Consider the following 57,671-nt stretch of genomic DNA (forward strand, 5'->3'; position numbering starts at 1 on the left):
ACTCCCGCGCTCTTGAGCTGCTTGAAGAAGGCCACGTTGCTGTCGCCGTTGAGCGTGTTGAACACGGCGTCGGGCTTGGCCTGGACGACCTTGTTGGTCAGTGTGGAGTATTCGGTGTGGCCGAGCGGGGTGTACTCCTCGCCGAGGATCTCCATGCCGTTCGCGGCGGCGTACGCCTTGATGATCTTGTTGGCCGTACGCGGGAAGACGTAGTCGCTGCCCACCAGGAACAGCTTCTTCTTGCCCTGCTCCTTCAGGTAGTCGAGGCCGGGGATGATCTGCTGGTTGGTGGTGGCGCCGGTGTAGAAGATGTACGGCGAGCTCTCCAGCCCTTCGTACTGCACCGGATACCACAGCAGCGCCTTGTACCGCTCGAAGACCGGCAGCATCGCCTTCCTGCTCGCCGACGTCCAGCCGCCGAACACGGTGGCCACCTTGTCCTGCCTGACCAGTTTCGTCGCCTTCTCGGCGAAGGTCGGCCAGTCGGAGGCGCCGTCCTCGACGACGGGGACGAGTTTCTTGCCGAGCACGCCGCCGGCCTTGTTGATCTCGTCGATGGCGAGCAGTTCGGCGTCGCGGACGGTGACCTCGCTGATCGCCATCGTGCCGCTCAGCGAGTGCAGGAGACCGACCTTGATCTCGTTGGACGAGGCGGCGGGTCCGGCGTCCGATCCGCACGCCGCTAAGGTTGTGACGAGGAGCGCGGGGACGAGCGCGCGGGCAATCGGGCGGGAGATGCGCACAGCCGTTCCTTCCTGCCGACCGGTACTGCGAGAAAGGTGACTCCGCGACATTTCGCCTTTAGATCTCGAAGGTTAATTGGCGATTGCCGAGTCTTCACAAGCGCACATAGCGCGTCATGTCAGTGCTCGCCAGGGCACGAAACCAACACGACATCGACCGGCAACAGGGCGGAAACGGCCGGTTCCTATGGTCCGGCCATGCGGCTTACCTCACACGAGCAGGAGCGGCTGCTCATCCATGTCGCCGCCGGGGTGGCGCGTGAGCGGCGGGCCAGAGGCCTGCGGCTCAACCATCCCGAGGCTACCGCCGTCATCGCCTCGTTCCTCATGGAAGGCGCCAGAGACGGGCGCAGCGTGGCCGACCTGATGGAGGCGGGCCGGTCGGTGCTCGGCCGCGCCGACGTCATGGAGGGCGTGCCGGAGATGCTGGAGAGCGTGCAGATCGAGGCCACGTTCCCCGACGGCACGAAGCTCGTCACCGTCCACAGGCCGATCCCGTGATCCCCGGCGAGTACGTCCACCCCGAAGGCGCGATCCCGCTCAACCCTGGGCGCGAGCGGGTGACGATCCGCGTGGTCAACACCGCCGACCGGCCCGTCCAGGTGGGCTCCCACTACCACTTCGCCGCCGCCAACCCCGGCCTCGACTTCGACCGGGCCGCGGCCAGGGGCATGCGGCTCGACGTGCCCGCCGGCACCGCCGTCAGGTTCGAGCCCGGCGTCGAGCGCGACGTGACGCTCGTGCCGCTGGCCGGGCACCGGGTCGTCCCCGGGCTGCGGCCCGAGTGGGCGGGGCCGCTCGATGACTGAGCTGTCCCGCGAGCGGTACGCCGCCCTCTACGGCCCCACCACCGGCGACCGCGTCCGGCTGGCCGACACCGACCTGTTCATCGAGGTCACCGACGACCTGTCCATGGGCGCGGCCGGCGCCGGCGACGAAGCCGTCTTCGGCGGCGGCAAGGTCATCCGCGAGTCCATGGGCCAGGCCAGGACCACCCGCGCCGACGGCGCCGCCGACCTCGTCATCACCGGCGCGGTCATCCTCGACCACTGGGGCGTGATCAAGGCCGACGTCGGCGTCCGCGACGGCCGCATCGCCGCCGTCGGCAAGGCCGGCAACCCCGACACGATGGACGGCGTCGACATCGTCATCGGCCCGTCCACCGAAGTGCTGGCCGGCAACGGCAAGATCCTCACCGCCGGGGCCGTCGACTCTCACGTCCACCTCATCTGCCCGCAACTCCTCGACGAGGCCATCGGGTCCGGTGTCACGACGATCGTCGGGGGCGGCACCGGACCCGTCGAGGGCACCAAGGCCACCACCGTCACCGGCACCTGGTACCTCGGCCGCATGCTCGAGTCCCTCGACGCCTACCCGCTCAACTTCGCCCTCCTCGGCAAGGGCAACACGGTCAGCACCGAGGGGCTGGTCGAGCAGCTCAGGGCCGGCGCCTCCGGCTTCAAGCTGCACGAGGACTGGGGCACCACCCCGGCCGCCATCGACGCCTGCCTGAGCGTGGCCGACGCCTCCGGCGTGCAGGTCACGATCCACACCGACACGCTGAACGAGGCCGGCTTCCTCGAATCGACGCTCAAGGCCATCGGTGACCGGACGATTCACGCGTACCACACCGAAGGGGCCGGCGGCGGGCACGCGCCCGACATCATCCGTGCCGCCTCCTACGCCAACGTGCTGCCCTCCTCCACCAACCCCACGAGGCCCCACACCGTCAACACCCTCGACGAGCACCTCGACATGCTGATGGTCTGCCACCATCTCAACCCGGCCATCCCCGAGGACCTCGCCTTCGCCGAGTCCCGCATCAGGCCCGGCACGATGGCGGCCGAGGACGTGCTGCACGACCTCGGGGCCATCTCCATGATCGGCTCCGACTCCCAGGCCATGGGACGCATCGGCGAGACGATCATCCGTACCTGGCAGACCGCCCACGTCATGAAGGCCCGCCGGGGGCAGCTCGGCGACGGCCCGGCCGACAACCTGCGGGCCCGCCGCTACATCGCCAAATACACCATCTGCCCCGCCGTCGCCCACGGCCTCGACGGCGAGCTGGGCTCCGTCGAGCGCGGCAAGCTCGCCGACCTCGTCCTGTGGGACCCGGCCTTCTTCGGGGTCAAGCCCGACCTCGTGCTCAAGGGCGGCGTCGTCGCCTGGGCGCAGATGGGCGACGCCAACGCCTCCATCCCCACGCCCCAGCCGGTGCTGCCGCGCCCCATGTTCGGCGCCTCCCCCGTCACCGCCGCCGCGACCTCCCTGCACTTCGTCGCCCCGCTCGCCCTGGAGTCCGGCCTCGCCGACCGGCTCGACGTCCGCCGCAGGCTCGCGCCCACGGCCGACGTACGCCGGCGCGGCAAGGCCGCCATGCCGCTCAACGACGCGCTCCCCCGGATCGACGTCGCCCCCGACACCTTCGAGGTCCGCATCGACGGAGAGCTGATCGAGCCCGCCCCCGCCACGTCCCTGCCCATGGCCCAGCGCTACTTCCTCTTCTGATGAACCCGTCCCTGCTGCTCCTCACCGACTCCAGGCTCCCCGCGGGCGGCCACGCCCACTCGGGCGGCGTCGAGCGCGCCGTCGCGGCGGGCTCGGTGCACGACGCGCCGTCGCTGGCCGCGTTCCTGCGCGGGCGCCTGCACACCGCAGGCGCGGTCGCCGCCGGGCTGACGGCCGCCGCCCGCACCCACGCCGCCGCCCCTGGCGCGCGGCGATGGGCGGAGCTGAACGCCGAGGTGGACGCCAGGACCTCGTCCCCCGCCCAGCGCGACGCCTCCCGCACCCAGGGCAGGCTGCTGCTGCGGGTCGCCCGCCGGGTGTGGCCGTCGTCCGTGCTGGAGGAGCTGGGACGGGCCGTACGCGATCCGCACCACCCCATCGCCCTCGGCGCGGCGGCCCACGTCGCCGGCGCCACCTCCGAGGAGGCCGCGCTGGCGGCCGCCTACCACGCGATCACCGGGCCCGCCACCGCCGCCGTACGCCTGCTCGGCCTCGACCCCGTCGCCGTGCACGCCCTGCTCGCCGGCCTCACCCCCGACCTGTCCGCGATCGCCGCCCGCGCCGGCACCACCGCCGGGTGGGACTCGTTGCCCGCGCACTCCGCACCCGCCCTCGACCTCCTCGCCGAGCAGCACGCTCAGGCCGAGGTCAGGCTCTTCGTCTCCTAGGAAAGGACCCCACCATGGGAGCCAACCACGACGACCACCACCACACGCCCGACGGCCGCGGCCGCGCGCTGCGCCTCGGCGTGGGCGGGCCGGTGGGCAGCGGCAAGACGGCCCTGGTCGCGGCCCTGTGCCGGACGCTCGGCCCGTCCCTGTCGTTGGGCGTGGTGACCAACGACATCTACACCACCGAGGACGCCGACTTCCTGCGCCGCGCCGGCGTCCTCGACGAGGAGCGCATCCTGGCCGTCGAGACCGGCTGCTGCCCGCACACGGCGATCCGCGACGACATCGCCGCCAACCTCGACGCCGTCGAGACCCTCGAATACCGCTTCGGGCCGCTCGACCTGGTGATCGTGGAGAGCGGCGGCGACAACCTCACCGCCACCTTCAGCCGCGGGCTGGCCGACCGGCAGATCTTCGTCCTCGACGTGTCGGGCGGTGACAAGGTCCCGCGCAAGGGCGGTCCCGGCGTCACGACGGCCGACCTCCTGGTCGTCAACAAGACGGACCTCGCGCCGATGGTGGGCGCCGACCTCGGCGTCATGGCGCGGGACGCGGCGGCCGTACGCGGGGAGCGGCCGGTGCTGTTCACCTCGATCCGCCAGGACCCGACGGCCGACACGGTCGCCGACTGGGTCAGGGACGAGGTCCGCGCCTGGTCCCACTCCCACGCCACCCCCGTCTCATGAACCCCCTCCCCGCCCCCACCTTGCCGGCCACCCGGCCAGCCACCTCATCGTCACCCCCATCGGCCGGACCCGAAGCCCCCTCGCGCCCCGCCCCGCCGGCCGAACCCGTCCCTGAGGCTCCCCGCACCACCGGCCCCACCGCCACATCACCCGCCTCCACCGAGACCACGCGCTCCGCGCAGACGGCCGCTGAGCGCCTGCCCACGCATGGGGCGGGGGCGAGGGAGGAGCAGGTGGGGACCGGGGTGGAGAGCGGCGCGCGGGACACGCGGACGGTGGCCGCCACCGGGGCGCGGGGGATGCGGGCGGTGGCGGTGGTGGAGACCGCCGCCGGGGGTGGGGGGCGTACGGTGATGCGGCGGTTGGCTTCCGCGCCGCCGCTCACGTTGCGGCAGACGGGGCCGCACACCGTGCATCTGGTGTCCACCGCGGCCGGGCCGCTCGGCGGTGATCGGCTGCGATTGGACCTGCGGGTCGCGCCCGGCACGACGCTGGAGTTGGGGTCGGTGGCCGCCACTCTCGTGCTGCCCGGTGATGGGCCGTCCACGATGGTGGTCACCGCGCACGTCGGTGCGGGAGCGACGCTCAGGTTCGTCCCCGAGCCGACCGTCCTGGCCGCACGCAGCGATCACCGCCTCCACGTACGCCTCACCCTGGAGGAGGACGCGACGGTGCTGTGGCGCGAGGAGATCGTCTTCGGCCGTCACGGAGAGCCGTCCGGCCGCTGCCATGCCCGCTTCGACGCCACCCGCGACGGCGTGCCGCTGCTCAGGCAGGAGTTCACGGTCGGCGACCCGACCGTCGACGGCTCCCCCGCCGTGTACGGCAACGCCCGCTGCGTCGGTACGACGTTCATGACCGCCCAGGCCCCGGCGGCGGCGGTGGCCGAGGGCATCGCCGTCCTCCCCCTGGCCGCCCCCGGCACCCTGGTGTCGGCATTGGCCGACGACGCCGTCCAGCTCCGCACCCGCCTGGAGTGGGGCGAACGCCAAGCCCTCCACCCGCCACCCCGTGACCGCACCCACCCCCGGACGGACGCCGGATGACCGGACCGCTGCCAGGTGACCGGACCGCTGCCAGGTGATCGGCTCGCGCTCCTGCCGCGCCACGGTGACGACTCCGTTGCGTACGGTGGTGAGGCGGCCTTCCCCGGCTTACGCTGATCGTGTGGCCGAAGACCTCAAGCCCGCGCCCACCCGTTCCCGCCTCGGTCGCGGCCCCGCGTTCGCGGTGCTGGCGGCCGGAGCCCTGCTGGCGTGCTGCGCGGTCCTGCCGTGGGCCGGCCTTCAGGCGACCAGCAGCCTGTTCGGCGCCGGTGTGGCCAGCGACGTGCGCGGCATCGACGACCCGCTCGGCGTCTACACCCTGCTGGCCGGCCTGACCGCGGTGGGCTGCGGCGTGGCGGGCCTGCTCGCCCGCCCCCGCCTGGCCGCGGTGGCGATCGTGCCGGGGAGCGTGGCGGTGTTCGTGCTGGTGACGTTCGTGATGGGCGACGGCGGCCTGCGCGACCGCGTCTCCATCCACCTCGGCGACCTGCTGTCGATCGAGCCGGTGATCAGGTCGGGCTGGTTCGCCGCGCTGGCCTGCGCAGTCGCGGTGGTGCTGCTGTCGGTGCTCGCGCTGGTGCGCCGCTGACCGCCCCGCGCGCGAGTATCAGTCGTAGAAGCCGAGCCGGCGCAGCTGCTTGGGGTCGCGCTGCCAGTCTTTGGCCACGCTGATGCGCAGGTCGAGATAGACGCGGGTGCCTAGCAGCGCCTCGATCTGCTTGCGGGCCTTGGTGCCGACCTCGCGCAGCCGCTCGCCCTTGTGCCCGATGACGATGGCCTTCTGTGAGGGCCGTTCGACGAACATGTGGGCGTAGATGTCGAGCAGGTCGTCGCGCCCCTCCCTGGGCAGCATCTCGTCGACGACCACGGCGATGGAGTGGGGCAGCTCGTCGCGTACGCCCTCCAGCGCCGCCTCCCTGATCAGCTCACCGACCAGCACCTGCTCGGGCTCGTCGGTGAGCTGGCCGCCCTCGTAGAGCGGCGGCGACTCGGGCAGGTGCTCGATCAGCACGTCGGCGACGACGTCGAGCTGGTCGCCCGACTCGGCCGAGACGGGCACGATCGCCGCGAACTCCGCGATCTGCGACACCGCGAGCAGCTGCTGGGCGATCTGCTCCTTGCTCGCCAGGTCGCACTTGGTGACCACCGCGATGACGGGCGTCTTCTTCACGGCCGACAGCTTGTCGGCGATGAACCGGTCGCCCTTGCCGATGGGCTCGTTGGCCGGCACGCAGAACCCGATCACGTCGACCTCGGTCAGCGTGGACAGCACGAGGCTGTCGAGCCGCTCGCCGAGCAGCGTGCGGGGGCGGTGGAGGCCGGGGGTGTCGACGATGATGAGCTGGGCGTCGGGCCGGTGCACGATGCCCCTGATGACGCGCCTGGTGGTCTGCGGCTTGGACGAGGTGATCGCCACTTTGGTGCCGACCAGGGCGTTCATCAGCGTGGACTTGCCGACGTTCGGCCTCCCCACGAAGCAGGCGAATCCGGCGCGATGGTTGTCTGGCGAAGTCACACAGTGCATTGTGGCCCATCAACCGGCGTGTTCACGCCACCAGGCGTAGGCGAGCGGCAGCACGCCGGGTGTCCAGGCGGTGGTGTCGAGGCCGCTCAGCTCCTCTTCGGCCACCCAGCGGCAGTCGTTGATCTCGACGCCGTCGGGCCGCGGCGCGGGGGATCCGGGCGCGAGCCGGCAGCCGTAGCCAGTGATGACGTAGCCGACCTCGTGCCCGTTGGGATAGACCGTACGGAACTCGGGCCCGCCGTAGACGCCGACCAGCCCGAGCACCTCGATCTCGACGCCCAGCTCCTCGCGCAGCTCCCGCAGCACGGCCGCCTCGGGCCGCTCGTCGGGATCGACGCCGCCGCCGGGCGCCGCCCACAGCCCCACGTCGCCGTGGCGGGCCAGCAGCATGCGGCCGGCGTCGTCGAACACGAACCCGGTGACCGACGGCAGCATGAGCAGATCCGTGCCGACCTTCTCCCGCAACCTCGCCAAGAACGGCGACATGGGCACGTCAGCCTCGCAGGGTGCCGTCGGGACCGGCCAGCAGCAGCTTGCCCGCACCCAGCTCGGCCGCCACCGCCTCGTCGGCGGGGCTCGGGTCGCCCTCGCTCACCAGCGCCACCGCTTCGAGCGAGCGCGCGCCGCTGGAGACGGCCATGGCCACCGCCACCTGCACGGCTGAGAGCGTGAGCGCGGACAGGGCCACGTTCGTCGCCGAGTAGGTGCGGCCCGTCTCGTCGCGCACGGCCGCGCCCTCGGCGGAGCCGTTGCGCGCCCTGGCGGCGCGGGCCAACGTGATGATCTTGCTGTCTTCGGGATCGAGTGTCACGCGCTCTAGGTTAGGCGTTGACCATGGAGATCGCCGCCTCGACGACCTTACGCGTACGCTCGGTGTCCACGTCGTTCATCCCGGTGTGCACCACCGACACCAGCGTGTCACCGACGCGGGCGAGCACGACGTCCAGCGCGTACGGGTAGCCGTTGAGCCGCCCGCTGAACCGCGCGCCCACGGCGTCGTCGGCCGCCTGCTGCACCGCCTGCTCGATGGGCAGCTCGTGCAGCAGCATGTCGGTGCCGCTGGACGTGTGCACTTCGCGGCAGTTGCGCATCGCCTGCGACAGGGCGTCGAGGTGCTCTTCCGCTTCCTGGTTGGCGTACCTGGCGAGGCCGACCCCGGCCTGCTCACCCAGCCCGTCGCCGAGGTAGCTGACCGCGGCCTGCGCGGTCAGCGCCTGCCCGGGCGCCTGCCCGCCGGCCGGTTCCAGCACGGCCCGGCAGTTCCTGTCCGCCTGCCCGAACGGCATCCGCCAGGCCTGCTCCGGCCTGATCGTGAAGCCGTCGGGCAGGCGTGGCTGCTCCTTGCTGACCACCTCGCGCAGTTGCGCCATGGCCTGTGCGTCGAGGAAGCTCTCGGCTCCACCGCCGCCGCAACCCGCCAGGAGGCAGGTCAGCAGCGCGCAGGCGCCGATCCCTGGTCTTCGTTTCATGGTCCCCCCTTGATCGGTGGCTTCCCCGCACGAGGAATGCGGCAATCCACCGGAGTGACCACCAATACGCAAAAAGGGTGCCCCCGCCCTGATCAGGACGAGAACACCCTTTACGCCGACCAGCGTCGCGACCAGGATCGTGACGCCGTCGTCCCCCCGGGATCGTCGTCAGGCCGCGAACCCCACCCGGCCTTCGGACGATTCCCCTGTAGACACCCACCGCACTGGATGTCGTGATTTGAGAGTGCCGGAGGCGGCTTGCAGTTGACTTGTAGAACGCTTGCCGTTTCGTCCGCATTCGCCGCTGTCTTGCCCGCTCACTCCCCGGCCCGCGCGCCCGCTCACCGCCGACCTTCGCGCCCGCTCACCGCCGGTCCTCGTGCACGCTCACCGCCGGCCCTCGCGCCCGCTCACTCCCGTCCGTTGGACCGCTCGCGCTCGGCGGTGGCGGGGACGACCTCGTCCGGCGGCGGCGCCACCCGCCGCACCACCACCGTGCTGATGCGGTTACGCCGCCCGGCCAGGCTCTCCGCCGTCAGCGACAGCCCGGCCACCTCCGCGTGCGAACCGGCGATCGGCACCCGGCCCAGCGCGTGGGCCAGCAGCCCGCCCACGGTCTCGACGTCGTCGACCTCGATCTCGGTGTCGAACAGCTCGCCCAGCTCGTCGACCGGCATGCGGGCGGTGACCCGCATGCCGCCGTCGTCCATGGGCTCGACGCGGGGGGCCTCCTGGTCGTACTCGTCGGTGATCTCCCCGACGATCTCCTCCAGGACGTCCTCGATCGTGACCAGCCCGGCGGTGCCGCCGTACTCGTCGATGACGATCGCGATGTGGATCTGGCGGGCCTGCATCTCCCGCATGAGCTGGTCGATGGGCTTGCTCTCCGGCACGTACGCGGCCGGCCGCAGGATCGACTCGATCGTCTCCTTGCCCCCGCCCTCGCCCGACTCGTGGATCTTGCGGGCGATGTCCTTGAGGTAGGCGATGCCGATGACGTCGTCCTCGTTCTCGCCCACCACGGGGATGCGGGAGAACCCGCTGCGCAGCGCCAGCGACAGCGCCTGGCTGATGGTCTTGGACCGCTCGATGTAGACCATGTCGGTGCGGGGCACCATGACCTCGCGGACGAGCGTGTCGCCCAGCTCGAACACCGAGTGGATCATCTCGCGCTCGTCCGGCTCGATCACCCGGCGCTCCTCGGCCAGGTCGACCAGGTCACGCAGCTCGGCCTCCGAGGTGAACGGGCCGTCGCGGAACCCCTTGCCGGGCGTCAGCGCGTTGCCCAGCAGGATGAGCAGCTTGGGCAGCGGGCCGAAGATGCGGGTCAGGCCGTACACGATCGGCGCGCTGGCCAGCGCGACCGGCTCGGCGTGCTGGCGGCCCAGCGTGCGCGGCATGACGCCGACCACGACGTAGCTGATCACGATCATCACGGCCGCGGCCCAGAAGTAGGCCCAGCCCTGGTCGTCGAGCAGGTCGATGAAGAGCAGCGTCGCGATCACCGTCGCGACCAGCTCGCAGCTCAGCCGCAGCAGTAGCAGCAGGTTCAGGTAGCGCGGCGGATCGGTCACGATCGTCTGCAACCGCGCGGCACCGCGCCGCGCCTCACGGACGTATTCGTCGGCACGCACCCGGGAGATGCGTGTCAGCGCCGTTTCCGCACTGGCGATCAGGCCACCGACGACGACGAGCGCGATGGCCGACAGCAACCAGGCGTTCACCGCGGGTTGCGCACCTCCTGCCACGACTCGAGGAGCCGGGACTGCAGTCCGAACATCTCCTTGTGCTCCTCCGGCTCGGCATGATCGTAGCCGAGCAGATGCAGGATGCCATGGGTGCACAGCAGCTCGAGCTCGTCGGCCGTGCTGTGCCCGGCCTCCTTCGCCTGTCTGGCCGCCACCTGCGGGCACAGCACGACGTCGCCCAGCAGCGCCGGGTCGACCGGCCCCTCGGACTCGCCGCGCGCGCCGCCTCCGGGCCGCAGCTCGTCCATCGGGAAGGCCAGCACGTCGGTCGGGCCCGGCTCGCCCATCCACTTCTCGTGCAGCTCCGCCATGGCGTCCTCGTCGACGACCACGATGGACAGCTCGGCGAGCGGGTTGATGCCCATCTCGCCGAGCACGTGGGCGGCCAGGGCGACGATGCTCTCCTCGTCGACCCCGACGCCCGACTCGTTGTTGATCTCGATGCTCACGGCCGCCGCTTCCCTCGCTGCTGGATCGCCTTCGGCTCCTGGGCCGCCTGCGTGGCGTCGTAGCGCCCGTAGGCGTCGACGATGTCGCTGACGAGCTTGTGCCGCACCACGTCGGAGCTGGTCAGCCGGGCGAAGTGGATGTCGGGGATGCCCTCGAGGATCTCCTGCACCACCCGCAGCCCGCTGACCGTGCCCGAGGGCAGGTCGACCTGCGTGACGTCACCGGTGACCACGATCTTCGAGTTGAACCCGAGCCTGGTCAGGAACATCTTCATCTGCTCGGCCGAGGAGTTTTGCGCCTCGTCGAGGATGATGAAGGCGTCGTTGAGCGTGTTGTGGGTGAGGAGGTGGCCCTCGGTGACGTAGAGGGAGTCCTCGGCCGCCACCTGGATGCACACGCACTCGGCGGTGCCGGCCGGCTCGATGCGCGCGATGTGCCGCGCGGGCCTCGTTCCGGGCAGGCGGATGTCGAGGACGTACGCCTCCTCCCGGCTCGCGTAGGCCACGCCGCCGAGCGACCGCACGAGGGCGATCACGTCGTCGCGGAGCCGCTCGGAGCCGGTGCTGAAGCGCGGGCCGTCCTCGGTGACCGTCCCGGCCGCGTCGAGCAGGCCCTGGAGCAGCGCGAGCCTGATCTCCGGCGTGTTGCGGAGATAGACCTCGGGCACGAACGTCGTGGCCGCCGTGCGGCCCGCCAGGCCCAGCTCGGCGAGCGGATGGGTGAGCGTCATGGTGCCGCCGGAGCGCCCTGCCGGGTGGTGGCCGCTCGTGCACGGCTCGACGTCCCGGCCGTCACCGAGGAGCTGGCCCAGCGCGTACGGATCCATCGGCACCGCACGCTCGGGGAAGCGGACCGGCGCGGTGAGCATCGGCAGCTCCCACCGGCGCTCGCCGAGCAGCTGCTTGGTCTCCAGCACCCGCCACGGCTCACCCGCGCCGTCGCGGACGGTCCACAGGTGGTCTTCGCTGGCGAGCACGGAGGCGCCGTCGTCGCTGGACAGCCGGTAGATCGTCTTCTCGCCCTGCGGATAGACCCCCAGCACGGGAGTCGGCTCGCCGTCGGAGCCGACGACGAGGTCGCCGACCTCCAGCTCGCCGATCGCCCGCCAGCCGTCGGGGGTCAGCACCTGGCTGTCCACCGGCTGGGCCCGGCCGCGCATGTAGGCCAGCGGCGCGACCTCGATCGTGCCCGCCGCCATCAGCTTGGGGATGGAGTCGGGGTCGACCATGTCGTGCAGCGCGTCGTAGAGCGGGCGCAGGTAGGGGTCGATCTTCTCGTAGAGCGTGCCGGGCAGGAAGCCCAGGCGCTCGCCCGCCTCGACCGCCGGCCGGGTCAGGATGATGCGGTTGACCCGCTTCTCCTGCAGCGCGCGCACCGCCTTGGCCATGGCGAGGTAGGTCTTGCCGGTGCCGGCGGGGCCGATGCCGAAGACGATGGTGTGGTCGTCGATGGCGTCGACATAGCGCTTCTGGTTGACGGTCTTGGGGCGGATGGTGCGGCCGCGCGAGGACAGGATGTCGAGCGAGAGCACCTCGGCGGGCCGGTCGGAGGTCATGCGGAGCATGGCGATGCTGCGCTCGACCGCGTCGGGGGTGAGCTCTCCGCCGCTGCGCAGGACTTCGACGAGCTCTTCGAAGAGGCGCACGACGGTGCCGCTCTCGTCGGGGCTGCCGGTGACGGTGATCTCGTTGCCGCGTACGTGGATGTCGGCCCGGAAGGCGCCCTCGATGACGCGTAGCAGCTCGTCGCGGGAGCCCAGGAGGCTGACCATCGGGTATTCGTCCGGTATCAGCACCTTCGCTTGAGTCCGCGAGGGAGGTGCTGTGCGTCGGGATTCGTGTAGTTCAGACATGGGCAGGCCAGCGGCCTGATGCCTCCCGGTCTCTTTCGGAGTTCTTCTCCGCCCATCGTATCCGGGGCCAGGCCGATTGCTCGCGTCAATATCACCGCGCCGATCACCGCGCCGATCACCGCGCCGATCACCGCGCCGATCACTGCGCCCGGCCTGCCCAGGCCGTCAGCCGGGCGGCCAGGTGAGATCGCGCCCGCCGAGCACGTGGGCGTGCACGTGGAAGACGGTCTGACCGGCGCCTGGACCGGTGTTGAAGACGACGCGGTAGCCGCTCTCGGAGACGCCGCCGAGCACGGCGACCTCGTGCGCGGTCTTGAGCACCTCGTCGGCGAGCCCGTCGTCGGCCGCGGCGAGCGCGGCGGCGTTGGCGTGGTGTTCCTTGGGGATCACCAGCACGTGGGTCGGCGCCTGCGGGTTGATGTCCTGGAACGCCAGGGTCCGGCCGGTTTCGTAAACGATCTCGGCGGGAATCTCCTTGGCGACGATTTTGCAGAAGAGGCAATCGCTCACTCGATCAGCCTACCGAGGGCGCCGCCGTCGGTGAGTCCGTTGCGAATCGGTAATCAGCTGTGTCGTGCGCAGGAAGATCCACAAGGTTAGGGTGAGTGTGCGACACTTCAGCAGAAAAGACGATTCAGGGTCGGGCGAGCGCCACCTGGCGAGGACACGACTGGGTAATGCACCCTAAGGAACCGGGGAAACCTCCAGAACCGGAAGAGCGTAAACCCTCTGGGAAGGCCGCGCGTCCCACTGATGTGACCACCGAAACCCTTCTGGCCGACAGGTCGATGGGGGCGGTGCCGGTCGGGTGGGATGCCGACATGGCCGTTACGGCGCTGTACAGTGCGCATTTTCGGTCATTGGTGCGTCTCGCTGTGTTGCTGGTGCGCGACATAGCAACAGCTGAGGAAGTCGTGCAGGATGCGTTCGTCGCCATCCATGGCGCCTGGCGCAGGCTGCGTGATCCCGACAAAGCACTTGCCTACCTGCGCCAGTCAGTCGTCAACCGGTCCAGGTCGGTGCTGCGCCACCGCGCGGTCGTCGAGAAGTATGCTCCCAAAGGTCTGCCCGACGCGCCGAGCGCCGAGAACGGCGCGATCGGCGAACTGGAACGTTCTGCCGTGATCGAGGCATTACGTGCCCTTCCGACCCGACAGAGAGAGGCTCTGGTTCTACGCTACTACGGTGATCTGTCCGAAGCTGAGATCGCCCACGCCATGGGCATCAGCAAGGGGGCGGTCAAGAGCCACACGGCACGTGGCATGGCCGCCTTGCGATCGGTCCTGGAGAAAATGTCATGACCCAGCCCCCCGACGAGTACGGCGAGCTGCTGCGCCGTGCGCTCCGCGCGGAGGCGGACGCGGTCGTGCCCTCGCCGGACGGACTGGAGATCATCCGTGCCCGCATCGAGCGGCGGGGCGTACGCAATCTGTTCTGGTGGCGCGCGGGAGCGGCCGCGGCCAGCGCGGTGCTGGTGGCGGGCGCGATCGTGTTCGCCGTCCCCGGCCTGCGCTCCCAGATCATCGATCAGGCGCCCGTGCGGATCGTGGACGACGAGACGAGCAAGGTGCCGTCCAACTCCTCGACCACCCGGTCCATCGATCCGCCCGCGACCAGCGTGCCGCCCCGTCAGTCGCCGCCCGCGGTGGTGATCCCGGCCACGCCGTCGCCCACCTCACCCAAGCCGACCCGTAAGGCCGAGTCGACCAGCAGGCCGTCTCCGTCGCCCACTCCCACCCCCACCACGACCCCGTGTCCTTCGGCGCTCGCCGAGGAAGCCGAGCCGCCGTCCGACTGCCCCACCCTCTCGCCGTCGCCGACGCCGACACCGTCGCCCACCATGATCGAGACGTCCGCGCCGCCGTCGTGCCCGCCGGAGCAGTGCCCGCCGGACGACGAGATGACCGAGACGCCGCCCGTCGAGGCGACCCCCCTGCAGGACACGCAGACCACGCCCTAGAGGCTCATCGCCGGGCAAGACAGCTCGCCCCGCGGCAAGACGCGCAGAGCACCCCCTAGCGGCTCACCAGCGGCCCGTGCGGCTGAAGAGCACGGCGGCCGCCGCCACCCCCGCCGTGGACGTGCGCAGCACCGTAGGCCCGAGCAGCACCGGCTCCGCCTTGGCCGCCCTGAACCGCTCCAGCTCCTCCTCCGAGACCCCGCCTTCCGGCCCCACCACCATGACGACGTCGCCGCCCGCCGGCAGCGCCACGCCCGACAGCGGCTCGGCGGCCTCCTCGTGCAGCACCAGCCCGAGCGCCGCCTCCGCCAGCAGCCGCTCGACGCGTGCCGTGGAGGCGAGGTCGGTCACCTCGGGCAGGTGGAAGCGGCGGGCCTGCTTGCCCGCCTCGCGCGCGGTGGAGCGCCAGCGGCCGAGGGCCTTGGCGACCTTGTCGCCCTTCCACTGGGTGATACTGCGGGCCGCCGCCCACGGCACGATCACGTCGACGCCGGCCTCGGTCATCATCTCGACCGCCAGCTCGCCCCTGTCGCCCTTGGGCAGCCCCTGGACGACCACCAGCCGGGGCCGCGGCGGCTCGACGTCGTAGCGGCGCAGCACCTCGAGCCGCAGCGCGTCCTTCAGCGCCTCGCGTACGACGCACTCGGCCACCCCGCCCGCCCCGTCGGTGAGGTCGACCCGCTCACCGGCGCGCAACCGGCGTACGGAGGCCGCGTGCCGCCCCTCGGGGCCGTCGAGCGTCAGCTCGGGCCCTTCGAGGTGCGCGCTCAGGAAGACCGGAGCCGTCACCGGCCGTTGAACGCGTCACGCAGGCGGGAGAAAAAACCCTGCTGGCCCGGTGCGAACTTGCCAGGCGGGCGCTCCTCACCTCGCTGCCTGGCCAGCTCGCGCAGCAGCTCTTCCTGAGCCGCGTCGAGACGGCTCGGCGTCTCGACGTTGACGTGGATGAGCAGGTCGCCCCTGCCGGACTCGTTGAGCCGCTGGACGCCTCTGCCGTACATGGTGATGACCTGGCCCGACTGCGTGCCGGGCCGGACGTCGATCTCCTCGGCGCCGTCGAGGGTCTCGACGGTCAGCACGGTGCCGAGCGCGGCGGCCGTCATCGGGATCTGGACGGTGCAGTGGAGGTCGTCGCCGCGCCGTTCGAAGATCTCGTGGGGCCGCTCGACGATCTCGAGGAACAGGTCGCCGGGCGGGCCGCCGCCCGGGCCGACCTCGCCCTCGCCGGCGAGCTGGATGTGGGTGCCGTCCTCGACGCCCGCGGGGATGCGGACCTTGATCGTACGGCGGGTGCGCACCCGGCCGTCGCCGGAGCACTCCTGGCAGGGGTTGCGGATGATGGTGCCGAAGCCGCCGCACTGCGGGCAGGGCCGCGAGGTCATGACCTGGCCCAGGAAGGACCGCGTCACCTGGGAGATCTCGCCGCGCCCGCTGCACATGTCGCAGGTGTCGGGGTGGGTGCCGGGCGCGGTGCCGGCGCCGTGGCAGATGTCGCACAGCACGGCCGTGTCGACGGCCAGCTCGCGGGTCGTGCCGAACGCCGTCTCGCGCAGGTCGAGCTCGACCCTGATGGTGGCGTTGCGGCCCCTGCGGGCACGTGAGCGGGGCCCCCTGGCACCGGTGGCGGTGCCGAAGAAGGCGTCCATGATGTCGCTGAACGGGAAGCCCGCTCCGAAGCCTCCCGCGCCGGCACCCGCTCCCGCGCCGCCGCCGAAGGGGTCGCCACCCAGGTCGTACATCTGGCGCTTGTTCGGGTCGGACAGCACCTCGTAGGCCTGCGTGATCTCTTTGAACCGCTCCTGCGTGTCAGGATCGGGGTTCACGTCAGGGTGCAGCTCTCGGGCGAGCCGGCGATACGCCTTCTTGATCTCGTCCTGACTCGCGTCACGGCGCACCCCGAGGGTGGCGTAGTAGTCGCTGTTTGCCACTTATCGACCTCTTATGATGCAGCCAGGATCTGGCTGACGTAGCGTGCCACCGCGCGTACGGCGCCCATCGTCACGGGATAGTCCATCCTGGTCGGCCCCAGAACGCCGAGCCGGGCCAGTTGGTTGTCGCCAGAACCGTATCCGGTCGCGACGATGGATGTGCCCCTCAGGTAGGGGTTTTCCGAGCCGATGCGCACGGTGAGCGCGGACGGGGTGTCTGAGGTTGTCTCGCCGAGCAGCCGCATGAGGACGACGTGCTCCTCAAGCGCCTCCAGCACGTCGCGCAGGCCGGTGGCGAAGTCGGCGCCGGCGAGGTTGGCCGCGCCGGCGAACACGATCTTCTCGTCGTGCCGCTCGACCAGCGTCTCGAGCAGCACGGAGAGGATCGTCGCCGCGGCGGGCCGGTCTTCGACCGGGAGTCTTTCCGGCAGGTCGGCCACCAGCTCGGGCACGCTGCTCAGGCCGCAGCCGTCGAGGCAGGCGTTGAGCACGGCGCGCAGGTTGGCGATGCGGTGGTCCTCCACCACTTCGGGCAGCTCCACCACGCGCTGCTCGACGCGGCCGGTGTTGGTGATCAGCACGAGCATGACCCGCCGGTCGGTCAGCGGGACGAGCTCGACGTGCCGGACCGTCGAACGGTTGAGCGTCGGGTATTGCACGACCGCCACCTGCCTGGTCAGCTGCGCGAGCAGCCGGACCGTGCGGGTGACGACGTCGTCGAGGTCGACCGCGCCGGCGAGGAACGTCTCGATCGCCCGCCGCTCGGCCCCCGACAACGGCTTGACCTGCGAGAGCCGGTCGACGAACAGGCGATAGCCCTTGTCCGTCGGCACGCGGCCCGCGCTGGTGTGGGGCTGGGTGATGTAGCCTTCCTCTTCCAGCGCGGCCATGTCGTTCCTGACCGTCGCCGGGGAGACCTTCAGATTGTGACGCTCGGCCAGCGCCTTGGAGCCCACCGGTTCGTTGGTGGACACGTAGTCTTCGACAATGGCCCGGAGCACCGCCAGCTTCCGATCGTCGAGCACGTGCTCACCTCCTGCCTCTGTCCCTTACAGGAACGTGGTGTCTAGCACTCTGTGTTCCCGAGTGCCAAGTGTACGGCTCTCGCCCACAAGGTGCGATAACACCGCGTCCCAACTGCTGTCTGGCTTCCTGTGAGCGACAGGCCCCACACTTGCCCTCATGACCGACGATTCCCGGCCCCCGGCGTACGGCCCGCCGCCAGGCTACGGTCCGCCCCAGTACGGACCGCCCCCACAGGGACAGCCGCCGCAGGGACCACCCCAGTACGGGCAACAGCCTCCGTTCGGACAGGGGCCACCGCAGTACGGTGACCCCGCTCAGTTCGGCCCGCCATCTCAGTACGGACAATACGGCCAACAGGCCCAATTTCCACCACGAATCGACTCCAAAGCCATAAAGCCCAGCCGCTGGTGGCTGGTGGCCGTCTGGGGCGTGTTCGTGGCCTGCCTGGCGGCCGGCGGCGTGCTGTTCGCCACCGGCCTGGGCGGCGCGACCGACCTGGTGCCCAAGCAGACGTTCGCGTCCGGCGAAAGCGTCACGGTGACGGTCGACCCGGCCGAGAAGCCGGGCGTCTACCTCGCCAGCGACACCGCCGTCACCTACGACTGCTCGATCAGCGGCGAGGCCAAGCTGGCCAAGACCCCCGACCGGCGTACGGTGTCGGCCGGCGACGCCGTGTGGGAGCAGTTCCTGGTGATCAACGCGCCGGCCAAGGGCGACTACCAGCTCACCTGCGTCAACCAGGAGGACGCCACCGTGCGCTACGGCGTCGGCCGCGACTCCTACTCCGTCGTGAACGGCGTCGCCGACGGCCTCATCGCCCTCGTGGCCCTGCCGGGCGCCGGGCTGCTCGCCGCCATCGCCGGCACGATCGTCGTCCTCGTCCGCCGCAGCGGCGCGCGGAAGCGCCTTGCAGTGAGCGGGTGATTTGCTACGGTCCCCGTGTGTACGAGGGCGATGTACTGGCGGGAAATTGGCGGCGGCCGGGCAAGGGCAAGATCCCCAAGGTGCCCGCGGAGCCGGACCTCGTCGTGGAGGACGCCGACAGCGGCTTCTGCGGCGCCGTGGTGGCCTGTGACAAGGAGGCCGTCACGCTGGAGGACCGGTTCGGCAAGCGCCGGCTCTTCCCGCTCGCGCCCGCGGCGTTCCTGCTGGAAGGCCGTCCCGTGACCCTCGTACGCCCCGCCGCCACCGCCCCCACCGGCCCTCGGCGCAGCGCGTCGGGCTCGATCGCCGTCGAAGGGCTGCGGGCCAGGGTCGCCAGGCAGAGCCGCATCTACGTCGAGGGCGTCCACGACGCCGCCCTCGTCGAGAAGATCTGGGGCCACGACCTGCGGGTCGAAGGCGTCGTCGTCGAATACCTCGAAGGCGTCGACCACCTGCCCGCCATCGTCGACGAGTTCGGCCCCGAGCCGGGGCGGCGCCTCGGCGTGCTCGTCGACCACCTGGTGCCCGGCTCCAAGGAGAGCCGGATCGCCGCCGAGATCACCTCGCCCGACGTGCTCGTGGTGGGGCATCCGTTCGTCGACATCTGGCAGGCGGTCAAGCCGTCCGTGCTGCGCATCCCGGCCTGGCCCGACGTGCCGCGCGGGGTGCCATGGAAGGAGGGCGTCATCGCCGCGCTGGGCTGGCGCATGGAGCCCGCGGAGGCGTGGCGGCGCATTCTCGGCGCCGTCTCGACGTACACGGACCTGGAACCGGCGCTGCTCGGCCGGGTCGAGGAACTGATCGACTTCGTTACGGAGGCCCCATGAGCCAGGACCCGACCCCGCCGCCCGCCGACGACGACGCCACCCGCAGGTTCGCCCCGGCGGACGACGACGCCACGCGCAGGGTCACCCCGTCCGACCTGCCGCCGCCCGCGCCCGGCTCGGGCCCCCAACCCGGCCCGCCCCCACCGTACGGACAACAACCCGGCCACCCCCAGCAACCCGGCTCCACGCCCGGCTACCCACCGCAACCCGGCTCCACTCCGGGTTACTCGCAGCAGCCCGGTTCCGTGCCGGGTTATGAGCAGCAGCCCGGGTCGTCCGGCTACGGGCAGCAGCCCGGCTCGGCGCCCGGCTACGGGCAGCAGCCCGGGTCGGCCCCCGGTTACGGGCAGCAGCTCCCCTACGGGCAGCAGCCCGGGTCGGCGCCGATCTACCACCCGCAGCCGCCCAGCGGCTACGGCCAGCAGGGCCCCTATGGCGGTCCCGGCGGCTACGGTCCGCCCGGCGGCTACGGCCGGCCCGGCTATCCGCCGCCCCCGCCCGGCTACGGCTACCCGCAGCACCCCGGCGAGCCCTACGTGCCCGGCCGCTTCGGCCCCCGCCCCGGCACCGACGACAACTCCATGGCGATGCTGGCCCACCTCCTCGGCCTGCTGGTCTCGTGGATCGGCCCGCTCATCATCTACGTGATGCGCAAGGACCAGTCGCCCTACGTCAGGGACCAGGCGGCGGAGGCGCTGAACTTCCAGATCACCATGTTCATCGGCTACATCGTGTCCGCGTTCCTGATGCTGCTGTTCATCGGCTTCCTGCTGCTGCCGGCGGTCTTCGTCGTGTCGCTGATCTTCCACATCCAGGCGGCGATGGCGACGTACCGGGGCGAGCGTTACCGCTACCCCATCTCCATCCGCCTGATCACCTAGACCAGCAGGTCCCTGATCAGGGCGTCGGCCAGCAGCCGGCCCTGGAGGGTCAGCACCATGCGGCCCGCCTTGAACGGCTCGGGCTCCAGCAGCCCCCGCGCCAGGGCGCTCGCCACCACGGGCCGCGCGGCGGGCGCGACCTCGGCCAGCGGATAGCCGGACGACAGCCGCAGCTCCAGCATGAGGCGTTCGGCATCGCGGTCGTCGTGCCCGAGCACCTCGCGGGCGTGCGCCGGCGAGTGGCCCGCGGCCAGGCGCTGGGCGTAGGCGGCGGGGTGCTTGACGTTCCACCATCGGGTGCCGCCGACGTGGCTGTGGGCTCCTGGGCCGGCCGCCCACCAGTCGCCGCCGGTCCAGTAGAGCAGGTTGTGGCGGCAGCGGGCGTCGTCGGTGACGGCCCAGTTGGACACCTCGTACCACGCGAACCCGGCCGCGGACAGCAGCTCGTCGGCGATGAGGTAGCGGTCGGCGGCCACGTCGTCGTCGGGCATCGGCAGCTCACCGCGCCTGATGCGCGCGGCCAGGCGGGTGCCCTCCTCGACGATCAGCGAGTACGCCGACACGTGGTCGGGCCCTGCCTCGATCGCCGCGCCCAGCGAGGCCCGCCAGTCGTCGTCGGACTCTCCCGGCGTGCTGTAGATCAGGTCGAGGTTGACGTGCTCGAACCCGGCCGCGCGCGCCTCCCTGACGGCCGCGGCGGCCCGGCCGGGCGTGTGGCGGCGGTCGAGGACCTGCAGCACGTGCTCGCGTACGCTCTGCATGCCGAAGCTGATGCGGTTGAAGCCGCCGTGGCGCAGCTTCTCCAGCGACGAGGGATCGACCGACTCGGGGTTGGCCTCGGTGGTGACCTCGGCGTCCGGCCGCAACCCGAACTCCGAGCCGATCGCGGCCAGGATGCGTGCCAGGTCTTGGGGAGGCAGCAGCGTGGGGGTGCCGCCGCCGAAGAACACCGTCTCCACCGGCAGGTCGGTCTCGCCCAGGACGCGGCGCGCCAGGCGGATCTCCTCGATCACCGTGTCGGCGTAGTCGCGCTGCGAGGCGCCGGGGCCCAGCTCGGAGGCGGTGTAGGTGTTGAAGTCGCAGTAGCCGCAGCGGGTCAGGCAGAACGGCACGTGCACGTAGAAGCCGAACGGGCGCTCGCCGAGGCCGCGCAGGGCGCTGTCGGGCAGCTCGCCCGAGGTGGGCGCGGGATCGCCGTCAGGCAGGATGGATGGCACGTTTCCAGTGTGCCCGTCCCCCGCAGTGCTCCGACCGGTGCGGGTCGTTGACGAGGGCTCAGGGCGGCTCTACGATCGCGTCAACTTATAGGAAAGTTTCCTATTTGTAGCTGTCCGGGAGCGGCCCCGTGAAGAAGAAGATCCTCATCGCCCTGTCCGTCTTACTCGGGCTCACGCTGGTCTCCGTACCGGCCGAGGCCCGCACCGGGTTCAACCGGGTCGCGTACTTCATCCAATGGGGCGTCTACGGACGTGACTACCACGTCAAGGACGTGCACCTCAGCGGCGCCGCCGCCAAGCTCACCCACCTCAACTACGCGTTCGGGTTCGTGAACGGCGACGGCACCTGCTACTCCTCCGACCCGTGGGCCGACTGGCAGCGGCCCGTGCCCGCCGAGCAGAGCGTGGACGGCGTCGCCGACGAGCCGGGACAGGCGCTCAACGGCAACCTCAACCAGCTCCGCAAGCTCAAGGCCAAGCACCCCAAGCTCAAGGTGATGATCTCGCTCGGCGGCTGGACCGGCTCCGCCGCGTTCTCCGACGCCGTCCTCACCCCCGAGTCGCGCTCCAAGCTCGCCTCCTCCTGCATCGACATGTGGCTGCGCGGCAACCTGCCCGGCCTCGAGCCCGGCGCCGCCGCGGGCGTCTTCGACGGCATCGACCTCGACTGGGAGTGGCCCGGCTCGGCCGGCGCCGAGGGCAACGTGATCAGGCCCGAGGACAAGCGCAACTTCACGCTGTTCGTGACCGAGCTGCGCCGCCAGCTCACCGCGTTCTCGCGGAAGGCGCAGCTCAGCGCGTTCCTCCCGGCCGCCGCCCCCAAGATCGACGCGGGCTTCGAGGTACGCGAGGTCTTCAGGCAGCTCGACTTCGCCACCCTCCAGGGGTACGACCTGCACGGCACCTGGGAGCAGCAGACCGCGCACCACGCCAACCTGTTCACCGACCGGCGCGACCCCAACCCGGTGAAGTACAGCGTCGACCAGACCGTCCGCGACTACCTCAAGCGCGGGGCCCCCGCACGCAAGCTCGTGGTCGGCGTGCCCGCGTACGGGCAGGGCTGGACCGGCGTCACCGACCGCTCCAAGGGCCTCTACCAGCCCGCCACCGGCCCTGCCCCCGGCAAGTGGGCGCCCGGCACCGAGGACTACAAGGACCTGGTGAACAAGCCGGGCAAGCGCCACCGCGACCTGCTCACCGGCGCCATGTGGCTGTACGACGGCAACGAGTTCTGGTCGTACGACGATCCGGCGGTGATGCTGCAGAAGGCGGCGTACATCCGGCTGAAGGGGCTCGGCGGGTTCATGCTGTGGTCCATCGACCAGGACGACTCCCGCGCCTCCCTCACCTCCGCCCTCTCCAGCGTCCTTCGCTGACCCGGGCTCTCATGGGTGCGGACGATCCAGGTCGAACGCCACGTCGGCCAGCCGGATCGTCCGCACCTGCGGGTCCTTGAGCAACTCCCGCAGCTCGCGGACCGAGCTGAGCTCGTCCACGTAGGCGTGGGCGAGGCCGGCCCCCGAAGCCTCCCGCAGCCGCTTCAGGCTCAGGTCGAAGGAGCGCAGGTTGGCGTCGTCGTGGTCACGCAGCAGCCCGACCCACGCCCGGAACTGCGGCAGCCCGCCCCGGCACACCTCATCCGTGACGTCGCCGCCCTTGCGAAGGTCCGCCGGGTCGGTCCAGTAGTCCAAGCCCCATGTGATCGGCAGCGACCCCGGCCTGCGTTCGTACACGACCCGTTCGGCGCAGGAGCCGTGGCGCCGTACGAACGCCTCGAACTCCGCCTCCGGGAGCGGCCGCTCGAACTCCACCACCGCCAGCGCGCTCAGATCGGCCGGCAACCGGGCGAGCACCTGCTTCACCTCCTCCTTCCTCCCCAGCGTGGTGCCGACGTTGAACAACGACTGGGAGAGCCGGGTGTTGGCGGTGTGACCGAGCGGCAGCCGTCCGACCCGTCCGAAGAAGTCCTGACTGATCGAGTACGTCTGACTCCCACCCGGCCACGCCCCGACGGGCCCCATGGGACGGGCGGTCACCTCGAACGCCATGGAGACGGGCGTCGTCTCGCAGCAGGACCCGTTGTCCACGAGGTAGGCGGGGTTGTACATCTTGAACGCGGTCCCGAGCACGTCCATCATGCGACGCTCACGATCACCCCGCGTCTGCACCAGCGAGGCCCCCTCGGTCACGACCACCGCGACCAGCGCCAGCACCGCCAGCACGCTGACCACCGTCCGCGCCAGCCCCCGCCGAACGGCACGCCTGGTACGCCTGGGATCAAAGTCCGGCATCGCGGGCAACTCCGGCAGGCTACGTGCATTACCCGCCGCATCCGGCGTATCGAGCCGGCCAGGCGCGTCCGGCACATCGAGCGAACCAGTCGCGTCCGGCGCATCGAGTGAGCCAGGAGCATCCGGCGCATCGAGCGGGTCAGACGTATTTGACTTATCGTGCGTGCCCGGCGTGCCCGGCGTGCCCGGCCTATCGGACGTGCTCATGCATCCTCCCCGTACAGGTCGGCGAAGGCGGCCCGCGCCCGCCACACCGCGGTCTTGATCGAGTTGTGTGACCTTCCGGTCATAGCGGCCACCTCAACCATCGAGAAGCCCTCGAAGTAGACCAAGGTGAGCAGCCGCCGCTGCTGCTCGGGTAGCCGCTCCAGCGCGTCGCGCACGTCCAGCGCGGCCACGTGCAGCGGCGGCACACCGAGCTCATCGGCGTCGGGCAGCGCGAGCTCCCGCCGGCTCCTCCGTACGTGATCGAGCAGCACGTTCCTGGCGATCGTGAGGAGCCACGCAGCCGCGTTCTCCCCTCGCCAGCCGAGCAGCGCCCTGGTCGCCTTGACGAAGGTCTCCTGCGCCAAGTCCTCGGCGAGATGCGGATCGCGGGTCCTGCGCAGAAGGAACCCGCACACGAGCGGCCAGTGCTCGCGATAGAGCTCCTCGATGATGTCGCCCCCCGAACGGTTTCAACGGTCATGTCACCAACAGACGCCCCACAACGCGCAATGGTCACACCAACCCCCAAAACCGACGCCCGCCTCGCATGAACGGCCCCGACCGCGCAGCCCGGCCGGCGGGTTGTGCGTCCACCCCTGGGTGGAGATCTGCGAAGCTCCACCCGCTGGTCGATCCGCCATGACGGACCCGTCCCTACCGTCACGTGACATGAACTCCGTCGAAACCGGCCTGCTGATCCTCCTTGTCCTCGCGTTCGTCATCTACCGCCAGTTCAAGACCCGCCCGGCCGACCGCTCCAGCATCTTCTACATCTCCGCCGTCGTGATCGTGATCGGCCTGGTCTCGGGCGGCCTCTTCGACCCCGACCACTTCGCCCTCAGCCTCGCCTTTCTCGCCGCAGAAGCGGTGGCCGGCGTCGGACTCGGCATCCTGCGGGCGATGACCGTGCACATCTGGGCCGACGCCCAAGGAGTCGCCTGGTCCAAGGGGACGGTCTGGACCCTGCTGGCCTGGCTGGCGTCGATAGCCGTGCGCGTCATCGAGCAGGTCGCCGGCACCTCCATGGGACTGACCGTCACGACCGGCGGCATCCTGATCTTCGTCGGCCTGACCCTGGCCACGCAGGCGCTCGTGGTGTCACGTCGCGCCCGTGCGCTTCCCGGGTCCGCCGCACGGTCCTATAACGTCGAAAGGTGATGCCCGTTACGTCCAGCCTCATCTCCCGCATGCTGCGGCTGGGCGTGATCGTGCTGGTCGGCGCGGGACAGGCGCACACCGCGCTCGTGGCCGGCCCGCCGAGCATCATCCTGACCTCCGCCCTGGTGCTCAGCCTTGCCCTGGCCCTGCTCCCCCTCAAGGTCGCCGGCCGCAGGTCGGCGGACACGCCGATCCCGCTGATCGCCCTCGGCGCCGCCACGATCATCGCCGTCGCCCTGCACGAGCTGACCCCCAACGGCACCCCCGCCCTGGTCCTGCTCGCCTGCGTGGTGGCCGCCGCCGGCCGCCGTCCCCTCCCGCAGTCGCTGGCGATCGCCCTGACGGCGATCGCCAGCCTGCTGGTGGCGGGGGCGATCACCGGTGACGTCACCCGGAACCTGACCCTCGCCTTCAGCACCAGCCTGGTCTTCCTCGTCGCGTACGCGGCCAGGCAGCGCAAGGCCATCAGGCAGGCCGAGGCCAGGGAAGCGGTGCTCGCGGAGCGGGCCAGGATCGCCAGGGAACTCCACGACATCCTCGCCCACTCCCTGTCGGCCCAGCTCGTCCACCTGGAGGGCGCCAAGCTGCTCCTGCGCGCCGAACGTACCGACGAGGCCCTCGACCGCGTCACCCGCGCCCGCGACCTCGCGAAGTCGGGCCTGGAAGAGGCCAGGCGTGCAGTGGCCGCCCTACGTGAGGACCCACCAGAGCTCCCCACCGCCCTACGCCGGCTGGCCGAGGATTTCGAGAGCACCATTCACCACCCCTGCACCCTCCACATCTCCGGCCCCGAACACCGCCTGACCCCGGAAGCCGAGCTGGCCCTGACCCGAACGACCCAGGAAGCCCTCACGAACATCCGCCGCCACGCCCCCGGCACCCCCGCGACCATCGACCTGACCTTCTCCACCACGTGGTGCGACCTCCGCATAACCAACCCCACCCCACCGACCCACCACCCACCGAACAGCTCCGCCCCGGAACACCGCTCGCCCAACGAAGGTGCGGCGCAGCAACGGCCGCCCAACGACGTTGTGGCAAAGCAGCGGCCACCCCACGACGTGGGGGCGAAGCAACGGCCACCCCACGACATTGCGGCGGAGCAACGGTCGTCGGGCGGCGGGCACGGCCTCATCGGCATGCGCGAACGCGCCGAACTCCTCGGCGGCACCCTCACGGCAGGCGCCGACGACCACGGCTTCACCGTCCACCTCAGGATCCCGGCATGACCCGAACAACCCCTACACCCAGCCCTCCTTCCACGGCATCCGCGGCACCGACCTCGACGCCGTCACCCGCACCCACCCTCGGCTCTGCTGCCCTGGCAATTCGCGCATCGCGCCCGACGGCGATCAGGCGAGGCAGACCGGGCTCAGGAGCCGCAGCGGCAACGACAGTCACGCCCAAGTCAGCTGCCCCAGCGGCTCCGGCAGCGGCGACATTCGCCTTGACGGTCCGCGCGGCCATCACACCCCGCTGGGCGACCTCAGCGGCCCTGGCACTCGGCTGGGCGGTGCTGGCGGTGGTCAACCGCAACTGGGCGGCGGTGACGGCAGCTGGGCCGATTTCGACGGTGTGGGCGACGGTCGGGGAAGGTGCTGCTTACCGCGCTTCGCTGGCTCAGGGGGTGGGCGGATGATTCGTGTGGTCGTGGCGGATGACCAGGCTGTGGTGCGGGAAGGGCTGGTGTTGCTGCTCGGTCTGCTGCCTGGGATCGACGTGGTCGGGTCGGCGGGTGATGGTGAGGCGGCGTTGCGGCTGGTCGAGACGGAACGGCCGGACGTGGTGCTCATGGACCTGCGCATGCCGCGCATGGACGGCGTTGAGGCCACTCGCCGGGTCCGGGCCGCCCATCCGGGGACGCAGGTCGTGGTGCTCACGACGTACTCGGACGACGAGTCGGTCTTCGCCGCGCTCAGGGCGGGTGCGCGGGGTTTCCTCACCAAGGACGCCGAGGCGGACGACATCGCCAAGGCCCTGGCGACCGTGATGCGCGGGGACGCCCAGCTCGACCCCACCGTGCAGCGCCGCCTCCTCGACAGCATGTCCCCACCCGGCCCACCCTCACCCGCTCTGCCCCCAGCCACAACGACTCCTTTCTCGACGTCTCCGCCCACGACGGGCCGGCCGGCTGTGCCCTCTTCGACCACGGCTCCCCCTGCCGAGCCCCTCCCATCGCCCCCTGGCGAGGCGCCGCCGCCCGGTGGGGCTGCTTCCGCTGCGCCGCCCTCCCCTACGGGGGCCTCGGAGTCGCGGCGGCAGCAGCATTCGGGTGAGCGGCGGGTGCGCCGGAGTGGTGAGTCCCTTCCCGATGGCCTGACACCGCGCGAGGGCGAGGTGTTGATGCTCATCGCCGACGGCCTATCCAACGCCGAGATCGCCGCGCGTCTCTTCATCACGGAAGCCACGGTGAAGACCCACATCAACAACCTGTTCGCCAAGGCGGGGCTCAGGGATCGCGCGCAAGCCGTCACGTACGCCTACCGCCACGGCCTGGTCACCCCCGGCTGAGCCCACCTCCTGGACGCCCGCCAACATGCCCGTTGAGCTGGGATTCCTCGTCGAATCCGGCGAGCTGTAAAAGCGTCTCCAATGCCGCCTGCCGGGTCTCCTCGACCGAATCACCGCGTTCACCGAAGCACTCGGCCGCCACGTCAAGCAACGTCGCCACCACCGCCGCGTCGGGATAGGGCACATCGACCAGGACGGTGCCGTCAGCCGCCTCCTCTCCTTCGCCCACGTGACGTCTCAGCAGCCGCCGTGTCTCCTCAGCCACGGCGACCCCAAGAACGGCTGCACGCTCGAATCGCTCAGAAGCAATCACGTCACCCTCCAGTCGCACAGGTGTTCGGAGAATGAAAGGTAGACGACGGCACCGACAAAATCCGCCCGCCAGCCCGAGACGGCTCGGCCCAAGACGGCTCGGCCCGACACGGCTCAGCCCTGCCCGGCCCGGCCTGTTGAACGCTGCGCCGCTTGACCAACCTCCAGGTGCGTCGGTGGGTGGCGGCGGAGATCCTTCGCCGGCTGTGGGTGGTGGCGGCGGACCCTTCGCCGGCCCAAAGCGGCAGATAGGACCGGCCGCGCGGGTGCGCTGATGGTCAGCTAGCCTCGAACCGTGTCAGACCCGATCATCTGCGTCGATTCCCTCTCAGTTGAGCTCGGCGGCAACCCGGTGCTCCGCGACCTGACGTTCACCGTGGCGCCAGGTGAGATCGTGGCCGTGGTGGGGCCCAACGGCTCCGGGAAGTCCACGCTGCTGCGCTGCCTGGCCGGGGTGCAGCCTGCCACCGCCGGTGAGGTACACGTGTTCGGCGCCGCGCCGGTGGACGACGGCCGGTTCTGGGGCCGGGTCGCGCTGCTGGGCGATGAGCCCGCCTGGTATCCGGGGCTCACCACCCGAGAGCACCTGGAGTTGATGGGCGCCGTGCACAGTGCCGCGCGGATGACCGTGGAGGCGGCGCTGGAGATGTTCGCGCTGGTGGAGCGGGCGGACGCGGCTCCGTTGAATCTGTCGACCGGCCAGCGCCAGCGCCTCGCCCTCGCCGCCGCCCTGCTCAGGCCGAGTGAGCTGCTACTCCTCGACGAGCCGGAACGCGGACTCGACGTCGAGTTCCGGGCCGCCCTGGGCGATCTGCTCGACGAGTACGCCTCCGAGGGCGGCACCGTCGTCCTGGCCACCCACGACCAGGACCTGGCCGGCCACGGCCGCCGCGTCCTCCCGTCAGGCGTCCCCGCATGACCGGCCTCTCCTCCGAGGATCGACCGGTGACCGAGTACGGCGTAAGGGCCGTTCGCACGTACCTGCGCTCCCGTGGCCCCGCCCCCGCCAGCGTCCTAGACCGGTACGTCACCGGGTTCTGCCTGCTCATGGCCGTCATGGTGCTCGGGCACCCGCTGGCCGGGGTGTTCGCGGGGCTGGCGGGCCCGGTCGATCCGGGCAGGGTGGGAGCGGGCGCGGCGCTGCTCTCGCTCGCCCTGGCCGGCTTTCTGGCGGGTGCGCGGACGGCGGGCCCCGTGGTGCTGAACGGGCCTGACGCCTCCTGGCTGCTGCTCTCCCCGCTCAACCGCCGGGACCTGCTGGCCCGTCCGGCCAGGACGCTGGGCGTGGTGGCGCTGGTGGCGGGCCTGCTGTTCGGGGTGGGCCTGCTGGCGGTGCTGGGCGCGCCGGATCAGCTCGTGTGGCGGGTGCTCGCCGCGCTCGTGCTCGGCGTGGCGACGACCGTGGGCGGGATGGCGCTGGCGGTACTCGGGCAGGCGGGTCAGGCAGCGCATGCGGGGCGGGCGGGCCAGGCCGGGCAGCCGTGGCAGCCGTGGCAGCTCTGGTTGACCGTGGCGATCGTCGCGCTGCTGGTGCTGGCGGCGGTGGCGGTGACGAACCAGTTGCGTACAGTGCTGACCGTGGCGGCGCATGCCCCGTTGCCGGCCCTGGCCGCCACGGCAGCCGGGGCGGTCGTGACGGCAGGGCTGCTGGCCCGGCACGCCTGGCGTTCGCTCGACCGCATCCCCACCCTTACGCTCACGACCGCCTCCACCCGAGCCGGGCACGTGGCGAGCGCCACCGCGTCGCTGGACACCAGCGCGCTCACCTGGATCGTCGAGGACAACCACTGGCGCGCCAGGAGACTCGGCTCCCGTCGCTGGCCGCGGCTGTCCGGGCCGCTCGCACCCGCCTGGCAGGACTGGCGGCGCCTGGCCCGCAGGCCGGGATGGCTGGCGACGATCGCGGGAACGTCGGTGCTGCCCGCAGTCTTCGCTCAGGCGGGCGCTCCTCCGGCTGCGCTCGCGATGGCGGTCCTGGTGGGCGGGCTGGCCGTGGCAGCGACGGCCACCTCGGGCGCCCGCCGCGACGCCGGCAACCCGGCCCTGGCCAGGCTCATCGGAACCGCGCACCGTCCCACGCTGGCGGCCCGCGCGGTGCTGCCCGCCCTGCTGAGCGGCACGTGGACGTCCCTGGCCCTTCTCCTGACCAGCTTGAGCGGCGCCGCGAACCTGCCCCTGAGTGACGTGGCGCCCCTGGGGCTGGTGGTCGCGCCCGCTCTGGCGGCGGCGGCGCTCCGCATGGCCAGGCGCGCGCCGGTCGACCATTCGATGCCGATCATCGAGACCCCGGGCGGCCCGATCCCCACCGGCATCCTGAAGTGGTCGGCCACGGGCCCCGACCTGGCGTTGATCGGCTCGCTGCCCGCCCTGATCGCCCTCACCACCCCGGGCGTCGCCACGGCCCCCTACCTGGCGGCTCAAGCCGTCTGGAGCGCGGTGGTGCTGGCGGGATACGTCTGGCGCGGCAGAGCACGATAAGGGGGCGGCTCAGGCCACGTACAGGTCGCTCGGCACGCCCCCGTACGGAATGGTGCGATCCCGCCGCATGCCGGCCCGCTCCGCGACCTTCCGCGACGGCTCGTTGGTGTCGCGGATGACCGCGACCACCGTCCCCACCGACTTCCCCACGTCAAGGGCGGCCCTGGCGAGTTCCAGCGCGTAGCCGTGCCCCCACGCGGAGGGCCGGAACCGGTAATAGAGGTTGAGCACGTGCCGCTCGTCCACGATGGCGTGCCGCAGCCCGCCGAAGCCCAGCACGTGGGAGTCGCCGAGCCGCCGCGCGGCCCAGTAGCCGAGGCCGCGTTCGTCCCAGTCGTCGAGCCACAGGCCGAGCATGGCCCGGCTGGACTCGATGTCGGTGACGGGTCCGCTGGGATGGTAGACGCTGGTGCGCGGGTCGGAGTGGATCTCGTGTACGGCGTCCAGATCGTCAACCGTCACCCGAGACAGGACCAGACGCGCCGTCTGCACCATTTCCATGCTTTTAGGGTATTTCGCCAGGGCACGAGGACGGCACAAGCCCCGGCGAACCCCTACTTCTTGGCCTTCTCGCCGCCGGAGTCGGTGGACAGCGCGGCGACGAAGGCCTCCTGGGGCACCTCGACCCGGCCGACCATCTTCATCCGCTTCTTGCCTTCCTTCTGCTTCTCCAGCAGCTTCCGCTTACGGGAGATGTCACCGCCGTAGCACTTAGCGAGGACGTCCTTACGGATGGCGCGGATGTTCTCGCGGGCGATGACCCTGGCCCCGATGGCGGCCTGGATCGGCACCTCGAACTGCTGCCGCGGGATCAGCTCACGCAGTTTCTTGGCCATGTCGACGCCATAGGCGTACGCCTTGTCCTTGTGGACGATGGCGCTGAAGGCGTCGACCGCCTCACCCTGCAGCAGGATGTCGACCTTGACGAGCTCGGCCTCCTGCTCGCCCGCGGGCTCGTAGTCGAGCGAGGCGTAGCCGCGGGTGCGCGACTTGAGCTGGTCGAAGAAGTCGAAGATGATCTCGCCGAGCGGCAGCGTGTAGCGGATCTCGACGCGGTCTTCCGACAGGTAGTCCATGCCGAGGAGCTGGCCGCGCCGCCCCTGGCAGATCTCCATGATCGCGCCGATGAACTCGGCGGGCGCGAGGATCGTGGACTTGGTGACCGGCTCGAAGACCTGCGCGATCTTGCCGCCGGAGGGAAACTCGGACGGGTTGGTGACCGTCAGCTCCTTGCCGTCCTCCATGACCACGCGGTAGACGACGTTGGGCGCGGTGGAGATGAGCGACAGCCCGAACTCGCGCTCCAGCCGCTCGCGCACGATCTCCATGTGCAGCAGCCCGAGGAACCCCACGCGGAAGCCGAACCCGAGCGCCGCCGACGTCTCCGGCTCGTAGACCAGCGCGGCGTCGTTGAGCTGCAGCTTGTCGAGCGCCTCACGCAGCTCGGGGTATTCGTCGCCGTCGATCGGATAAAGCCCGGAGAACACCATGGGCTTGGGGTGCTCGTAGCCGGCCAGCATCTCGCCCGCGGGCTTGGCGGCCGAGGTGACGGTGTCGCCGACCCGCGACTGGCGGACGTCCTTCACGCCGGTGATGAGGTAGCCCACCTCGCCGACGCCGAGCCCGAGCTCGGCGGGCTTGGGCTCGGGCGAGATGACGCCGATCTCAAGCGTCTCGTGGGTGGCGCTGGTCGACATCATGAGGATGCGCTCGCGCTTGCCGAGGTGGCCGTCCACGACGCGGACGTACGTCACCACGCCGCGGTAGGTGTCGTAGACGGAGTCGAAGATGAGCGCCCGCGCGGCCTGGTCGGCCCGGCCGACGGGTGCGGGCACCGTCTGGACCACGTGGTCGAGCAGCTCGCGTACGCCCTCACCGGTCTTGCCCGACACCTTGAGCACGTCGGAGGGGTCGCACCCGATGAGCCCCGCCAGCTCCTCGGCGAACTTCTCCGGCTGCGCCGCCGGCAGGTCGATCTTGTTGAGGACGGGGATGATGTGCAGGTCGGCGTTCATGGCCAGATAGAGGTTGGCCAAAGTCTGCGCCTCGATGCCCTGGGCGGCGTCGACCAGCAGGATGGCGCCCTCGCACGCCTGCAGCGAGCGCGACACCTCATAGGTGAAGTCGACGTGGCCGGGCGTGTCGATCATGTTGAGCACGTGACCGTCCCACGGCAGCCGCACGGCCTGCGACTTGATCGTGATGCCGCGTTCGCGCTCGATGTCCATCCTGTCGAGGTATTGCGCCCGCATGGTGCGGTCGTCGACCACGCCGGTGATCTGCAGCATCCGGTCGGCAAGCGTCGACTTGCCATGGTCGATATGCGCGATGATGCAGAAGTTGCGGATCAACGCGGGGTCGGTCTGGCCAGGCTGAGTGCGCACCGAAGTCCGTTTCGACAGGGTTGAGGTCAAGCAGTCTTCCATGGTGACATGCCCGGGTGATTGCCCGAACCGTCATCCGCCGCGGCCTGCGCCTGATCGCGCTTGCCTTGGCCGTCCTGGTCGCGCTGGCCGGCCTGCTCGCCGCAGCGCTCCGCCTCCAGTTTACCGGTGCGCCGGCGGCCTGGGCGAAGAGCACAGGCAACGACGCCCTCTGGCTCGGCCACGCGTGGGTGGACGGCCGCCGCACCGAGCGTGACCTGGAGCAGCTCGCCGTACGGCTGCGCGCCACAGGCATCAAGGACCTGTACGTCCACTCCGGCCCGTTCGAGGCGGACGGCCGCTTAGATCCAGATAAATACCCCAACGCCGGAAATTTCGTCCAATGGGTGCGAAAACACCTCCCCGGCCTCCGCGTCTCCGCCTGGCTCGGCCAGAAGGTGGACGGCACCCTCGACCTCGACGACCCCCGCTCCCGCACGAACGTCCTGACCAGCGTCGCCGCCATCATGAACCAGGGCTTCGACGGCATCCACTACAACTTCGAGCCCATCGGCGACGGCGACACCGAGTTCCTGGAGTTGCTGGAGCAGACGAGGCGACACACCCGCCTGCTGTCGACCTCGACCCCCCAACTGGAGCCCTACTGGGGCCTGCGTCTGGCCGCCAGAGCCGCGCTGGGCCACGACAAGTACTGGTCGCAGGGCTACTTCCAGGAGGTAGCCGCCCGGGTGGACCAGGTGGCGGTCATGACGTACGACTCCTTCACCCCGCTCCAGTCCCTGTACGGCGGCCACGTCGCCCGCCAGGCCAGGCTCGCCCTGGACCTGGTGCCGCAGGACAAGACCCTCTACATCGGCGCGCCCGCGTACCACGACCACGGCGTACCCTGGCTGGACGGAGCCGAGAGCGTGGCGATGGCCGCGGAGGGCGCCCGGCTGGCGCTGACCGGCCACGGCAGGCGCGAGCGCTTCGGTCTGGCCCTCTATGTCGACTTCGCCGCGACGGAAGAGGACTGGCACGAGTACATGACACGATGGCATTGATTTGAGCAGCCGCCTCAGTTATTGGTAGCCTGGGCTACTGCGTGTGGCGCGCCCTCTCTCGAGCCCGCGCGCCCCATCCATCACTCAGACTTTCACCGAGGCTTCTTCGTGGCGAACATCAAGTCCCAGATCAAGCGCAACAAGCAGAACGAGAAGGCTCGCCTGCGCAACAAGGCGGTCAAGTCGTCCCTGAAGACGGCCGTCCGCAAGTTCCGCGAGGCCGCCGAGCAGGGTGACGTCGAGCAGGCCGCGGCCCTTCAGCGGGTCGCCGCCCGCCAGCTCGACAAGGCCGTGAGCAAGGGCGTCATCCACAAGAACCAGGCCGCCAACCGCAAGTCCGCGATCGCCAAGCAGGCCGCGGCGCTGGCCGCCAAGTAAGCAGCGACGCCGCGGCAGCGGCTACGGCGCTTCTCGACGCCGCACTCCACATGTCCGGAGTGCGGCGTTCTTGTCGTCTCTGGGGCCGTTTTGTCACAGTTTCGATATCACACAGCCGTATCGGGTGAGTCACCGTTGCAGAGATCACCTTGCCCGTCACCTGCGCCATCCCCGAAGGTGCACTAAACACGATAAAGGGGGATGCATGCGGGGGCCGTTGGTCGTCAAAAGGGCGCTCAGCGAGCCGCTGCTTCTCCTGGCCGCGTTCGGGTCGATCCTGCTCGCCACCACCACGCTGGTGGCGCTCACCATGTACGCCTCCTCCATCGCCGACGCGGGCGTCCGCAGGACGATGGAGACGGCCTCCTACGAACAGACCGCCGCCACGGTCAGCGCCCCCGTCACGGCCAAGACGTTCCCCGAGTTCGACAAGGCCGTACGCGCGGAGCTCACCGCCGCCTACACCCGCCCGCCCGAGCTGAGCACCAGCTTCCGCTCCGACTCCTACACCATGCCGGGCCAGGAGGACAGGCAGCGGCCCGAGCTGCTGCGCTTCGGCGGCTACGACGGCCTTGACCGGCAGGCGCGGCTGGTCAGCGGTGCCTGGCCGCAGCCGGGCGACGACCCGGTGCAGGCGGTCATCTCGCTGTCGGCGGCCTCGGAGACCGGGTTCAAGGTCGGGCAGGAGTTCACCACGCGCGGCCGGCTCGACAGCCGTCCCGTGCGGGTGCGCGTGGTCGGCGTGTTCCAGCTCGACGACCCGTTCGGGGCGCGCTGGGCGGGCGAGCAGCTGCTCAGCCGGGGCGTCGAGCGCGGCGACTTCACCACGTACGGGCCGCTGATGGTGCCCCGCGAGACGTTCATCGCCCGCTTCGCCACCAACGTGAACGCCACCTGGACCGCCGTCCCCGACCTGCGCGCGCTCACCCCCGAGCAGCTGCGCCCGATGGCCGGCGCGGTCGCCGGCCTGGAGCAACGGCTGAAGGCGGCCGGCTGCGGCAGCTGCGTCGCCGCGAGCCACCTGCCCGAGATCCTCACCCAGCTCGACACCGCCTCGCTGGTGGCCCGCTCCACGATGCTGATCCCGGTGCTGCAGCTGCTGTTGCTGGCCGCGTACGCGCTGATGCTGACCGCGCGGCTGCTGGCCGACCACCGCCGCATGGAGGTGGCGCTGCTGCGCTCGCGCGGCGCGGGGACCGTGCGGCTGGCGGTGCTAGCGGGCGGTGAGGCGCTGCTGGTGGCGCTGCCGTGCGCGGTGATCGCGCCGTTCCTCGGCCCGCCGCTGCTGGCCGCGATCAACCGGCTGCCGTGGATCGAGGCCGCCGGGGTGCGGCTGTCGCCGTCGGCCGACCTGGGGACGTTCCTCGTGTCGTTCGGGGTGGCGCTGGCCGCGGCCGTGCTGCTGATGGCGCCGGCGCTGGCCGGGGCGCGGCGGACGTACGTGGAGGAGCAGGCGGCGCGCGGGCGCGGCGGCGGGCGCGGCCTCATCGAACGGGCGGGCGCCGACCTCGCGCTGCTGGTCGTGGCCGGGCTCGCGATCTGGCAGCTGCAGCGCTACGGCGCGCCCGTGACCACGACGGCCACCGGCGGCCTGGGCATCGACCCGCTGATCATCTCGGGGCCCGCGCTGGCCCTGCTCACCGGCGGCATGCTGGGGCTGCGGCTGGTGCCGCGGGTGTCCAAGCTGGCCGAGAAGATCACTTCCAGGCGGCCCGCGCTCGCCCCCGCCCTCGGCGCGTGGCAGGTGAGCAGGCGCCCGCTCAAGTACGCCGGGCCCGCGCTGCTGCTCACGATGGCCATCGCGATCGGCATCGTGTCGCTGGCGACCGCAGCGACCTGGCGTACGTCCCAGCTCGACCAGGCCCGCCACCAGGCCGGGGCCGACCTGCGGCTGTCAGGGCCGCCGGACGGTCCCGAGCTGGGCGCGCTCGGGCGCGGCACCGCCTTCACCACGCTGCCCGGCATCGGCGCCGCGTCGCCCGGCTTCCGCGGGCAGGCGGACGTCGGCGGCGAGAACGCGATGCTGGTCACGCTCGACGCGAGCAAGCTCGGCGAGCTGTTCCACCTGCGCCCCGACCTGTCCGACAAGCCGGTGAGCGAGCTGTCGCGGACGCTGACCGGCAACCGTATGGACCGGTTCGAGCTGCCGGGGAAGCCCGCCACGCTCACCGTGAACGCCGAGGCGAGCGACGAGGTGGCGGCGCGGCTGGTGCTCACCGACGCGCTCGGCGTCTGGCGGGACGTGCCGCTCGGCGTCCTCAAGGCGGGCACCAGCCAGGTCGAGGTGGACCTGCGGGCGCTGGCCGGGCGGAAGGGGCAGATCACCTACCCGGTGTCGCTGCTCGGCGTGATCGCCGGGGCGCCCTCGGGCAGCGCGACGCTCAAGGTGACCGGGCTGAGCGCCGACGGGCAGCAGGTGACCGCGCCGCCGCTGACCATGGAGGCCGAGCTCAGCAGCGCCGCGACGTTCGTCCAAGGAGCCCAGCCGGGGCCGATGCCGGTGGTGCTGACCGCCGACCTGGCCGCCGCGCTCAAGCTCTCCCCCGGGCAGTCGGGGCGGGTCAGCATCGACCGCCGGGTGCTGCAGGTGAAGGTCGCGGGCGTCGTCGAGAGCATGCCGACCACCACGGCCGGGCAGCAGGCCGTACTCGCCGACTGGGAGACGATGCAGGCGTACGAGCTGGCTTTGGCCCAGCCACCGAGGCCCGCCACCGAATGGTGGCTGGGCACCGACGACCCCGGCGCCGCCACGGCCGCGCTCAAGAGCCACCCCGAATGGGACGTCACCGTGCTCGACCAGCGCGCACTCGCCGCCACCCTCCAGGACGACCCGCTGGCCAGCGGGCTCCAGGGGGCGCTCATGCTGGGCTTCCTCGCGGCGCTGGTGTTCGCGGCGCTCGGCTTCCTGGTGAACGCGGCCGTCGCGGCGCGTGAGCGGATGGCCGAGTTCGCGATCCTGCGGGCGCTCGGAGTGAGCCCGCGGCAGGTGTTCGGGATGCTGGCCATGGAGCAGGCGTTCGTCGTCGGGCTGTCGCTGCTGGCCGGCACCGGGCTCGCGATCGTCGTGGGAGAGCTGGTCGTGCCGCACATCGTGCTCACCGGGCAGGCCGCGGCCGTGACGCCCGGCGTGCTGCTCGACATCCCCTGGGCGGCGACCGCCCTCATGCTGGTGCTGGTGACGGCAGTGCTGTTCGCGATCCTCGCCGGGCTGGCACGCACCGTACGCGGCCAGGGCCTCAGCCTTCGGGAGGAACAGTGAGGACGTGGCTGCTCGCCCGGGTGCACCTGGGCCCGCTGGCCGTGCTCTTCGCGCTGACGTTGAGCGCCTGCCTGCTGGTCGCCGGGCTGCCGCGAGCCACGGAATCGGCGTACGACCAGGCGCTGCAGCGCGCGCTGACCGGCGCGCCCGGCGTGCAGACCGACCTGACGGTCACCGTCGGGTCCTGGTCACCGGCGCTCGACCTGCGCGAACGCGCCCAGTTCGACACGCGCGACCGCCTCTGGCACGAGATCCTGCCCGCCGGACTGCGTCCCCTGGTGACCGGGCCCGGCCACGCGAGCGCCAAGACCACGCTCACCCCCATCGCCGGCACCGGCGGCTCGTCCTACCTCAACGTGGGCTGGCTGTCCGACGCCGACCGGCGCGTCGAATGGGTGCGCGGCCGCGCCCCCGGCGCGTCCTCGACCATGCGGTACGAGGGCGAGACGATCCCCGTGTTCGAGGCCGGGATCGTCGATGAGGCCGAGCGGGAGATGGGCCTCGGCATCGGCAAGACCACGGTGATCGGCGAGCACGACTACGCCGCCGTCAAGATCGTCGGCATCTTCCGTGCCAAGCAGCCCGACGACCGCTACTGGTCGCACCACAACGACCTCGTGCACGTGCTGAAGCAGCAGCCGCCGGGCAGCCTCGACTTCGAGAAGCACGCCACGGCCCTGCTGTCCGACGCCGGGCTGGCCGTCCTGAGCGGCGAGGGACGCAACCTGGCCTACCGGTGGACGCTGCCGCTCGACCCCCGCGGGGCGACCGCGCTGGCGGTGCCGGGGCTGCTCGACGACGTCGCCGAGTTCGGCCGGGTCGTGGACGTCCAGTCGAACGGGCCCGTCAGCCCGTACCGGCTGGAGACCGGGCTGCCCAACCTGCTCACCGGGTTCCAGGCGGAGCTGTCCACCGCGCAGACCGTGATGTCCCTCGTGCTCGGCGGGCTGCTCGCGGTCGCGCTCGGCGTGATCGTGCTGGCCCTGCAGCTGCTGGCCGACCGGCTCGACCACACGTTGTCGCTGGCCAGGGCACGTGGCGGGTCGCTGGCGCAGGTGGCCCGCACGGCGGCCGGGCTGACCGCCGTCGCCGTCGTGCCGGGGGCCGTCGCGGGGTACGCGCTGTCGTACCTGGTGCCGGGGCCCGTGCTGCCGATCGTGCACGCGGGGCCGGTGTTCGTGGTGCTGGTGGCCGTCGGCTTCGCCGCCGCCCGGCTCGCGCTGGCCCACCGCACCCCCCTGCACGAGCGGCGCGAGGACGTCGCCACCGCGCGGCCGTCCGCCCGGCGGATCACGCTGGAGGTGCTCATCGTCGTCCTGGCCGTGGCGGGGGCGTACCTGCTGCGGGCCAGAGGGCTGAGCGCGTCGGCGGGGCAGGATCCGTTCCTGCTGGTGGTGCCGGTCGCGCTGACCGTGGCGGCGGCGCTGGTGACGTTGCGCTGCTACCCGTACCCCCTGCGGCTGATCGTCCGGCTGGCCGCGCGCGGGCGGGCCGCGGTGCCGTTCCTGGGGCTGACCAGGGCGGCGCGGGCGCGGGCCGCCGCCGTCCTGCCGGTGCTGATCCTGCTGCCCGCGCTGGCCGTGTCGGTCTTCGCCGCCGTCGTCACCGACGGCATCGCCGGCACCCAGCGGCTGGCGTCCTGGCAGCAGACCGGCGCGCCGATCAAGGTGACGTCCGAGATCGAGATCCCGGCCGAGACGATCGACAAGATCCGCGCGGTGCCCGGCGTCGAGCAGGTCGTGCTCGCCCAGCGGGGCCAGGTCCAGGTCGGGTACGGCGCCGAGCGGGCCGAGGCGCTCGCCGTGGACGTCGCCCAATGGCGCTCGATCCTGGCCGACGCGCCCGTGAGCGTGCCGCCGCTGTCGGAAGGCGTGCTGGTCTCCCCCGAGCTGCGCGGGCGCGGCACGCTCGACCTCGGCTGGCAGTCCCGGCTCAAGCTGCCCACCCGCGGCGTCGTCGAGTCGGTGCCCGGCTTCTTCACCAAGGGCAAGTTCCTCATCGTGCCGATCGGCGTCCAGCTTCGCCCCGCCGTGAACACGCTGCTCATCAAGGGCGACGCGGACGTGGCCGAGCTGGCCGCGCTCGCGCCGTCGGCCACCGTCATCTCCCAGGAGGGCGCGCTGGCCACCATCCAGGAAGACCCGCTGACCAGCACCGTACGCACGACGCTGGCCATCGTGACCGCCGCGCTGGCCGGTTACGCGCTGCTCGCCGTCGTCCTGACGCTCATCGTCGGCGCGGCCGACCGCGCCAGGGCGGTCTCCTTCCTGCGTACGCTGGGCCTGTCCGACCGGCAGGCGCAGCGGCTCACCGTCCTGGAGATCATGCCCATGATCATCGTCACCGCGCTGGCCGGACTGTGCCTCGGCCTGGCGCTGCCCGCCGCGCTCGGGCCCGGCGTCGACCTGTCGTCCTACGCCGGTGACCTGCCCGTCGGCGACTACTCACCCGACCCCGTCCTGCCCAGCGCGCTGGCCGCCGGACTCGCCGTCGTCGCCGTGCTCGGCGCGTACGTCCACACCGCCATCAGCCGCCGCCGCAGTCTCGGCGCCGTCCTTCGAGTGGGGGACCTCACATGAACCCGACACTGTCCGAGCTGGAAGCCAAGGCCACGAAGGAGAAGGCCGCGTTCGGCGGGGACGCGCACATCGTGTGCGACAACCTCGTCCGCATCTACAAGACCGAGGGCGTAGAGGTCGTCGCGCTGCAGGGGCTCGACCTCGTCATCGACAAGGGCGAGCTGGTCGCCATCGTCGGCGCCTCGGGGTCCGGCAAGTCCACGCTGCTCAACGTGCTGTCCGGGCTCGACGTGCCGACCGCGGGCGTGGCCAGGGTGGCCGGCATGGACCTGCTGTCGATGACCGCGCGCGACCGGCTGCGCTACCGGCGTTCGGTAGTGGGCTTCATCTGGCAGCAGACCGCGCGGAACCTGCTGCCGTACCTGACCGCCAAGGAGAACGTCGAGCTGCCGATGAAGCTGGCCGGCAAGCTCCGCCGCGAACGCTCCGGCGAGCTGCTCGACCTGCTCGGCGTCGCCTCCTGCGCCGACCGCAGGCCGCCCGAGATGTCCGGCGGGCAGCAGCAGCGCGTCGCCATCGCCGTCGCCCTGGCCAACTCGCCGCAGCTCATCCTGGCCGACGAGCCCACGGGCGAGCTCGACAGCGAGACGTCCGAGCAGGTCTTCGACTCGCTGCGCACCGCCAACAGGGAGCTGGGCGTGACCGTCGTCATCGTGACCCACGACCCGCTGGTGGCCGAGCAGGTGGACCGCACCGTCGGCATCCGCGACGGGCGCACCAGCAGCGAGACCGTACGCCGCGAAGGCGCGGAAGGGCAGATCATCGCCGAGGAGTACGCCGTACTCGACCGCGTCGGACGCCTTCAGCTCCCGCGCGACTTCATGAACGCCCTGGAGATGGAACGGCGCGTGCGCCTCGAACTCGAATCCGACCACATCGGCGTGTGGCCCGCCCGAGAGGAGCCGTCCGAATGAGTCAGTCGCCCCTGGTCGAGGTCGAAGGGCTGCGCAAGGTCTACCGCACCGGGCCCAAGGAGGTCGTGGCGCTGCGGGACGTGTCGTTCTCCGTCTTCCCCGGCGAGCTCGTCGCGCTGCGCGGGCGGTCGGGGTCCGGCAAGACCACGTTGCTCAACCAGATCGGCGGCCTGGACAAACCGGACGCCGGCCGGGTGGTCGTGGACGGGCGCGAGATCACCGCCATGTCCGAGGACGAGCTGCTCGCCGTGCGGCGTGACGTCGTCGGGTTCGTGTTCCAGTCGTTCGGGCTGATCCCCGTCCTGTCGGCGGCCGAGAACGTGGGCGTCCCGATGCGGCTGATGCGCGCGCCCGCGGCCGAGCGCGAGGCCAGGGTCCGCATGCTGCTCGCCCTCGTCGGGCTCGAGCAGCACGTCAACCAGCGGCCGTACGAGCTGTCCGGCGGGCAGCGGCAGCGCGTCGCCATCGCCCGCGCCCTGGCCAACCGGCCCCGGCTGCTCGTGGCCGACGAGCCGACCGGGCAGCTCGACTCGCAGACCGGGCGGCAGATCATGGAGCTGCTGCGGGCGCTCGTCCGCAGCGAGGGGGTCACAGCGCTGGTCGCGACCCATGACCCGAGCTTGATGACGGTGGCGGACCGGGTGCTGGAGATCAGCGACGGCGTCGTCCACGAGGCCGCCCTGACCTGAGCCGGCCACCCGCCCTGACCTGAGCCGGCCACCCGCCCTGACCTGAGCCGGCCACGCGCGCTTGCCCCGGCCCTGCTCACCCGCGCTTGCCGGCCCTGCTCACCTCCGCTGGACGCGTCCTGGCCCAGGCGATGGCGATGAGGTTGGCGGCGGCGACCAGCACGCCGCCCACGACCGCCGGCGCGGCGATCCCGGCCACCCCGGCCAGCGGCGCAGCCACCGCCAGCCCGAACGGCCGCGACGCGAACGAGATCAGCTGATCGAACGACCGCACCCGCCCCAGCGCGCTCTCCGGAACCTCGTCGGCCACCACCGTCTCCCACAACGGGCTGAGCAGCCCCAGCCCGAACAGCGCCACGGCGTAGGCCCCTGCCATGACCGGCAGCGGCGCCCCGGCGGCCAGCGCCGCCATCGGGAACACGTAACAGGCCGCCCCGATCTGCACGACGACCAGGGGCCGCCGGACCGGCAGCCGGGGTGCCAGGAACACGCCCAGCACCATCCCGACGGTGCCGCACTGGACGATGAGCGCCCAGCTCGCCTCACCGCCCAGATCCCGCACGGCGACGACCGGCCCCAGCGTCAGGAACAGCCCGGCCATGAAGTGCCACACGCCGTGGCCGACCACGCACGCCACGAACCACGGCCGCCTGCTGATCTCCCGCCACCCCTCGACCAGCTCCCGCCCGAACCCAGGCCCCCGCGCCGCCAGCTCCCGCCCGACCGGGAGCGGCCGGCGGACACCCCCGAACTTCGACGTCAGGACCGGCGCCCGGACACCACCAGACTCCGACGTCAGGACCGGCGTCCGGACACCACCGGACTCCGGCGCCAAGCCCGGCGTCCGGACACCACCGGACTCCGGCGCCAAGCCCGGCGCCCGGACACCGCCGAGCGTCAATGCCGAGCCCGCGAACACCACAGCCGTGACCCCCGCCGCCCACCCAGGCCCGGCGACCACCGTGATCGTCCCGGCGATCGCCGGCGCGGCCACCGCCGACAGGCTCGTCACCACCCCGATCCGCGCGTTCACCCGCAACCGTTCCGGCCCGGGCACCACCGCCACCACGAGCCGCGGCACCGCAGGACTCCCGAACGCGATCGCCACCCCCGCCACCGCCGACAACAGGACGAGATCGGCCACCCGATAGACACCGAGCAGCAGTTCCCCGGCGATGACCGCCTGCGACAGACACCGGGTCAGGTCGGCGAGAAGCACCACCCGCGCGGGCCTGACCCGATCGGCCAGCACCCCGCCCACCGGCAGCAACACCAGCAACGGAACCAGCTCGGCCGCCAGCACCAGACCGAGCTCTCCCTCACCACCCCCGGCCCGCAGCACCGCCAGCGTCAAAGTGGTCGGAATGAGCGCCGTGCCCAGCGCGGACAGGCACCGCCCGACGAGAAGCCGCATCACCATGCCGGCGAGACTATTTCGCCAACGAATATTACGTCAACGAATTAATCACTGCCCTATGCTCCCAGGCATGGAGGACTCGGTCGATCGTCACCTGGCCCGCTGGCGCGGCAAGGCCCCCTTCGACGAACGCGTGGAGGCGATCGTGACCCGCCTGCAGTTCCTGGTGAAACACATCGCCCACACCAAGGAGGCGGCCCTGTCGGAGGTGGGCATGCAGGACTTCGAGTTCGAGACCCTGCACCGCCTCGTCGCCCGCGGGGGCGTGGCGACGCCGTCGGAGCTGGCCGCCGACCTCCTCCTGTCGCCGGCGGGCATGACGGGCCGCCTCGACACGCTGGAACGCTCAGCGCTCGTACGCCGGGTCCGCAGCACCGAGGACCGCCGCCGGGTGGACGTGGAGCTCACCTCGAAGGGTCACGACCTGTGGATGGAGGCCATGACCATCCGCGCCGAGGTCGAAGCCTCCATGGTCAACGCACTGTCCGCTGAGGACCAGGCCCACCTCGACGGCCTTCTCAAGAAGCTGCTCCACAACGCCGAAACCACCCGCTAGGCCGTACTCATGCGTCGAGCTGATGATCCGCCCAGACGTAGGTGACCGGCAGCAACTCAGCGACAGGCACCATCCGAAGGCCGTTCGAGGTGCCGACAATGACCTTGATCTCCGGAAAATAATCGAGCAGAAGCTGCCGGCACCGCCCGCACGGCGGCACGACACCACGATCACGATCCCCCACGGCGACCATGACATCCAGGTCGTAGATCCCCTGCCCAGCCGCCGTACCGACGACGACCATCTCCGCACAGGGCCCACCGGTGAAGTGATAGACGTTCACCCCGGTGACGATTCGCCCATCCCGAGCCCGAGCAGCAGCCGCCATGGTGTGCTCGTCTCCCCGACACCGAGTGGCCGCAACGTGCGCCGCCGCCCGCACCACCTCATCATCAACCCACTCGCCACGCCCGACCATCTTCAGCGCTCCCCCACATCCATCAGGACGCACAGAACCCCGCTCAGCACCAGCGCTCCCCTCCATCAATCAGACACGCAGAACCCGCTCAGCACCACTCCCCAGCGGCCTGCCCGGCTACCTCCCCGATCCCCCACGTCGCCACGGCGCCCGGCAATCACCGCCGAGCCCGACACACCCGACACTCCCCGCCCCCAGCCCTGACCTCCTGCCTCAGCCCTCAGCCCTCAGCCCGAAACCTTTGCCTCCCGTGCCAGCCCAGCCCTTAGCCGACGCGGAGGCCCGCACTCACCGTCCGGTGCGGCTCGCCACAATCACCTGCACCGTGTGCTCCAGGGCGTAAGCCGGATCCGCTCCCCCACCCTTGACCTGCTCATCGGCATGAGCCACCGCCTGGATCGCCCGCGACAGCCCTTCAGGCCCCCACCCGTTGAGCTGCCGCTTCACCCGATCGACCTTCCACGGCGGCATGCCCACATGACTGGCCAGCTGCCCGCCCCGCAGGTTACGAGGCGCACTGCCGACCTTGGCCAGCGACCGCAACCCACCGGCCAGCGCACTGACCAGCAGCACGGGAGCGACGCCGGTGCCGAGCGCCCACCTCAACTGCTCCAGTGCCTCCGCCAGCCGCCCCTCCACGGCCGAGTCGGCGACGTTGAACCCGGTCACCTCCGCCCGGCCCTTGTGATAGCGAGCCACGGAGGCCGCACTGATCGTCTTGTCCTCGGTGTCGAACATCAGCTGCGAACAAGCCGCCGCCAGCTCCCGCAGATCGTTCCCCACCGCGTCCAGCAGAGCCTGAGCCGCATCGCCCGAGATGTTCCGCCCGGCCCGCTTGAACTCCGCCTTGATGAACTCCATCCGCTCACCGGCCTTGGTGACCTTGCTGATCGTGACCAGCTTGGCCCCGGCCTTCTTCACCCCATCGACCAGCGCCTTGCCCTTCACCCCACCCGGGTGGGCGAGCACCATCACGGTGTCCTCGGACGGCTGCTTCGCGTACGCCACGATCTCGGCGATGACGTCCTTGCCGAGATCCTGCGCCCCCCGGATCACCACGACGGACCGATCCCCGAACAACGAAGGGGACGTCAGTTGCGTCAATTCACCGGTCGTGACCTTGCTCCCGACGAGGTCATGCACGTCGACCCCGGGATCGACACTCCTGGCCGCCGCGACGACCCCACTGACCGCCCGCTCGGCCAGCAACTCCTCGTCGCCGACGACCAAGGTCACAGGTGCTGGATCGGTTCCCGCCATGTCAGGCAGCATGCCACGCCCCACCGACAACTAGGTACTCGCGACCCACCACCAAGTCCTCACGCCAAGGATCGCGAAAGAAGCTCAACTCCGGCGTTGGCCACGTGCGAGCGCTCCCGCCCGAACGAGCAGCGGCAGCACCCGCATCACACCGTCGCTCAGCACGCCCGCCAGTATGCCAACCCCAACAAACCACCCAGGCCAGAGCAGAGGCGCAACCAACCCCGCGAACGGCCACCCAGCGCATCCGGCAGCGAACCAGACCCCAACCCAAGAACGCCAAGGCGAACGGACGGGCCCGAGAACGGACCAACACGAGCCCAACCACATGTGGCACGGGACCGGAACGGGCCGGGAAGCTAGGGGCCACGGGGAACCACTGCCAGGCCGCCACCTTCTCGCTCCACCACCGCGAGGTCCCCCGACTGGTCCGTGCGGTGGATCGTGAGGCCGAGCCGTCGCAGCAGACCCAGCGTGGACGTCGCCGGGTGACCGTAGTCGTTACCGGCTCCGACGCTGATCAACGCGGCCCGCGCCCCCAGCGACGCCAGGAACTCAGGTGACTGCCTGTTGGACCCATGGTGCGGCGTCTTGAGGATGTCGGCCCGTACGATCAGCCGCCGCGCCAGCTCGTCCTGGGCCTCGGTCTCCAGATCACCGCCGAGCAGCATCGACCCGGACCGCCACTGTACGTGTATCACCACGCTCGAGTTGTTGATCGCGCTGCCCTCACCCTGCCCGTGCAGCTCACTCGCGGCCGGGTCGGGTGCGAGGACGGTCAGCTCCGACGGCCCGAACCGCCATCGAATGCCCGGCGGCACCGTCCACTCGGGTATGCCGCGTTGCCGCAGCATGCCGGTGATGCGTCCCCCGGACCGCGCACCCGTACGCTGCGGGCTGACGACGACAGCCCCGACGCGACGGTTCCTGAGGACGCCCGGCAGCCCGTCCACGTGGTCGGCGTGGGGATGCGTGAGAACGAGCAACGGCACGTCCGAGACCCCGAGCCTCCGCAGGCACCGGTCCATGACCACGGGATCCGGCCCCGTGTCCACGATCACGCCCCGGCCCGGACCGGCCGAGATGACCAGGCCGTCGCCCTGCCCCACGTCGCACATGACCATCACCCATCCCTTGGGCGGCCACGACCCGGCGATGGGCCGGAGCACCAGCACCGCCACCAGGGCCGCCCCGGCCACCGTCAGCACCACCGCACGCCAGGCCCGGCGTCTCATCACCGGAACCGCCACGGCCACCGCAAGCAGCAGCAACCCGAGCCCGGCGAGCCCGGCCGGCCAGGGCACGGTCGCGAACGGCACGGTCACCGCCCACCGGGACACCGTGATGATCCACCCGACCGCGTACCCGGCGGGAATCACCAGCATCCGCGCCCCATCAAGCCAGACCGGCGCGACCAACGCGGCACCGAACCCGAGCAGAGTCGCGGGCGCCACCGCCGGCGCGACGAGCAGGTTGGCGACCACCGCTACGGGCGTCAGTTGCCCGGCCATCAACACCAGGACAGGCGTCACCGCGAGCTGCGCCGCCGCAGGCACCGCCACCGCCTCCGCCATCCACCGCGGCAACCGCACCACCCGCCTACGTCCACTCTCCAGCGACGCGTCAGGATCCGGTTGAGAGGCCGGGCCTGCCTCCCCCGCCCCAGAGGAACCCCTCCCGGAAGAAGCTGAGCCGACAACACAGGCCCCCTCCCCGCTCTCCGGAACGCGGGCCAGACCGGCGACGGCACCCCTTCCACGCATCACGTCAGGCGTAGGCGCGGGAGCAGGGCCTCTTTCCCGGCCCCTCAAGGTAGAAGAAGCACCGCGGGCAGGGACGCCACCCCCGCCCGCCGAGACAGCGGTAGGGCCGGGGGTAGGAGCGTCGGCTGCGTCGGTAGGCGAGGGGTCTTCCTCTGCGCTGTTCTTGCCCATCAGCTCGTCTCGCCAGCGTGGGGCGAGGAGGAGGATGCCGGCGGTGGCCGTTACGGAGAGGGCGAAGCCGTACGAGCGGGCGAGTTCGGGCACGAACAGCATCAGGAAGAGGACCGTCGCCGACAGGGCCGCGACGCCGTCCTTCGAGCGGCCCGTGCCCATCGCGATCGCGGCTGCCAGGCCCATGAGGAGGGCACGCAGGACGCTCGGCGAAGGCCGTGCGACCACGGTGAACGCCAGCATCGCGACGGCGGCGAAGCCCGCACGCAGAGGGAGGGAGAGGCCGACGAGCCGGGAGAGCGCGAGTGCCGCGCCTGCCACTATGGCGAGGTTGGCCCCCGACACTGCATTCAGATGGCTGAGGCCGGCTTCCCTGAAGTCGGCTGTCACCTGCGGGTCCATGCGGGAGACGTCGCCCACGACCAGGCCGGGCAGGAGGCCCCGCTGGTCGGGAGGCAGTACGTCGGCCGCTGATCTCAGGCCCGACCTGATGGCGCCCGCCGCCGTATGCGGGGTGGACGGGGGTGTCAGGAGGCGGGGCGCCTGGCGGACGAGCAGGATCGCCGCCACGGACGTGCCCGGTGTCGGCTTGGCCAGGCGGCCGGTGACCTCGACCTCCTGGGTGGGCAGCAAGGTACGCCATGCCGGGCCCGTCGCGAACACCGTGATGGGGACGTCCACTGCCTGCCGCGTTGTGGAGGTCTGGAGGATCTTGAGGGTCGCCGGGATCACGTAGCTCTCTAGCTGAAAGCGGCCGGTTCCGTTAGGTCTGCGTCTCGGGTCGTCGGTCAGGGCGATCTGGGCGGTGATGAAGGCGTTCTGTCCGGCCAGTTCGGCGGTCGGCCCGGTGGTGAGGGCGTGGACGCGGAGGGCCACGGACGCGGCCGTCGCCGCCGTGCCGATGAGGGTGGCGAGGATGATGTTCCGCCACCCTGGGCTGATCCGCCGGGCAGGCTCCGTACAGGTGCGGCCTTTCGGGGGTTGTCGGGTACGCCAGGCCATTACGGCGGCGACGGTCGCGACACCGGCGGCCGTGAAGAGGCCGACGAGCGCGGTGCAACCGAGCAAGGCCAGTGCGGTGGCCCAGGCAGCCAGGGCCGGAAGGGCCAGCGGCCATGCGGGCTCAGGCTTGGCAACGGAAGGCTCTTTCGGAACAGCTGGCCGCCGCTTCTGGCGACCAGGAACGGGGCCGGAGCCGCGGGCGGCGGCAGGAGCGCGTCTGGGGCCACGGGCAGCCGTGGATCTGCCGCCCAACCCAGTGCCGAACCCAGGAGCAGCGGCAGGGGCAGCGCCGGTGTCCCAGGCGTGGCCGGTAGTTGAGCTGGTGTCTGAGGCTGAACCAGGAGTCGGGTCGGTAGCAGGGCCGGGAGGTGAAGTGGGGTCGGGGGCGGGCATGTCAGACACGGACCTTGGGTTTGATTTCCTCGAACTTTCTCGGGCCGATGCCTGAGACGTCCCGGAGTTGGTCGATCGTGGTGAAGCCGCCACGGCTGGTACGGAACTCGACGATGCGGGCGGCGAGCACCTCTCCTACGCCTGGGAGTTGTTCCAGCTGGTCGGGGGTGGCGGAATTGAGGTCGAGGACGGCGGTGGCGGGGTCGGTGATCGGGGAGCCCGGTGCTGCGTGGCCTGGTGGGGCGCCCACGACTATCTGTTCGCCGTCGATCAGGCGTCTGGCGAGGTTGAGTTGTCCTGTGGATGCGCCCTTGGACACGCCGCCGGCCGCCGACACCGCGTCCGTCACCCTTGCACCTGCGGGGAGCAGGTAGACGCCCGGCTTGCGGATCTTGCCGGCGACATGGACGGTCACCTTGGCGGCGGTGGACGCAGGGGTGATCGAGGTCAGCGGGGTGATGGGGGTCGGCGGAGGCAGGGGTTGGGGCGTCGGTTGTGAGCGCCAGACGAGGAAGGCGGCCACCGCCGTGGCGAGCACCCCGATGGCGAGCAGGACGCGTAGACCTGGCTTCCCGGGGTCGAGAGTGGGGCTCTGCGCGGCCAGGAGCTTGCGTAGGGACTGGAGGGAGGCTGTTGCGGGGCTCGGGGTGGGAGCAGCCTTCGGGGCAGGGTGACCGGGCGCTGAGGGCCGAGGCGGTTGCGTGCCGGGATCAAGCGGTGCCGTGACGTCCGCTGAACGGCTGAGGTACGCGGGCGCGGCGAGGCTCGGTGAAGCGTCGAAGCGCTCGGGCATGGGCAAGCCCGCTGAAGGGGTGAGGTGCGCGGGCATCGGGAGGAGTGACGTCCCAAGGTCGGCTGGCGGGTCGAGGTGAGGTGGTGCTGCGAAGTCCGCCTCTGGGTCCGGAAGTGGGGCTTGGTGGACATTCGGTGGCGAGGCAGGGTGGGGTGGCGCTGCGGGGTCGTGAGGTGTGTCGGGATGTGGCGGTGATGGCAAAGCCGGTGATGAGTTGCCCTCCTGGCCTCCAGGAGCGCGGTGCGGGACGTAGGGCGGCGGTGAGGCGAAGGGGAGGTCGGGGAGCCGGGCAAGTGCGGCGTTCTGGGGTTCGTCGGTGGGTGGGGTGAGGCTGGTGGTTTTCGGGGGCCTGAGGGCGGTGGTGGATCCTGGGGTGTCTTGGTAGGGCGGTTTGTAGGCGGGACCGATGCCGGTGGCCCAGGTCGGCCTGGTGAGGCGGCGGCGGGCGCGGCGGGCAGGCGCGGTGATCGACCGTAGCCGGGACTCGGCTATGGCGCGTTCTGCCGTCGGATCGGGGGTTCGCACGGCAGTGAAGGTACGGCGAGGCGGCGGGCGGGGAAGGGCCGAGCGGCGTTCTGGGGATACTGGCCGGAACCTGTGCCGAGGGTGTGGACAAGCAGCGGCCCTTGTCGCTCATGTCTCCTTTGCGGAGGACGTACTGTCGCTACGTGTCGCAGGGCGTGACGGTTACGCCGAGCATCCCCGGGCCGACGTGTACGCCGATCACCGCGCCCACCTCCACCACCCGCAGCTCCCCCAGCCCTGGCACTCGCTTCGAGAGGCGTTCGGCGAGGCCCTCGGCTCGTTCCCGGGCTCCCAGGTGCTGCACCGCCACGTCCACGGGACCGGTTCCGGCCGCCTCCACGGCCAGGTCCTCCAGGCGGGCGATGGCGCGGGAGGCCGTACGGACCTTCTCCAGGAGGGAGATGCGGCCCTCCGTGATGTGCAGCAGCGGTTTGATCATGAGGGCGGAGCCGACGAGGGAGGCGGCCGTGCCGATGCGGCCGCTGCGGCGGAGGTATTCGAGGTTGTCCACGTAGAAGAACGATCGGGTGGCGCAGATGCAGCGGTTGGCGGCCGAGACCACCTCTTCCATGGGGGCACCGTCCGTGGCGGCTCGGGCGGCGGCCAGTACGGGGTAGCCCAGGCCCATGGCGATCGAGCGGCTGTCGATCACGGCCACCGGTACGGCGGCTTCCCTGGCGGCGGCGCGGGCGGACTCGATCGTGCCGGACATCTCGCCGGAAAGGTGGATGGATACGATCGCCGATGCTCCGCCTGCGGCGAGGTCGGAGTAGCAGGAGGCGAAGCTGGCCGGTGAGGGGCGGGAGGTGGTGGCCGAGGTGAAGTCGCCGGTGAAGGAGCCCTCGTCGAAGGCTCCTGAGGAGTCAGGCTGGGCGGCCGGTGCCCTAGAAGGGGACTTCGGCGGACCATCGGGAGCGGCGGCCGATGCCCCGGCAGCGCCCCTCGGGTTCACCTGTACGGGAACCACGGACACCCCGGGGACGGAACCCAGATAAGCGGTCGAATCGGTGACAACAGCGACCAAGGGCGGCATACACCGAGATTAACTACTGAACGGGCGTTCCACCCCGCCACACCCGGCGCGGCTTGAGGCCGAAGGACCAGGCGAAGGCGCCCTCGTGGTCGGCGTCCCACTGGACGATGTCGGCCAGCCGGCCAGGAGCCAGCACGCCGCGGTCGGGAGCGCCCAGGACGGTGGCGCCGCCGAGGGTGGCCGCGCGCAGGGCGTCGTTGACGCTCATCCCGAACGCCGACACCGCCATCGCGATCACCAGGGACATCGAGGTGATGCCGCAGTAGCCGGGGTTGTGGTCGCTGCCCAGAGCGATCTGCACGCCGTTCTTGATCATCTGGCGGACCGGCGGCAGGTGGCCGCGCTGCAGTGCCGTGGCCGGGCAGACGACGGCGGGGACGCCGTAGCGCGACATGATCGCGATGTCCTCGTCGGACATGTGGTGCAGGCCGTCGGCGGAGGCGCAGCCGAGCTCGGCGGCGAGCTGGACGGCGCCGCGGCGGCTGTAGATGCCGGCGTGGATGCGGGGCAGCAGCCCGACGTTACGGCCGGAGGCGAGCACCCAGCGGGACTCCTCGGTCGTGAAGTAGCCCTCGTCGCAGTAGACGTCGACGCTGTCGGCGCCGGCCGCCGCCGCGTCGGCGCACCACGCGCCCACGGCCTCGACGTATTCGCGCTGCCTGCCGAAGTATTCGGGCGGCACCACGTGCGCCGCCAGGAACGTGACGTGCACCCGCGGCATCATCGGCTCCTTCTCCAGCTCGCGCAGGAGCCGCACGTCGGCCAGCTCGCCGTCGCGGGTGAGGTGGTAGCCGGTCTTGGCCTCGACCGTGGTGGTGCCGCTGAGCAGCCAGTCGCGCAGGCGCTCGCGTACGCCGTTGCACAAGGTCCACGGGTCGGTGCCGCGCGTCACGGTGACGGTGGAGCCCACGCCGCCGCCGGCCGCGGTGATCGAGGCGGACGTGGAGCCGCCCGTACGGATCGCCAGCTCGGCGTAGCGGTTGCCGGCGTAGACGGGATGCGTGTGGGCGTCGATGAGCCCGGGCGTGACGAGAGCGCCGCCCAGGTTTTCGACGTGATCGACGTCGACGATGTCATCGACGACGCCCGGCACGCTCTGCGGCAGGTCCGGAGCACGGCCGACCCACGCGATGCGGTCGTTGTGCACCAGGATGGCGGCGTTGCTGAGAACCTCGTTGCCGGTCCAGAGACGGCCGATGTTGGTCAGCAGTCGAACGGTCACCGCATCACCACCCCGCACGACCCCTCGTACGGGTGCAGAGCACAGCGCACGGCCGGCGCCGCGCCCACTGAGTCCGCTCCGGGTCCGGACGACATGGGGGGTCTCCTGCTCTCATCCGCATCGAGTAGTGCGGTGACCGTATCGCCGGACGCATGATCCAGCGATTTCAGTTCAGTTACGTTATTTCACATGTCGGGCCGCTGTACAGGGTTATTCGGAAGAAAGACCATTCATCCCAACCGTCACGCAGCCCTGCGTCGTCCCCACGGCCCCCGCTGACGACGTGAACACTCGCAGTCATCATCCGAAACCTAGAACCCGAACCCAAAAACCAGACCAACGTTAGGTCTGGCTAATCCTAGCAACCCCAGGGGGGTGGGGACCACTGCCGCTTTTGGGGAGGTCTGCACGCTTTGTGGAGAGTGTCGCCCAACCATGGGGATGGGTACGGCCCCGCGCGTTTTAGCAGCGTATGCATATCGCAGGACCGGTCTATCACGAGACCGTTATACGGCATGTGCACGCAGCGCCACCACACCCACCGGCCCCACCCCACGCCAAGACCCGGCCGCCGCACGGCAAGGGAGGAGGCTCGGGCCCGCGAAGGGGCCACCGACGGCGGAGCTCCGAGCCCCCGAGACGCCCCGAAGCCACCCCTCAGGAGCCGGGGCCCGCCATAGCCTCCAGGGTCACGACAGAGCGCTGCAAGTGATCTCAAGGCACGCGGGGAGCCGGAGAGGAAGTGCCTCGCCTGCGAGGCGGCGCCCCCTGACAGGGACGTGGCCGCAAGGGCCGGCCACGAGGCCGATAAACGGGGCCGCAACGGCACGAGGCCCAGGGCCGCAAGCGAAGGTGGGGCGCAAGGGCGCAGGGCCGGCCATAAGGGGGCGGGACAGCAAGGGAGTGGGGCCGCGAGGACTGGGGCCGCACGGGGTGGGGCCGCACGGGTGGTGGGTTGAACGGGGTGGGGGTGGGTGGCGTGGGAGCGGATGCAGGCGAGCGTCACGTTCATGGACGCCTCCAGAGGCTGGACGTTGCGCATCGTCCGTGACAGCAGGGTGCCGCCCTGGAGGGCGGCTAGCAGGGAGTACAGCCGGTCTCCTGCCGGCGTTCGATGGCGACGTCGGCCCAGGCGCGCAGGGCTTCGAAGCTGTCGAGGGCGGCGATCCTGGGCTCGCCCGGCTGCAGGACCTGGAGGGCTCCGGGCCACCTGACGAGCACCCGGCAGCGGACGCCGAGCGCTGATGGCACACTGACCGGCCGGGAGCGCCGCAGACAGAAGTACGTGAGCGCCTCTCACAGGGAGAAGCGCCCACCCAGGAAAGAGCGTGAGCGCCTTTCACGCGGAAAGGCGCTCACAAAGGTCCTCGCACGCGGAGAGGCGCGGAAGTCCTCTCAGGTGGAGATGCGCTCACCAAGGCTCTCCCCACGTCGAGAGGCGCTCACGAAGGCTCTCCCCACGTCGAGAGGCGCTCGCGAAGGCGTCAGATGGCGTGCTCCACCGGCTTGCCCACCCGCTCCAGCTCCTGCGACAAGCTGGGCAGGACCCGGGCGTGCAGGATGGTGCCGTCCTCGACGTGGTCCACCGAGAGGACCTCGCCCTCCTTGTGGGCCCGCGAGATCAGGTCACCCCTGTCGTAGGGCACCAGCAGGTGGACCTCGTGGTCGAGGCGCGGCAGCCGCTCCTCGATGAGCTCCATCAGCTCGGGGATGCCTGCCCCGGTGCGCGCCGAGACGACGATGCTGTCGCGCTCGCGGCGGGCGATGCGGTCGAGCACCTCCTGGTCGGCCGCGTCGGCCTTGTTGATCACCACGATCTCGGGCACGTCGGAGGCGCCCTCGATGTCGGCGAACACCTCGCGGACGGCCGCGAGCTGCCCCTCGGGGTCGGGGTGCGAGCCGTCGACCACGTGGAGGATCAGGTCGGCGTCGGCGACCTCCTCCAGGGTGGAGCGGAACGCCTCGACGAGCTGGTGGGGCAGGTGGCGCACGAAGCCGACGGTGTCGGCGATCGTGAACAGCCGGCCTTCGGACGTGCGGGCCCTGCGCACGGTCGGGTCGAGGGTGGCGAACAGCGCGTCCTCGACCAGCACGCCCGCGCCGGTGACGCGGTTGAGCAGCGAGGACTTGCCGGCGTTGGTGTAACCGGCGATGGCCACGGCGGGCACCTCGCGACGCTGGCGCCGGTGGCGCATGGTGTCGCGCGAGGTGGACATGCCGCTGATCTGGCGGCGGAGCTTGGACATGCGCTCGCGGATGCGGCGCCGGTCGAGCTCGATCTTCGTCTCACCGGGGCCGCGGCCGCCGATGCCGACGCCGCCGGCGGCGCGGCCGCCGACCTGGCGCGACAGATTGCCGCCCCAGCCGCGCAGACGGGGCAGCAGGTAGGACAGCTGGGCCAGCTCGACCTGGGCCTTGCCCTCGCGGCTCTTGGCGTGCTGGGCGAAGATGTCGAGGATGAGCGCCGTGCGGTCGATCACCTTGACCTTGACCGTCTCCTCCAGCTGGCGGAGCTGACCGGGGGTCAGCTCGCCGTCGCAGATCACGGTGTCGGCGCCGGTCGATTCGACGACGTCGCGCAGCTCCACGGCCTTGCCTGAGCCGATGTAGGTGGCCGGGTCCGGCTTCTGACGCCGCTGGATGAGCCCGTCGAGCACCTGCGACCCGGCGGTCTCGGCCAGGAGCTTGAGCTCCAGGAGAGAGTTCTCGGCGTCTTCCGCCGTGCCGTTGGTCCAGACGCCGACGAGGACGACCCGCTCGAGCCGCAGCTGCCGGTATTCGACTTCGGTGACGTCTTGAAGTTCGGTGGACAGGCCCGCCACGCGGCGCAGAGCCTGACGGTCCTCAAGGTCAAGGTCGCCGGTCTCGATCGGGTCGAGCGCGGGAAATTCGTGCATACGTGTCATCTCTATGAGGGAACGTCTGGACACCTCGATGTCTTCCCACGATGGTGGCACGACACCCTCGGCGCGAGCACCTGGTTATCAGGGTGATCCCACAGACTGTCAAGAGGGCGAGACGGTGATGTCGCCGGAGCCCGCGGTGACGGAGATCTTGTTCGAGGCGCCCTTGTCCTGCTTGACGTCGAGGGCGAGGTCGCCGGAGCCGACTTCGCTGTCCACCGCGTACGCCTGGTCGGGGACGTGCAGCCGGATGTCGCCCGAGCCGGTCTTGAGCCGGACGTCCTCGGGTGCGGCGGCGTACTTGAGCTCGATGTTGCCCGAGCCCAGCTCGCCGTTGAGTTTCTTGCCGGCCAGCCCGGCCGCGTCCACGTCACCGGAGCCGACGTTCAGGTCGATCTCGCCGGTGCTGTCCCTGAGGGTGAGGTTGCCGGAGCCCGCCTCCAGGTTCAGCCGCACGCCCTTGGGCACCTCGATCTTGTAGTCGACGCTGCAGCTCCCCCACTCCGACGGGCAGCCATAGGTGACGAACAACTCCTGGCCGTCCACCTTGTGCTCCGGCTGCGGCTTGTCGTCGCCACGCCAGTGAAGGGTCTCGACGACGCGGATGCCGCTGCCGCCTGTCTCGGTGACGACGGCGTCACCCGACCTGGAGACCAGTCTCAGCGTGGCGACCTTGTCGGTCACCTCGTACGACACCGTGTCCTCGTTGTTGGGACCGGCGAGGCTCTCCAGTCCGCAACCGGCCAGCAGCAAGGTCGAGACCAGCAGGCCGCCGGCGATCGCAATCGTCTTCATGGAGAGGATCCTCCCCGCGTGGGCAGGGGTTCCGCATCGGGGATGACCCCTGGTTGCTCCCGGGGACACCCCGACCTTTGACCCGCTGTGCGCGTAAGAGTAGGTTCACTTCCACAATCCAGAATTCACTTTCCACCATATGGAAAAGGAGGAGGCCCATGGAGATCACCGGCCCGATGCTCGACCGGTTCGACGAGATCCTCACGCCCGAGGCGCTCGCGTTCGTGGCGACTCTTCAGCGGGAGTTCGGCGCGCGGCGGCTGGAGCTGCTGGAGGCCCGCCAGGCCAGGCAGGCGGAGCTGTCGGCGGGCGGCACGCTCGACTTCCTGCCGGAGACCAAGGAGATCAGGGAGGGCGAGTGGCGGGTCGCGCCGCCGGCGCCCGGCCTGGAGGACCGCCGCGTCGAGATCACCGGGCCGGTCGACAAGAAGATGACCATCAACGCGCTCAACTCGGGCGCGAAGGTGTGGCTGGCCGACTTCGAGGACGCCAACTCCCCGCTGTGGGAGAACTGCGTGGCCGGTCACCTCAACCTGCGTGACGCGCTCGACCGCACGATCGACTTCGAGACCGGCGGCAAGACGTACGCGCTAAAGCCCGACGACGAGCTGGCCACGGTGGTCGTGCGCCCGCGCGGCTGGCACCTCGACGAGAAGCACGCCCTGGTCGACGGGAAGCCGGTGTCGGGATCGCTGGTCGACTTCGGGCTCTACTTCTTCCACTGCGCGCAGCGGCAGATCGACAAGGGCAAGGGCCCTTACTTCTACCTGCCGAAGATCGAGTCGCACCTGGAGGCGCGGCTCTGGAACGACGTGTTCGTCAGGGCGCAGGAGCTGCTCGGCATCCCGCAGGGCACGATCAGGGCGACGGTGCTCATCGAGACGTACCCGGCGGCGTTCGAGATGGAGGAGATCCTCTACGAGCTGCGCGAGCACTCGGCGGGGCTCAACGCGGGCCGCTGGGACTACCTGTTCAGCGTGATCAAGAAGTTCCGCACGCGGGGGCGGGAGTTCCTGTTGCCGGAGCGGAACGCGGTGACGATGACGGCGCCGTTCATGCGCGCGTACACCGAGCTGCTGGTGCGCACCTGTCACAAGCGGGGCGCGCATGCGATCGGCGGGATGGCGGCGTTCATCCCCTCGCGGCGCGACCCCGAGGTCAACGCGGTGGCGCTGGAGAAGGTGCGGGCCGACAAGACGCGCGAGTCCAACGACGGCTTCGACGGCTCGTGGGTGGCGCACCCCGACCTGGTGCCGATCTGCCGCGAGGTGTTCGACGGGGTGCTCGGCTCGCGGCCCAACCAGCTCGACCGGCTGCGCGAGGACGTCAGCGTCTCGGCGGCCGAGCTGCTCGCGGTGTCGGACACGCCGGGCGAGATCACCGAGGCGGGCCTGCGCAACAACGTGGACGTCGGCCTGCGCTACCTCGCCGCCTGGATGGGCGGGCAGGGCGCGGCGGCCATCCACAACCTCATGGAGGACGCCGCCACCGCCGAGATCTCGCGCTCGCAGATCTGGCAGTGGATCCACAACGACATCACGCTGGCCGACTCGGGCGAGCAGGTGACGAAGGAGCTCGTGGAGCGGATCATCGGGGAGGAGCTGGCCAAGATCTCCGGGGAGCCGGGCTACGACGAGGGGCTGTTCCGGCAGGCGACGGAGCTGTTCAAGCAGGTGGCGCTGGACGACGACTTCGCGGAGTTCCTGACCCTTCCGGCCTATGCTCAAATGCCATAAAGAAGCGTACAAAGGGG

The 57,671-nt window shown here is 71.0% G+C and carries 54 protein-coding genes and 1 pseudogene (1 of these 55 running past the window's edge); 26 read left to right on the forward strand and 29 right to left on the reverse strand.

The window, feature by feature from the left end:
• A protein-coding gene (gene urtA / locus AB0K28_RS33045) for an urea ABC transporter substrate-binding protein (protein ID WP_364377697.1) crosses the window boundary here: on the reverse strand, positions 1–743 show its 5' portion. The gene continues 478 nt to the left of window position 1, outside the view; only the first 743 of its 1,221 coding nucleotides appear in the window; it begins with the start codon at positions 741–743; its stop codon lies off the left edge, out of view.
• A 198-nt stretch (positions 744–941) separates the two neighbouring features.
• On the opposite strand from urtA, the gene AB0K28_RS33050 reads away from it, so the two are divergent.
• The 7 genes from AB0K28_RS33050 to AB0K28_RS33080 all read left to right on the forward strand — a co-directional run bounded on the left by AB0K28_RS33050 (position 942) and on the right by AB0K28_RS33080 (position 6,246).
• Positions 942–1,244 carry an urease subunit gamma gene (locus AB0K28_RS33050; protein ID WP_345399154.1) on the forward strand — a complete coding sequence of 101 codons (303 nt, stop codon included), beginning with the start codon at positions 942–944 and terminating at the stop codon, positions 1,242–1,244.
• Positions 1,241–1,552: an urease subunit beta gene (locus tag AB0K28_RS33055; RefSeq protein WP_345399151.1), complete on the forward strand. Its 312-nt coding sequence runs from the start codon at positions 1,241–1,243 to the stop codon at positions 1,550–1,552. Before AB0K28_RS33050 ends, AB0K28_RS33055 begins: the two co-directional genes overlap by 4 nt.
• Entirely contained in the window at positions 1,545–3,254 is a 1,710-nt protein-coding gene (locus AB0K28_RS33060) for an urease subunit alpha (RefSeq protein ID WP_364377700.1), read from the forward strand. Before AB0K28_RS33055 ends, AB0K28_RS33060 begins: the two co-directional genes overlap by 8 nt.
• The gene (locus tag AB0K28_RS33065; protein ID WP_364377702.1) at positions 3,254–3,922 is read left to right on the forward strand and encodes an urease accessory UreF family protein; all 669 of its coding nucleotides are present in this window, start codon (positions 3,254–3,256) and stop codon (positions 3,920–3,922) included. Before AB0K28_RS33060 ends, AB0K28_RS33065 begins: the two co-directional genes overlap by 1 nt.
• A 14-nt stretch (positions 3,923–3,936) precedes the next feature.
• Positions 3,937–4,611, forward strand: coding sequence for an urease accessory protein UreG (gene ureG / locus AB0K28_RS33070; RefSeq protein ID WP_364377704.1), 675 nt, complete (start codon positions 3,937–3,939; stop codon positions 4,609–4,611).
• A gap of 233 nt (positions 4,612–4,844) precedes the next feature.
• A complete protein-coding gene (locus AB0K28_RS33075) occupies positions 4,845–5,657 on the forward strand; it encodes an urease accessory protein UreD (protein ID WP_364377706.1) in 813 nt (270 codons plus the stop codon).
• Positions 5,658–5,778: 121 nt separating this feature from the next.
• Positions 5,779–6,246 (forward strand): hypothetical protein, encoded by a 468-nt coding sequence (locus AB0K28_RS33080; protein ID WP_345399136.1) that lies wholly within the window; start codon positions 5,779–5,781, stop codon positions 6,244–6,246.
• Positions 6,247–6,264: 18 nt separating this feature from the next.
• On the opposite strand, the gene era is transcribed toward AB0K28_RS33080, so the two are convergent.
• The 9 genes and pseudogenes from era to AB0K28_RS33125 form a co-directional block, all read right to left on the reverse strand.
• Positions 6,265–7,173 carry a GTPase Era gene (gene era / locus AB0K28_RS33085; RefSeq protein WP_355419228.1) on the reverse strand — a complete coding sequence of 303 codons (909 nt, stop codon included), beginning with the start codon at positions 7,171–7,173 and terminating at the stop codon, positions 6,265–6,267.
• Positions 7,174–7,191: 18 nt separating this feature from the next.
• Positions 7,192–7,668 (reverse strand): NUDIX domain-containing protein, encoded by a 477-nt coding sequence (locus AB0K28_RS33090; RefSeq protein WP_364377709.1) that lies wholly within the window; start codon positions 7,666–7,668, stop codon positions 7,192–7,194.
• Between the two features lie 7 nt (positions 7,669–7,675).
• The gene (locus tag AB0K28_RS33095; RefSeq protein WP_355419232.1) at positions 7,676–7,993 is read right to left on the reverse strand and encodes a cytidine deaminase; all 318 of its coding nucleotides are present in this window, start codon (positions 7,991–7,993) and stop codon (positions 7,676–7,678) included.
• Between the two features lie 10 nt (positions 7,994–8,003).
• A complete protein-coding gene (locus tag AB0K28_RS33100; protein WP_364377711.1) occupies positions 8,004–8,651 on the reverse strand; it encodes a hypothetical protein in 648 nt (215 codons plus the stop codon).
• Between the two features lie 410 nt (positions 8,652–9,061).
• Positions 9,062–10,375 carry a hemolysin family protein gene (locus AB0K28_RS33105; protein ID WP_345399127.1) on the reverse strand — a complete coding sequence of 438 codons (1,314 nt, stop codon included), beginning with the start codon at positions 10,373–10,375 and terminating at the stop codon, positions 9,062–9,064.
• Positions 10,372–10,848, reverse strand: a complete 477-nt coding sequence (gene ybeY, locus AB0K28_RS33110; protein ID WP_345399124.1) for an rRNA maturation RNase YbeY — start codon at positions 10,846–10,848, stop codon at positions 10,372–10,374. Before ybeY ends, AB0K28_RS33105 begins: the two co-directional genes overlap by 4 nt.
• Positions 10,845–12,008, reverse strand: coding sequence for a PhoH family protein (locus AB0K28_RS33115; protein ID WP_364377850.1), 1,164 nt, complete (start codon positions 12,006–12,008; stop codon positions 10,845–10,847). Before AB0K28_RS33115 ends, ybeY begins: the two co-directional genes overlap by 4 nt.
• Positions 11,997–12,701, reverse strand: a pseudogene (locus AB0K28_RS33120) (PhoH family protein); the annotation flags it as partial. The pseudogene AB0K28_RS33120 and the gene AB0K28_RS33115, both read right to left, overlap by 12 nt.
• Positions 12,702–12,866: 165 nt before the next feature.
• A complete protein-coding gene (locus AB0K28_RS33125; protein ID WP_345399115.1) occupies positions 12,867–13,211 on the reverse strand; it encodes a histidine triad nucleotide-binding protein in 345 nt (114 codons plus the stop codon).
• Positions 13,212–13,489: 278 nt separating this feature from the next.
• Between AB0K28_RS33125 and AB0K28_RS33130 the strand changes: the two genes are divergently transcribed.
• On the forward strand, positions 13,490–14,002 hold the full coding sequence (locus tag AB0K28_RS33130) for a SigE family RNA polymerase sigma factor (protein ID WP_080047132.1): 513 nt from the start codon (positions 13,490–13,492) through the stop codon (positions 14,000–14,002).
• Positions 13,999–14,661: a hypothetical protein gene (locus AB0K28_RS33135; protein ID WP_364377714.1), complete on the forward strand. Its 663-nt coding sequence runs from the start codon at positions 13,999–14,001 to the stop codon at positions 14,659–14,661. Before AB0K28_RS33130 ends, AB0K28_RS33135 begins: the two co-directional genes overlap by 4 nt.
• 63 nt (positions 14,662–14,724) lie before the next feature.
• Here the strand turns inward: AB0K28_RS33135 and AB0K28_RS33140 are convergent, their stop codons facing one another.
• From AB0K28_RS33140 to hrcA, 3 genes are read right to left on the reverse strand one after another with little or no spacing between them, the layout of a single operon-like run.
• The gene (locus tag AB0K28_RS33140; protein ID WP_364377716.1) at positions 14,725–15,450 is read right to left on the reverse strand and encodes a 16S rRNA (uracil(1498)-N(3))-methyltransferase; all 726 of its coding nucleotides are present in this window, start codon (positions 15,448–15,450) and stop codon (positions 14,725–14,727) included.
• A complete protein-coding gene (dnaJ, locus tag AB0K28_RS33145; RefSeq protein ID WP_364377718.1) occupies positions 15,447–16,589 on the reverse strand; it encodes a molecular chaperone DnaJ in 1,143 nt (380 codons plus the stop codon). Before dnaJ ends, AB0K28_RS33140 begins: the two co-directional genes overlap by 4 nt.
• A gap of 11 nt (positions 16,590–16,600) precedes the next feature.
• Positions 16,601–17,614, reverse strand: coding sequence for a heat-inducible transcriptional repressor HrcA (gene hrcA / locus AB0K28_RS33150; protein ID WP_345399109.1), 1,014 nt, complete (start codon positions 17,612–17,614; stop codon positions 16,601–16,603).
• Between the two features lie 415 nt (positions 17,615–18,029).
• Here hrcA and AB0K28_RS33155 point away from each other — a divergent pair, with 415 nt between their 5' ends.
• Genes AB0K28_RS33155 through AB0K28_RS33165 form a run of 3 tightly spaced genes read left to right on the forward strand, consistent with a single transcriptional unit; the run spans position 18,030 to position 20,247 of the window.
• Entirely contained in the window at positions 18,030–18,539 is a 510-nt protein-coding gene (locus tag AB0K28_RS33155) for a hypothetical protein (RefSeq protein ID WP_364377720.1), read from the forward strand.
• Between the two features lie 17 nt (positions 18,540–18,556).
• A complete protein-coding gene (locus AB0K28_RS33160) occupies positions 18,557–19,366 on the forward strand; it encodes a DUF3097 domain-containing protein (protein ID WP_364377722.1) in 810 nt (269 codons plus the stop codon).
• Entirely contained in the window at positions 19,363–20,247 is an 885-nt protein-coding gene (locus AB0K28_RS33165; RefSeq protein WP_364377724.1) for a DUF4870 domain-containing protein, read from the forward strand. The genes AB0K28_RS33160 and AB0K28_RS33165 overlap by 4 nt, the downstream gene beginning before the upstream one ends.
• On the opposite strand, the gene hemW is transcribed toward AB0K28_RS33165, so the two are convergent.
• A complete protein-coding gene (gene hemW / locus AB0K28_RS33170) occupies positions 20,244–21,464 on the reverse strand; it encodes a radical SAM family heme chaperone HemW (protein WP_364377726.1) in 1,221 nt (406 codons plus the stop codon). The two genes, AB0K28_RS33165 and hemW, sit on opposite strands and share 4 nt — an antisense overlap.
• Before the next feature lie 128 nt (positions 21,465–21,592).
• On the opposite strand from hemW, the gene AB0K28_RS33175 reads away from it, so the two are divergent.
• Positions 21,593–22,840 (forward strand): glycoside hydrolase family 18 protein, encoded by a 1,248-nt coding sequence (locus AB0K28_RS33175; RefSeq protein WP_364377728.1) that lies wholly within the window; start codon positions 21,593–21,595, stop codon positions 22,838–22,840.
• 9 nt (positions 22,841–22,849) lie between these two features.
• Here the strand turns inward: AB0K28_RS33175 and AB0K28_RS33180 are convergent, their stop codons facing one another.
• Entirely contained in the window at positions 22,850–23,755 is a 906-nt protein-coding gene (locus AB0K28_RS33180) for a hypothetical protein (protein WP_364377730.1), read from the reverse strand.
• Positions 23,756–23,958: 203 nt separating this feature from the next.
• Positions 23,959–24,414, reverse strand: a complete 456-nt coding sequence (locus AB0K28_RS33185; RefSeq protein ID WP_364377852.1) for an RNA polymerase sigma factor — start codon at positions 24,412–24,414, stop codon at positions 23,959–23,961.
• 217 nt (positions 24,415–24,631) lie between these two features.
• Between AB0K28_RS33185 and AB0K28_RS33190 the strand changes: the two genes are divergently transcribed.
• The 3 genes from AB0K28_RS33190 to AB0K28_RS33200 all read left to right on the forward strand — a co-directional run bounded on the left by AB0K28_RS33190 (position 24,632) and on the right by AB0K28_RS33200 (position 27,631).
• The gene (locus AB0K28_RS33190) at positions 24,632–25,120 is read left to right on the forward strand and encodes a hypothetical protein (RefSeq protein WP_364377732.1); all 489 of its coding nucleotides are present in this window, start codon (positions 24,632–24,634) and stop codon (positions 25,118–25,120) included.
• The gene (locus AB0K28_RS33195; RefSeq protein WP_364377854.1) at positions 25,120–26,349 is read left to right on the forward strand and encodes a histidine kinase; all 1,230 of its coding nucleotides are present in this window, start codon (positions 25,120–25,122) and stop codon (positions 26,347–26,349) included. Before AB0K28_RS33190 ends, AB0K28_RS33195 begins: the two co-directional genes overlap by 1 nt.
• Positions 26,350–26,755: 406 nt before the next feature.
• Positions 26,756–27,631: a response regulator transcription factor gene (locus tag AB0K28_RS33200; protein ID WP_364377734.1), complete on the forward strand. Its 876-nt coding sequence runs from the start codon at positions 26,756–26,758 to the stop codon at positions 27,629–27,631.
• Here the strand turns inward: AB0K28_RS33200 and AB0K28_RS33205 are convergent.
• Entirely contained in the window at positions 27,618–27,944 is a 327-nt protein-coding gene (locus tag AB0K28_RS33205; RefSeq protein ID WP_364377736.1) for a hypothetical protein, read from the reverse strand. The two genes, AB0K28_RS33200 and AB0K28_RS33205, sit on opposite strands and share 14 nt — an antisense overlap.
• A 294-nt stretch (positions 27,945–28,238) precedes the next feature.
• Here AB0K28_RS33205 and ccmA point away from each other — a divergent pair, with 294 nt between their 5' ends.
• The gene (gene ccmA / locus AB0K28_RS33210; protein ID WP_364377738.1) at positions 28,239–28,862 is read left to right on the forward strand and encodes a heme ABC exporter ATP-binding protein CcmA; all 624 of its coding nucleotides are present in this window, start codon (positions 28,239–28,241) and stop codon (positions 28,860–28,862) included.
• A 26-nt stretch (positions 28,863–28,888) separates the two neighbouring features.
• Complete coding sequence (locus AB0K28_RS33215; RefSeq protein WP_364377740.1) at positions 28,889–30,421, forward strand: DUF6297 family protein; 1,533 nt, start codon at positions 28,889–28,891, stop codon at positions 30,419–30,421.
• Positions 30,422–30,430: 9 nt separating this feature from the next.
• On the opposite strand, the gene AB0K28_RS33220 is transcribed toward AB0K28_RS33215, so the two are convergent.
• Together AB0K28_RS33220 and lepA are read right to left on the reverse strand one after the other, a co-directional pair.
• Positions 30,431–30,922, reverse strand: a complete 492-nt coding sequence (locus tag AB0K28_RS33220; RefSeq protein ID WP_364377742.1) for a GNAT family N-acetyltransferase — start codon at positions 30,920–30,922, stop codon at positions 30,431–30,433.
• A gap of 53 nt (positions 30,923–30,975) precedes the next feature.
• A complete protein-coding gene (gene lepA, locus AB0K28_RS33225) occupies positions 30,976–32,805 on the reverse strand; it encodes a translation elongation factor 4 (RefSeq protein WP_364377744.1) in 1,830 nt (609 codons plus the stop codon).
• 56 nt (positions 32,806–32,861) lie between these two features.
• On the opposite strand from lepA, the gene AB0K28_RS33230 reads away from it, so the two are divergent.
• The 6 genes from AB0K28_RS33230 (at position 32,862) to AB0K28_RS33255 (ending at position 41,667) form a co-directional block, all read left to right on the forward strand.
• Positions 32,862–33,848, forward strand: a complete 987-nt coding sequence (locus tag AB0K28_RS33230) for a glycoside hydrolase family 18 protein (RefSeq protein WP_364377746.1) — start codon at positions 32,862–32,864, stop codon at positions 33,846–33,848.
• 108 nt (positions 33,849–33,956) lie between these two features.
• Entirely contained in the window at positions 33,957–34,226 is a 270-nt protein-coding gene (gene rpsT / locus AB0K28_RS33235; protein ID WP_106235424.1) for a 30S ribosomal protein S20, read from the forward strand.
• Between the two features lie 205 nt (positions 34,227–34,431).
• Entirely contained in the window at positions 34,432–37,485 is a 3,054-nt protein-coding gene (locus AB0K28_RS33240) for an ABC transporter permease (RefSeq protein WP_364377749.1), read from the forward strand.
• On the forward strand, positions 37,482–40,064 hold the full coding sequence (locus tag AB0K28_RS33245) for an FtsX-like permease family protein (protein ID WP_364377751.1): 2,583 nt from the start codon (positions 37,482–37,484) through the stop codon (positions 40,062–40,064). The genes AB0K28_RS33240 and AB0K28_RS33245 overlap by 4 nt, the downstream gene beginning before the upstream one ends.
• Entirely contained in the window at positions 40,061–40,978 is a 918-nt protein-coding gene (locus AB0K28_RS33250; RefSeq protein ID WP_364377753.1) for an ABC transporter ATP-binding protein, read from the forward strand. Before AB0K28_RS33245 ends, AB0K28_RS33250 begins: the two co-directional genes overlap by 4 nt.
• On the forward strand, positions 40,975–41,667 hold the full coding sequence (locus AB0K28_RS33255; protein ID WP_345399043.1) for an ABC transporter ATP-binding protein: 693 nt from the start codon (positions 40,975–40,977) through the stop codon (positions 41,665–41,667). The genes AB0K28_RS33250 and AB0K28_RS33255 overlap by 4 nt, the downstream gene beginning before the upstream one ends.
• Positions 41,668–41,743: 76 nt before the next feature.
• Here the strand turns inward: AB0K28_RS33255 and AB0K28_RS33260 are convergent, their stop codons facing one another.
• A complete protein-coding gene (locus tag AB0K28_RS33260) occupies positions 41,744–43,087 on the reverse strand; it encodes an MFS transporter (RefSeq protein WP_364377755.1) in 1,344 nt (447 codons plus the stop codon).
• 67 nt (positions 43,088–43,154) lie between these two features.
• Here AB0K28_RS33260 and AB0K28_RS33265 point away from each other — a divergent pair, with 67 nt between their 5' ends.
• Entirely contained in the window at positions 43,155–43,640 is a 486-nt protein-coding gene (locus AB0K28_RS33265) for a MarR family transcriptional regulator (protein ID WP_364377757.1), read from the forward strand.
• A gap of 7 nt (positions 43,641–43,647) precedes the next feature.
• Here AB0K28_RS33265 and AB0K28_RS33270 read toward each other — a convergent pair whose 3' ends face one another.
• The 9 genes from AB0K28_RS33270 to AB0K28_RS33310 all read right to left on the reverse strand — a co-directional run bounded on the left by AB0K28_RS33270 (position 43,648) and on the right by AB0K28_RS33310 (position 55,918).
• Positions 43,648–44,124, reverse strand: a complete 477-nt coding sequence (locus AB0K28_RS33270; protein WP_364377856.1) for a hypothetical protein — start codon at positions 44,122–44,124, stop codon at positions 43,648–43,650.
• A gap of 222 nt (positions 44,125–44,346) precedes the next feature.
• Positions 44,347–45,330, reverse strand: coding sequence for a DNA polymerase III subunit delta (holA, locus tag AB0K28_RS33275; RefSeq protein ID WP_364377759.1), 984 nt, complete (start codon positions 45,328–45,330; stop codon positions 44,347–44,349).
• Positions 45,331–45,677: 347 nt separating this feature from the next.
• Positions 45,678–48,320, reverse strand: coding sequence for a ComEC/Rec2 family competence protein (locus AB0K28_RS33280; RefSeq protein WP_364377761.1), 2,643 nt, complete (start codon positions 48,318–48,320; stop codon positions 45,678–45,680).
• A 328-nt stretch (positions 48,321–48,648) separates the two neighbouring features.
• Positions 48,649–49,185 (reverse strand): ComEA family DNA-binding protein, encoded by a 537-nt coding sequence (locus AB0K28_RS33285; RefSeq protein ID WP_364377763.1) that lies wholly within the window; start codon positions 49,183–49,185, stop codon positions 48,649–48,651.
• A 919-nt stretch (positions 49,186–50,104) separates the two neighbouring features.
• Positions 50,105–50,938, reverse strand: coding sequence for a DegV family protein (locus AB0K28_RS33290; RefSeq protein ID WP_364377765.1), 834 nt, complete (start codon positions 50,936–50,938; stop codon positions 50,105–50,107).
• Positions 50,939–51,011: 73 nt separating this feature from the next.
• A complete protein-coding gene (hutI, locus tag AB0K28_RS33295) occupies positions 51,012–52,220 on the reverse strand; it encodes an imidazolonepropionase (protein WP_345399018.1) in 1,209 nt (402 codons plus the stop codon).
• 1,077 nt (positions 52,221–53,297) lie between these two features.
• Positions 53,298–53,471 carry a hypothetical protein gene (locus AB0K28_RS33300; protein WP_364377768.1) on the reverse strand — a complete coding sequence of 58 codons (174 nt, stop codon included), beginning with the start codon at positions 53,469–53,471 and terminating at the stop codon, positions 53,298–53,300.
• 233 nt (positions 53,472–53,704) lie between these two features.
• The gene (gene hflX / locus AB0K28_RS33305) at positions 53,705–55,117 is read right to left on the reverse strand and encodes a GTPase HflX (protein ID WP_364377770.1); all 1,413 of its coding nucleotides are present in this window, start codon (positions 55,115–55,117) and stop codon (positions 53,705–53,707) included.
• Between the two features lie 108 nt (positions 55,118–55,225).
• Entirely contained in the window at positions 55,226–55,918 is a 693-nt protein-coding gene (locus AB0K28_RS33310) for a DUF4097 family beta strand repeat-containing protein (protein WP_364377772.1), read from the reverse strand.
• A gap of 158 nt (positions 55,919–56,076) precedes the next feature.
• Between AB0K28_RS33310 and aceB the strand changes: the two genes are divergently transcribed.
• Complete coding sequence (gene aceB / locus AB0K28_RS33315; RefSeq protein ID WP_364377774.1) at positions 56,077–57,654, forward strand: malate synthase A; 1,578 nt, start codon at positions 56,077–56,079, stop codon at positions 57,652–57,654.
• Positions 57,655–57,671: the final 17 nt, after the last annotated feature.

Source organism: Nonomuraea sp. NPDC049504, assembly GCF_040676845.1.
GTDB lineage: Bacteria > Actinomycetota > Actinomycetes > Streptosporangiales > Streptosporangiaceae > Nonomuraea > Nonomuraea salmonea.

Coding starts and splice junctions, on each gene's coding strand:
- AB0K28_RS33050 (WP_345399154.1), top strand. CDS start 942: ATGCGGCTTACCTCACACGAGCAGGAGCGGCTGCTCATCCATGTCGCC.
- AB0K28_RS33060 (WP_364377700.1), top strand. CDS start 1,545: ATGACTGAGCTGTCCCGCGAGCGGTACGCCGCCCTCTACGGCCCCACC.
- AB0K28_RS33065 (WP_364377702.1), top strand. CDS start 3,254: ATGAACCCGTCCCTGCTGCTCCTCACCGACTCCAGGCTCCCCGCGGGC.
- ureG (WP_364377704.1), top strand. CDS start 3,937: ATGGGAGCCAACCACGACGACCACCACCACACGCCCGACGGCCGCGGC.
- AB0K28_RS33090 (WP_364377709.1), bottom strand. CDS start 7,668: ATGTCGCCGTTCTTGGCGAGGTTGCGGGAGAAGGTCGGCACGGATCTG.
- AB0K28_RS33100 (WP_364377711.1), bottom strand. CDS start 8,651: ATGAAACGAAGACCAGGGATCGGCGCCTGCGCGCTGCTGACCTGCCTC.
- AB0K28_RS33115 (WP_364377850.1), bottom strand. CDS start 12,008: ATGCGCGGCCGGGCCCAGCCGGTGGACAGCCAGGTGCTGACCCCCGAC.
- AB0K28_RS33130 (WP_080047132.1), top strand. CDS start 13,490: ATGGGGGCGGTGCCGGTCGGGTGGGATGCCGACATGGCCGTTACGGCG.
- AB0K28_RS33135 (WP_364377714.1), top strand. CDS start 13,999: ATGACCCAGCCCCCCGACGAGTACGGCGAGCTGCTGCGCCGTGCGCTC.
- AB0K28_RS33165 (WP_364377724.1), top strand. CDS start 19,363: ATGAGCCAGGACCCGACCCCGCCGCCCGCCGACGACGACGCCACCCGC.
- AB0K28_RS33180 (WP_364377730.1), bottom strand. CDS start 23,755: ATGCCGGACTTTGATCCCAGGCGTACCAGGCGTGCCGTTCGGCGGGGG.
- AB0K28_RS33190 (WP_364377732.1), top strand. CDS start 24,632: ATGAACTCCGTCGAAACCGGCCTGCTGATCCTCCTTGTCCTCGCGTTC.
- AB0K28_RS33195 (WP_364377854.1), top strand. CDS start 25,120: ATGCCCGTTACGTCCAGCCTCATCTCCCGCATGCTGCGGCTGGGCGTG.
- AB0K28_RS33200 (WP_364377734.1), top strand. CDS start 26,756: ATGATTCGTGTGGTCGTGGCGGATGACCAGGCTGTGGTGCGGGAAGGG.
- AB0K28_RS33220 (WP_364377742.1), bottom strand. CDS start 30,922: ATGGAAATGGTGCAGACGGCGCGTCTGGTCCTGTCTCGGGTGACGGTT.
- AB0K28_RS33240 (WP_364377749.1), top strand. CDS start 34,432: ATGCGGGGGCCGTTGGTCGTCAAAAGGGCGCTCAGCGAGCCGCTGCTT.
- AB0K28_RS33250 (WP_364377753.1), top strand. CDS start 40,061: ATGAACCCGACACTGTCCGAGCTGGAAGCCAAGGCCACGAAGGAGAAG.
- AB0K28_RS33255 (WP_345399043.1), top strand. CDS start 40,975: ATGAGTCAGTCGCCCCTGGTCGAGGTCGAAGGGCTGCGCAAGGTCTAC.
- AB0K28_RS33260 (WP_364377755.1), bottom strand. CDS start 43,087: ATGGTGATGCGGCTTCTCGTCGGGCGGTGCCTGTCCGCGCTGGGCACG.
- AB0K28_RS33265 (WP_364377757.1), top strand. CDS start 43,155: ATGGAGGACTCGGTCGATCGTCACCTGGCCCGCTGGCGCGGCAAGGCC.
- AB0K28_RS33270 (WP_364377856.1), bottom strand. CDS start 44,124: ATGGAGGGGAGCGCTGGTGCTGAGCGGGGTTCTGTGCGTCCTGATGGA.
- holA (WP_364377759.1), bottom strand. CDS start 45,330: ATGCTGCCTGACATGGCGGGAACCGATCCAGCACCTGTGACCTTGGTC.
- hflX (WP_364377770.1), bottom strand. CDS start 55,117: ATGCACGAATTTCCCGCGCTCGACCCGATCGAGACCGGCGACCTTGAC.
- AB0K28_RS33310 (WP_364377772.1), bottom strand. CDS start 55,918: ATGAAGACGATTGCGATCGCCGGCGGCCTGCTGGTCTCGACCTTGCTG.
- aceB (WP_364377774.1), top strand. CDS start 56,077: ATGGAGATCACCGGCCCGATGCTCGACCGGTTCGACGAGATCCTCACG.